The organism is Streptomyces sp. A0592 (genome assembly GCF_004795115.1).
In the GTDB taxonomy this organism is placed as follows: Bacteria; Actinomycetota; Actinomycetes; order Streptomycetales; family Streptomycetaceae; genus Streptomyces; species Streptomyces erythrochromogenes.
Genome location: NZ_SSBM01000018.1, coordinates 55,970 through 112,663 on the forward strand (window position 1 = coordinate 55,970; position 56,694 = coordinate 112,663).

Sequence of the window (56,694 nt, forward strand, 5' to 3'; positions counted from 1 at the left end):
CGCCCAGAGCCTCCAGCGCGCCATTCTCTTCGAGCAGGAGCACGACCTCGCCGAGGGACTCCAGCGGGCCATGCTGCCCCGCCGGATCCCCACGGTGCCGGGCGCGCTGATCGCCGTACGCTACCGCTCCGCCAGGATGGGGCGGGACATCGGCGGCGACTGGTACGACGTGGTCCCGCTCGGCGGCGGCCGGGTCGGCGTGATGATCGGCGACGTCGAAGGGCACGACACGGACGCGGCCGCCGTCATGGGGCAGCTGCGCATCGTGATGCGCGCGTACGTGGTCGAGGGGCACACGCCGGGCGCGGCCATGGCCCGGGCCTCCGCCTTCCTGCGCGATCTGGAGACGGAACGCTTCGCCACCTGCACGTACGCCGAGGCCGACCTCACCAGCGGAATGATCCAGATGGTCCGCGCCGGCCACCTCGACCCGGTCGTGCGGCGCGGTGACGGCAGCTGCCACCGGATCCAGGTGGCGGGCGGCCTGCCCCTCGGGCTGCCACCCGCCGAACCGTCCGCGGCGGCCGGCTCCGGCTACCCCGTCACCAGCCTGGAACTGCACCCCGGAGACACCCTGGTGCTGTGCACGGACGGCCTGATCGAACGCCCCGGAGCCGACCCCGACACCGGCATGCTGGAGCTCATGGCGGCGATCCACAGCGGCCCCGCGGACGTCGAGGAACTCGCCGACGTGCTGTGCGACCTGGTCGGGGACTCGGGCGGCGGGGACGACATGGCCCTGCTCGTGCTGCGCCGCCGCGGTACGCCCACCGGGCGCGGCGGCGGGCCGCTGCGCCAGCGCCTGGACCCGGGGGACGCCGAGGCCCCGGCCCTGGCCCGGCACCTCATCCGGGCGGCGGTGGCCGCCTGGGGTGCGCGGGACCGGGCGGACGAGATCGAGCTGGCGGCGGACGAACTGATGACGAACGCCCTGGTCCACACGGACGGCGGCGGCCACATCAGCATGCGGATCACACCGCAGGGCCGGATCCGGGTCGAGGTCGAGGACTCCAGCAGCGCACTGCCGCGGCGGCGGGAGGCGGACGACTGGGCGGTGTCGGGACGCGGCCTGATGCTGGTGGAACAACTCGCGGACGCGTGGGGCGTGGAGCCGCGGGGCGGCGGCAAATGCGTGTGGTGCGAGTTCGCCGTGAACGCCCCGCAGAGCACTGACGAACTGCCGCGGCACTAGGCCGTCTCTTTCGGATCTTGTAGGTCGAGCCCGCGTCGTCCGGTGCCGTGCCCGGCAAGGCGGAGAGGCGCCCGCGTACTGGACGCACTCGGGCGCCCCGACACCCGTGGGCTCCCCCCGGACGGAGTCTGGGGGTCGGGTGCGGTGCCGGGCGGCGCGGGCCCGGCAAGATCCGAAAGAGACGGCCTGGATCGCGGCGCCGAGGTCGAGCGGGCCGGCCGCGCCGACGGCGGCGATGCGTTGACGGTCTGTTGGCTGAGCGGGCCGAGCGGCTCGGGCACGTCCTCGCCGTTGCCGCCGGCGACGGGATACGGCCCCGGATCGACGACTACCCGCGCGCCCCGGAGCGGACCGATGGGGGGAGGGGGTCAAGCCGGGCCTGCATCTGCGCCCATGACTCGTCCCGGCCCCGCCCTCCCGGCCCCGCCCGGAAGCGGCTACAGGCGTACCAGCGTGACCTCGGTGGCCTTCACGCTCGTCCACACCGCGGAGCCGTCGGCCAGGCCCAGTTCGGCCGCCGCGTCCGGGGTGATCTCCGCGACCAGGTCGGGTGCCTCGGCCGACGCGATCAGCACGCGCAGTCGGCTGCCCACCGCGGTGATCTCCCGTACGGTGCCCTGCCACACGTTGCGGGGGCTGCCGCCCGGGCGGTCCCGGTGCACCGACACCGCCTCCGGGGCGATGATCGCCAGGGCCTCGGATCCCTCGGGCAGGGCCTCGGCGACCACCAGGCGGCCGCCCGCCGGGAGGGCGAGGCCGTCCGCCGAGGCGATGCCGGGCCAGGCGTTGCGCCCGAGCATGCGGGCCACCCACGGGGACCGCGGGTGCCGGGACACCTCGGCGGGCGGCGCGTCCTGGAGGGCCCGGCCGTCGGCCAGAACGAGGACCCGGTCGGCCAGCGAAACCGCCTCGACGGGGTCGTGGGTCACGATGAGGCAGACCCCGCCGAAGCCGGCCAGGTGCGTGCGCAGGGTGTGCCGTACGTGGGCCCGCGTGGTCTGGTCGAGGGCCGCGAGCGGCTCGTCCAGCAGCAGGAGCCGCGGGCGGGCGGCCAGGGCCCGGGCGAGGGCGACCCGCTGGGCCTGGCCGCCGGAGAGCTGCGACGGCTTGCGGTGCGCGAGGTGGCCGACGCCCAGCCGGTCCAGCCAGGCCTGCGCCTCGCGGCGGGCGTCGGCGCGCGGCACCCCGCGGGCGCGCAGCCCGTACGCGGTGTTCGCCAGCGCGCTCAGGTGCGGGAACAGCGCCCCGTCCTGCGGGACCCAGGCCACCTGCCGCTTGTGCGGCGGCAGGGTGGTGACGTCGGCGTCGCCGAGCCGCAGGTCGGCGTGGGCCCGCGGGGTCAGGCCGAGCAGGGCGCGCAGCAGGGTGGTCTTGCCGGCGCCGTTCTCGCCGACGACGGCGATGGTGGTGCCCGGTTCGGCCTCCAGGGTCAGGCGGTTGAAGCCGGTGACGGTGGCGTGCAGGGGCCAGTGCTCCGGCTCCGCGTCGTGCGCCGCGGACTCCGGCAGCGGCAGGGCGCCGTCCGCGCCGGACTCCTCGGCCGGCCGCGTGGCGGGGGAGGGTGCTTCTTCCGGGGCCGGCTGTGGCGCCGTGACCGCCCCGCGGTCGACCGGGGTGCCCGTCCAGCGGCCGCGCAGGGCGATCAGGACGGCCATGGCGATCGCCAGGAGCAGCAGCGAGACCGAGGTCGCGGCCTCGGGCCGGTCCTGGAGCAGCAGGTACACCTGGAGCGGCAGGGTCTGGGTGGTGCCGGGCAGGTTCCCGGCGAAGGTGATGGTCGCGCCGAACTCACCCAGCGCGCGGGCCCAGGTGAGGGCGGCGCCCGCGACCAGACCGGGCGCCACCATCGGCAGGGTCACCGTGAAGAACACGCGGACCGGCGACGCGCCGAGCGAGGCCGCCGTCTCCTCGTAGCTCTGCTTGAGGCCGCCGAGGGCGCCCTCCAGGCTGATGACCAGGAACGGCATGGCGACGAAGGTCGCCGCGACCACGGCTCCCGAGGTGTGGAAGGGCAGGGTGATCCCGAAGGAGTCCTCCAGCCAGGGTCCGAGCAGTCCGCGCCGGCCGAAGCCGAGGAGCAGGGCGACACCGCCCACGGTCGGCGGCAGCACCATGGGGAGCAGCACCAGCGAGCGGACCAGCGCCTTGCCCTTGAACCTCACCCGGGCCAGCAGCCAGGCCAGCGGCACGCCGAGGACGAGCGAGAGGCCCAGCGCCCACAGGGACACCACGAGCGAGAGCTTCAGGGCCTCGACCACGCCCGGGCTGCCCAGGTGTTCCCCGAGGTCGCCCCACGGGGTGCGGACGAGGATCCCGATCAGCGGCATCAGCAGGAACGCGACGGCGAGCAGCGCGGGGAGCGCCAGGGCCACCGGGGGCCGGGTGCGGGTACGGAGTCTGCTCACGGGACTTCCTGGCTGGGGCCGGCGTGGCCGGGCGGGTCGGGTCGGGGCGTGGCCGGACGGTGCGGTTCGAGGTGGTTCGGTGCGGTTCGGGGCTGTCGGGCAGGGGCGCAAGGGGGAAGCGTATGCGGGGGCGGCCGGCGGGCGCGGCCGGGCGCGGGCACGCCGAAGGGGCTGCCTGTCCCCCCGGACCAGACAGCCCCTCCTGCCATCCACGGGGAGCGGCGCCGCCTACGGCTGCTGGAAGCCCGCGTCCTGGAGGACCTTCTGCGCCTCGGGGGTGCTCAGCCAGGCCACGAACGCGGCCGCGGCCTCGGTGTTCTTGGACTGCTTCAGCGTGGCGGCCGGGTAGGAGGCCACGGCGTTCTGGTCGTCGGGGATCTCCACGGTGACGACTTTGTCGCCCGACTTGGCGGAGTCCGTCTTGTAGACGAGGCCGGCGTCCGCCTCACCCAGCTCGACCTTGCTCAGCACGGCGCGGACGTTGGGCTCCTGGGAGACCGGCTTCACCTCGACCTTCTGGGCGTCGAGGATCTGCTTGCTGTAGCGGCCGACCGGCACCTCGGGCGCGGCGAGCACGACCTTGACCTTGGTGTCGGCGAGGTCCTTCAGGTCGTCGATCTTGAACGGGTTGCCCTTGCCCGCCGCGATGACCAGGCGGTTCTTCGCGATGATCTTGGGGTCGCCGGTCTCGGCCTTCAGCCCGTCCATGGTCTTGGTGTCGGCAGTGACCAGCGCGTCGGCCGGGGCGCCCTGCTTGACCTGTGCCGCGAGCTCCTGCGAACCGGCGAAGGAGAAGGTGACCTTCGTGCCGGGGTGGGACTTCTGGTACGCCTCGCCCGCGGTCTTGAAGACGTCGGTGAGGGAGGAGGCGGCCAGGACGGTGAGGTTCGCCTGCGGCGCGGCGGACGCCGAAGGCGCCGCCGAGCCGGTGCCGGAGGCGGCGGGCTTGTCGTCGCCGCTGCCGCAGGCGGTCAGCCCGGCGAGCAGGGCGGCGGACAGGGCGGCGGCGACGGTGCGGCGGCGGGTCAGGGTCGGGGACATGAGCGCAGGCTCCTCGGTCGGGTCGGCGGCCGGCCGGGTGCCGGATCCGCGCGGTGGTGACCCGCGCCGGTGACGGGCGGAGCGGGTGGGGACGGTTCGGTGGTGCTGAGCAGTGGCGCCGAGCGGCGGTGCGGGGGACCGCGGGCCGGCCGGGAGCAGAACGCGGGCGGAACGCGGCGGCCTGTGGGTTCAGGCGCGGTCGATGTGCACGCTCGTGGACTTCACGCGGGCGGTGGCCCGCATGCCGACCTCCAGCCCGAGCTCCTCGACGGCCTCACGGGTGAGCAGGGAGACCCGGCGGTGGGGACCCGCCTGGATGTCGACCTGGGCGGACACCTCGCCGAGCCTGACGGCCGTGACGATGCCCGGAAAGGCGTTGCGCGCCGAGGTGTACGGCTCGCCGTCCTCGGTGTGGGCGCCCTGCCCCACCTCCACGGAGAAAGCGGCCAGATCGCGGCCGTTGATCAGCCGCCGGCCGACCTCGTCGCGATGGGTCACGACCCGGCCGGCGTCGGCCCAGCGCCGCGCGGTGTCCGGGCTGACGCCCAGCAGTCGCGCAGCCTGTCCGATGGTGTAGGACTGCATGTGCGACAAGGTAGGGGCACGTGTGGCGCATTTGCAATTCTCTTGGGGAGAACACCATGGTAGGTGCCAGGTGTCTTGGTGCATCTGCCAAAAGACGGAGAAGAGTCGTTCCCCCGCGGGGGGTCCGGATCGCTAGAGTCGGGGCATGGCAGATGAGGTGTCGGGGACGGAAACGGGCACGGTGCGGGTCGACGCGTGGATCTGGTCCGTGCGTCTGACCAAGACCCGGGCGATCGCGGCGACGGCCTGCCGGGCGGGTCATGTGAAGGTCAACGGGGAGCGCGCCAAGCCGGCGCAGGCGATCCGCGCCGGTGACGAGGTCCGGCTCTTCCACGCGGGGCGCGAGCGGAGCGTCGTCGTCAGGCGGTCCGTGTCCAAGCGGGTGGGCGCGCCCGTCGCCGCCGAGTGCCTGATCGACAAGAGCCCGCCGCCGCCGACCCCCGTGGAGGCCGCGGTCGTCGGCATCCGCGACCGGGGCACGGGCCGCCCCACCAAGCGCGATCGCCGCGAGATGCAGTCGCTGCGCGGCCGCTGACGGGGGCGCGGTCCGGGCCGGGCTCCGACGACAGGGCCGGGCGGCCGCCCGGCGCCGGCGGCCCGGCTTGCCTCACGTGCCCGCCGCGAGGCGTCGCGGCGCCCCGCCGTGCCGGCCTGTACCGTGCTGTGCCGGCTCGTGTCCGCCGTGCTGTGTTGTGCCGCGGCCTTCTCCGTCGTGCTCCCGCTGTGCCGTGTGCACCGCACGCCACCGCACCCCCGCGGGCGCCGCCACCGGCGGACGGGACCCGCCCGTCGTCCGGGCTCAGCCGCGCGCCGGGACGCTCAGACCTTGCGGTAGGCGTACGCCTCGGCAGCTGCCTCCACGACCTGTGCCAGCGGGGCGCCCGCGGACGCGGCGACCACCGCAGCCACCGCGCCCTCGACGAACGGCGCGTCCACCAGCCGCGCGTCCGGCGGCAGTTCGTCCTCCAGCAGCAGCGCCTTGACCGTCAGCACCGAACTCCCGAGGTCCGCGAGCAGCGCGACCCCGGCACCCCGGTCCACCTCCCGCGCGGCCGCCACGATCCGCTCCGCGCTGGTGCCGAGCCCGCCGGCGGATGTGCCGCCCGCAGCGGCCACCGGAGCCACCGGTCCGCCCGCCGCGAGGCCTCGCGCCAGCTCCGCCACCGACTCGGCGACCGGCGCGCTGTGCGAGACCAGCACCACCCCGACCAGGGCCGGCTGCGTACCGCCGGCGCCGTGTCCGCCCGTCACCGTGCGCCCGCCGTCCGCTCGGCCACGTCCGCGAGCGCCCCCAGCAGCAGCGCCGACGAGGTCGCTCCCGGATCCTGGTGCCCGATGCTGCGCTCGCCGAGGTAGCTGGCCCGCCCCTTGCGCGCCTGCATCGGTACGGTGGCGAGGGCCCCGTTCTCCGCCGCGTCCGCCGCCGCCCGGTACGAGGTGGCCAGCGCGGCCACGCCCGGCAGCAGCGCGTCCAGCATGGTCTTGTCGCCCGGCGCCGCCCCGCCCAGCTGCGCCACCGCGCCGACCCCCTGGTCCAGGGCCCCGCGGAACTCCTCGTCGGACACCTCGGGCGCCTCGCCGAGTTCCTTGCCGGTACGGCGCAGCAGCATCCCGTACAGCGGTCCCGACGCGCCGCCGACCGTCGAGATCAGCGTCCGCCCGGCGAGCTGGAGCACGGTGCCCGGCGCTGCCGGGGCCTCCGTGTCCAAGACGGTGCGCACGGCCGTGAAACCCCGCAGCAGATTGCTCCCGTGGTCGGCGTCCCCGATGGGGGAGTCGAGCTCCGTGAGCCGGTCCGCCTCACGCTCCACGGCGGCCGCGGCGGCCGCCATCCAGTTCCGGAAGAACTCTGCGTCACGCACCGGATCTCCTCGCCTCGCGTCCGCCCCGGCCAGTCCTTGCCGCCACCATAGATCAGCGCCCCCGCCGCGGGGCCGCTGTGCGTGCGGGCGCGTCAACCCGCGCGGGCGGCGGCAGTGCCGCCGGTGCGCAGAAATGGTCAATTGGCGCCGCATGCGGTCAACCGGAAGCGCGAGATTCGGCCACGTGGTCGGATGTCTGCTTCTGCGGGATTCGACGAGTGCGAGGCGCAGCGTGGCAGCGACGACTGAAGAGCCGTTCAGGGCTCTGCTGGAAGCGGCACCGGACGCGATGGTGATCGTGGACGACGCCGGGGTGATCCGGCTGGTGAACGCGCAGACCGAGGCCCTGTTCGGCCATCCCCGGCGGGAACTCCTGGGCCGCCACATCGAGGTCCTGGTCCCCGAGCGGTTCCGCGGCCAGCACCCGGGCCACCGGCTCGGCTACGCGGCCAGCCGCCAGGTCCGCCCGATGGGCGCGGGGCTGGTGCTGTACGGGCTGCGCAGGGACGGGCGCGAGTTCCCGGTGGAGATCAGCCTGAGTCCGCTCGAGACCCCGGAGGGCCTGCTGATCTCGGCGGCCGTGCGGGACGTCAGCGAGCGCAGGGCCGCCGAGGAATGCTTCCGGGCCCTGCTCGAGGCGGCACCGGACGCCATGGTGATCGTCGACGAGAGCGGCTCGATCCAGCTCGTCAACGCGCAGACCGAGGCCCTGTTCGGGTACGCGCGGGAGGACTTGCTGGGAAGACCCGTCGAGGTGCTCGTACCGGAACGGTTCCGCGGGCACCACTCCGACTTCCGGCACGGCTACTTCGTCAACCGCAAGACCCGTCCCATGGGAGCGGGCCTGGAGCTGTACGGGCTGCGCTGCGACGGCGGCGAATTCCCGGTGGAGATCAGTCTGAGCCCGCTGGAGACCCCCGACGGCACGCTGGTCTCCGCCGCCATCCGCGACGTCACCGAGCGCAAGTCGGCCGAGGAGATGCTCGCGAAGCTCTACGAGCAGCAGCGCCACGTCGCGCTCACCCTCCAGCGCAGCCTCATGGGATCCCCGCCGGACGTACCGGGGATGCCCACGGCGAGCCGGTACTTCCCGGCCCGGCAGGGGGCCGGGGTGGGCGGCGACTGGTTCGACCTCATCCCCCTGGGAGGCGGCCGGGTCGGCGTGATGGTCGGCGACGTGATGGGGCGCGGACTGGACGCCGCCGCCGTCATGGGCCAGCTCAGATCCGCCTCCCACGCCCTGGCCAAGACCGGCATGCCGCCCTGGCAGCTCATGCGCGCCCTGGACGCGGTCGTCAGCGAGCTGCCGGACCAGTTCGTCACCTGCTGCTACCTGGTCGTGGACGCCGATTCCGCCGAGATCACCATGTGTTCGGCCGGACACCTGCCGGTCCTGCTCGTCGCCCCGGGCGGCGAGGTCACCCGGCTGCCCGTCGAGGTGAGCGTGCCGCTGGGCGTGGGAGAGGTGCCCCACCACGAGACCCGGCACACCGTCGAGGCCGGATCGGTGCTCGCCCTCTACACGGACGGCCTGGTGGAAACGCCCGACAGCGACATCGAGGGCCAGGTGGACGGTCTCGCTGCGGCGTTGGAGAAGGCCGTCGCTGCGTCGGACGGCCTGGAGGCGGCCGCCGACCGGCTGTTGGCCGAACTGCTGCCGGACGCCGACGACAACCCCGACGACGTGACCCTCCTGCTGGTCCGCATCCCCGACACGCCCGTGACCTCGCAGAGCATGCTCCTCGCCGCGGACCCGAGCAGCGTCGGCGCGGGACGGCGCTTCCTGTGCTCCACGCTGGCCCTGTGGGGCAAGGACGACGAGCAACTCCGCGACACCGCCTGCCTGCTCACCTCCGAGCTGCTCTCCAACGCGGTGAACCACAGCCGCGGCCCCGTCCGGCTCCGCCTGCGCCAGGCCGGTCGTGAACTCAGCGTCGAGGTCTGCGACGGCAGCCCGGTCCTGCCGCAGGCCCGCTTCGCCGCCCCCGACGCCGAATCGGGCCGGGGGCTGCTCCTCGTCGACTCGCTCGCCTCCTCCTAGGGAACCCTCCCGACGGCCGAGGGCAAGGCCGTCTGGTTCTCACTGCCTCTGCCCGCCCCACGCCCGGCCCCTCCCTCGGCGCGGCGGGCGGGGCGCGTCATCGGCGGGCTCCCGGCGGACCTCCGCGCGAAAACGGACTGAGCCCCGGGGCGGCCACGTGATCGAATGGGCGTGTGAACGGCCGTGACGGAAAGGGTCCCGCTGTGTCAGATACGCCCCCGCCGAACGTGTGGGCCGCGCCGCCCGCAGGCGCTCCGCAATGGCCGGCCCCGGCGCGGGGATGGCCGCCCACCGCCCCGGGCGGTCCTCCGTTCGCCGCCGGGCCGCCGCGGACCGAGACCGCGCCGGCCGGCAGCGCCTACCACGAACAGGCCCGCAACGGACGGCAGAAGGTCCCGCAGCGCATCGGGGAGTTCCTCCTCGTCCTTGTCGGGAACCTGGCCGTACCGCTGGTGGTCATCGCGTTCGGCGCCCTCGCCTGGTACGTGCTGGGGCAGGACTTCGCACCCGAGAACGGGGACCGGATCCTGGGGGACCCGCTCGCCGACGAGGCGCTCGGCCTGCTCTCCATAGCCACCGGCATACCCGTCGTACTGCTCGCCGTCCGCTGGTGCGGCAGCCGCCCCGGCGGCACCGCGGCCTCCGTCGTGGGCCGGCTGCGCTGGGGCTGGCTGGCCCGCTGTGCGGCGGTCGCGTTCCCGCTGATCGTGCTCCAGATGGGCGGGCTGGCGCTCTGGGGCTACCTCAGCGAGGGCGAGGAGTCCCTCGCCGGCGACTTCCCCGGCTGGTCCGGTCTCCTCCTCGGACTCGTCGTGCTGTGGGCGCTGATCCCCTTTCAGGCCGCGGCCGAGGAATTCGTCTTCCGGGGCTGGCTCGCCCAGTTCTTCGGCGGATTCCTCACGTCCCCCTGGCCGGGCATCGTCATCGCGTCCGCCCTCTTCGCCGTCGCCCACGGCTTCGGCGAGTGGTCGGGATTCGCCCTGCTGTTCTACTCCGCCCTGTGGTGGGGATGGCTGACCATCCGCACGGGAGGCCTCGAAGCCGTCATCGCGGTGCACGTGGCGAACAACATGACCGCCTACGGCATCACCGTGGCCCTGGGGCAACTGGCGGAATCGGGCAACGCGGCGGACGCCCCGTGGCAGGCCCTCGTCCTCGAACTCGTCGCCGCACCGGCGTACTGCCTGCTGATCGCGAAGCTCGCCACCGCCCGCGGCGTCCGGCGCCTCAGCCCGGGAGGGCCCGCCGAGCCTGCGGAGCCGGCCGGGCGGGTGGAGCCGGCCGAGGGTGCGGAGCGGGCCGTGTAGGTGCGGCTCCCTCACCGGTCGGCGGTGGCCGATCCGATCTCCACCACCCGGGCCCAGGACGGTGTCGGGTCCGGCCGGTAGTACGGATCGTCCTCGTCCCACCGCAGCCTCCTGTTGCGGGAGAAGCGGCCCACCACCGTCCGGCAGGGCGGCCGGACGGCGGGCCAGGCCGTCCGCCCGTCCGTCAGGACCACGATGACGTCGGGCCGGGGCCCCGACCGCAGAGCCCTGGCGAAACCCGCCCGCAGATCCGTACCGCCGCCGCCCAGCAGCGGAATGCCCTCGCCCTGGCACAGGGGGTGTACGATCCGCGCTGCCGCGTCGCACGGCACCACGGTGACCAGGTCGCGGCGGCCGCCCACGGCCTGGGAGATCGCGGCGACCTCCAGGAGCGCGCTGCCCAGTTCGGCGTCGCTGACCGATCCGGAGGTGTCGATCACCACGCAGACCCGCGGCGGTCGGCGCCGAAGGCTCGGCAGGACGATGCCCGGCAGGCCGGCCGAGCGCCGCGAGGGCCGGCCGTAGCTGTAGTCCTCGCCGGCGCCCGCGCCGGAGGCCGCGGACCGGACCGCCGCTCCGAGCAACTCCCGCCACGGCTGGGGCGGGTGGAAGGCCTCCTCCGCCCACCGCTTCCATGCCTTCGGGGCGCTGCCCGGCCGCCCGTTGATGCCCTGCGCCACCCGGAAGCGGACCGCGTCCTGCTCCTGCTCGCTGAGGCCGTGCGCGCCGTCCGGCCCGAGGTCCCACCCGCGGTCCATCCCGTCGGCGCCGCTGCCGCAGTCCAGCCAGACCAGGCCCTGCGTGCGCGGCCCGAGCCCGAATTGGCGCAGGTAGTCCTCCATCAGCTCGCCCCCGGACAGCCCCAGGTGCTGCGGGGTGACGGCGCCCGCGGGCCGGGCCAGTCCGTCGCCGAACACGTCGTCGTTGATCTCGCAGTCCGCGGCGATGTTCACCCGCAGCCGTGCCCCGGGGCCCTCCAGCCCCTGCAGCCGCGCGGCCCGGTCGCCGCGCCGGTGGTGGTCGCGCAGCAGGTGCGACACCTCGTGGACCCAGACCCCCGCCAGTTCCGCCACCGGAGTCCGGTACACGAACCCCGGCGAGACGTAGACCCGCCAGTACCGGTCGACGGCCATCGTCGGCACCTGCCGCGACTCCACGGTGTGAAGGGCGAACAGAGCCGTCGCGAGGTACGGCCTGACCCGCGCGGCGTGCAGCCGTGCGGTGTAGAGCTTGTCGAGGTCCAGCGCCCCGGGCGCCCCGGCGCTCACCGGCGGGCCCCCACGGGGACGCCCTTGCGGTCCGCGGTCCGCTCCGCCGCCCGGTCCGCTCGCCGGGACAGGTCCACCACCCCGGCGAGCCGCTCGATCGCGGCCGGCACGTCCCACTCCTCCCGGCGCAGCGCGGCCAGGGAGGTCGCGGGGACGACCACCAGGTCCGGCGCCCCCGTCTCCAGCGCCCGGACCATGATCGTCCATGCTGCGTCCCAACGGGCCTTCTCCGGACGCCGGTTGACCGCGGCCACGATCCCGTCCAGCACGGCTTGGCGCTGGTCGCCCCGCTCGGGCAGGTCGGCGCCGGCCGGGTCGGCGAGCAGCTCCTCGGGGTCGGGGAGTTCCATCCGGTCCACAGCGGCGAGCAGTTCCAGCGCCGGACCGTCCCCGACGGTTCCCCTGACCAGCATGGACAGCACCTCCCGGGAGGAGCCGGCCGCGGTGGCGAACGCGATCAGGCGCAGCGTCATGTCCCAGCTGCGGGGCGACGGCCAGGCGCCGCCGCGCCGCGTCTCGGCGGAGGGCAGGCGGTGTACGAGCGGGGGCCGGGTGGTGAGGAACCCGCACACCGCGCGCCGGGCGAAGTCGACGGCGGCCGGCAGTGCCTGCGCGTCGAGGCGCGGCAGGGTGGCGCGCGGCCAGGTCCCGCCGAGACCGCGTACGACGACATCGTGGTCGTGGGTCCACTGGAGGTGGACGAACCGGTTGGCCAGCGGCGGGCTCAGTTCCCAGCCGTCGGCCGCCGAGGACCGCGGGTTCGCGGCCGCCACGATCCGCACCCCGGGCGGCAGTTGCAGGGCACCGATCCGCCGTTCCAGTACGAGGCGCAGCAGGGCGGCCTGCACGGCCGGGGGTGCGGTCGACAGCTCGTCGAGGAAGAGCAGCCCGCGCCCGGCCCGTACCAGGCGCACCGCCCAGTCCGGCGGGGCCATGGGGACGCCCTGCTCCGCGGGGTCGTCGCCGACGACGGGCAGCCCCGAGAAGTCGGACGGTTCGTGCACGCTGGCGATGACCGTGGTGAGCGGCAGGTCCAGGGAGGCAGCGAGCTGGGTCAGGGCGGCGGTCTTGCCGATCCCCGGCTCGCCCCACAGCAGGACGGGCAGGTCCGCGGCGACGGCCAGGGTGAGGGCTTCGAGCTGGTTGTCGGGGCGCGGCTCGGTGGTGGTCTCGCCGAGCAGGGCCAGCAGATCGCCGGCGACGTCGAGTTGGGAGACGGCGGGTATGTCCATGCGCATGTGTGGTCACCTGTGGGGTTCGTGAAAGGTCGCGTACGAAGGGGGGCACGGCCGGGCGGTCCCGGCCGACGGCGCAGTGCGCCGGAGCTCAGGCCGCCCGGCGGTCGTGCCGGGAGCGACCGGGCTTCGGGGGGAGGCGGTTGGGGCCCGGTCCGGCCAGGCCCGCGCGGAACAGCCCGTAGGTGATCCGCCGTCGGGCGGCCGCCTCCAGTTCGTCCAGCAGGGGTCCGGGGCGCAGAGTTGCGCCGGGGCCCAGCAGGCCCTCGACGACGGCCAGCGCACCGGCGATGTCTCCGTGGTCCAGGCGTTCGCGGACGCCGGTGAGGCAGTCCGGTCGGCGGTGGGCCGCGTCGATGGCCCGGAGGCAGGGCAGGGGAGTACCGGACAGCGCCGCCAGCAGTTCCTCGCGCCGGACCTCGGCCGGGTCGTGGTCGAGCGGTGTCAGCACGCCGTCGACGAGGCCGATGCGGTGCCGGGACCCACGGCATTCGACGAAGCGCGGCCGGCCCGGCCCCGGTTCGGGCTCCGGTTCCGTTTCTGCGGTCCCCGACGGCGGGGCCGGTGCACGGTCCGGTGCGAGGGCGGCGGCGACCAGCGGGTGCAGCCGGTCGGCCCCGATGGAGCCGGTGCGGAGCAGTTCCAGGTCGGGCAGTACCCAGGCCGCCGCGTCGGGCAGGACCGGCAGCGTGTGGGCGCTGCCGTCCGTGGGGGCGGACCCGATCCGGAGCGACGGCATCCCGGCGCCCTGCCCGTCCGCGTCCCCGTCAGCGCCCGCGACCAGGTCCAGGACCAGCCGCTGCCGGGCACCGAGCCGGACGGTGACGCTGCCGGTGTCCCGTCCCTCGGCCCGGAGCACGATCCCGGCCTCGGCGGCCCACCGGTCGACGGCGCACCGGTGCTCCGGAGGCAGCGCTCGGGTGAGTTCCGGATCCGGCCCGGGCGGGTCGTCGCAGGGCGGCCGGTCGGCCCCGGAGCGGGCCCGCAGCTCGTCCGTCCTGCGCGCGTCCCACAAGTGGCGGTGCAGGTCGAGGCGGAAGCGCCGGTCGGGGCGGGACCCGCGGCGCGGATCGGCGCCGGCGACCCCGGCCTCGGAGCGGGAACCGTCCCACAGCGCGAGGCCGATGCGCTGCCCGCCGTCCGCCCAGGCGGGCGGAGTGCGGGCCACGAGGTGCACCGGGGGCGCGGTGCCCGCGGGCGCGGCGGTGGCGTACCGGGCCAGGGTGATGGTCAGACCCGGGCGCAGCAGCCCGTCGGGGGCGACCCGCGGCATGTGCCAGCGCAGCAGGTCGGGAGCCAGGTGGCGGAGGTCGGCCCGGATCCGGTCCGCGAGGTCGCGGCCGTGCGAGCGGGCCAGGGAACGCAGGTTGAAATCGACGTCGAAGCCTGCGGCGGCGCATGCCGCGGACCAGTCGCCGGCGTGGCGGCGCGCGGTCGCAGTCTCGATCATGGACACCGGCACGGCGTACTCGCGTACGCGGCGCCAGAGGGTGAGGCGGGAGTCCCTGTTCGCGGTCGCAGTGAGCATCAGCACTCACCTTGCGCGGTGGGGACCTCCGATCCGTGAGTGGAATGAGTGGTCATCGCGGTGATCGTAGCGGCCCCTGCCGCGGCCGGCGAGGGCTTTTCCGGCGGGTGCCGTCCCGCCCGGGCCAGTGGTGGTGGTGCTGGTCGATGATGTAGTGGTGGCCGTGCAGCCAGCCGCCCCCGGCCGGACGGGCGTCGGCGAGGTGCGGGTGACCGGGCGGCAGGTCCGGGTGTACGTGGTCCAGCCGGTCGGGGTCGCGGACCGGCCAGGCCGCCGCCGCGGCGGCGGTCGCGGCCAGGGCGACGGCCCCCAGGGCCGCGGCGGTCAGCGGCAGGCCGGCCCACGGGGCGAGCCACCCGGCCAGCGGATAGGTGAGCAGCCAGCAGCCGTGGGAGAGGGAGAACCGGGCGGCGAAGGCGGCGGGCAGGTCCGCGTCGGCGGTGGAGCGGCGGACCACGCGGCCCCCCGACGTCAGGACGGCCGAGCACGCGGCCCCGATCACCGCCCACGCGGCCAGGAGCGCGGGCCAGGACCAGGCGCCGGGGGCGGTCGCGGTGAGTACGGCCACGGCGGCGAGGACCAGCGGGAGGCAGGCGGCGGCCCGGAGCATCACGGTGCGGTCGCAGGAGCGCCGCAGGAGCCGGGGCAGGGCGAGCGCGGTGAGCACGGACCCGGCGCCGTAGGCGCCGAGGGCGACCGAGACCGCCCCGGCCGGGCGGTCGAGGTGCCCGCGGACGGCGGCGACGGTGTCCACGAAGACGACGGCTCCGCCGGCGGCGACCGCCAGGTCGAGGGCGAGCAGGGCCCGCAGCCGCGGAGTGGCCCGGAACAGGCGGATGCCGAAAGCGGCCTTGGCGTAGACCCCGCCGGTCCGCTCGACGGGGGCGGGCCGGGGCAGCGCCGTCGCGGTCACGAGCGCGGCGGAGGCGAGGAATCCGGCGACGGTGCCGGCGAACAGCCGGTCGTAGGAGACGACGGTGAGCAGCGCCGCGGCCAGGACCGGGCTGAACAGGCTCTCCAGGTCGTAGGCGAGCCGGCTCATCGACAGGGCCCGGGTGTAGTCCTGTTCGTCGGGCAGGACCTCGGGGATCGTGGCCTGGAAGGCCGGGGTGAAAGCCGCCGAGGCCGCCTGCAGCAGGAAGATCAGGACGTGGATCTGCCACACCTCGGTGACGAGGGGCAGGGCGAGTGCGACACCGGCGCGGGTGAGGTCGGTCGCCGCCATGAGGACGCGCCGGGGCACCCGGTCGGCGACGGCCGTGACCAGCGGCGCGACGGTCACGTAGGCGATCATCTTGATCGCCAGCGCGGTGCCGAGGACTGCCGGGGCGCCGTCGCCGGCGAGGTCGTACGCGAGCAGGCTCAGCGCGACGGTGGCGAGCCCGGTGCCGACCAGGGCGACGACCTGGGCGGTGAACAGGCGGCGGTAGGTGCCGTTGCGCAGCACCGACAGCACGGACAGCGCCGATGGCGCGGACGGCACGGGTGGCGCGGAAGGCAAGGACGGCAAGGGCGGCCCCGTTCCGGTCGGCGGATCGACGACACGGTGTCCAGCGTAGCCAACATGTGCGCACCTGTGCACGTATCAAGGGCGGAACGGGGCCCCGCGGGCGGGCTCAGTCGTGCGGCGGGAGGGAGCCGATCTCATGGTCGGCGACGTTCATGGCCTCGTCCACCAGCCGGCGCAGGTGGCCGTGGCGCAGGGCGTAGACGACGCGGCGCCCGTCCTTGCGGGTGGTGACCAGCCCGGCGAGACGGAGCTTGGCCAAGTGCTGGCTGACGGAGGGACGGGCCGCCCCGCACGCCTCGGTGAGCGTGGTCACGTCGGCCTCGCCCCGCCCGAGCCGCTCCATCAGCGCCAGGCGCGTGCGGTCCGCGAGCAGGGCCAGGACGGACGCGGCGACCTCCAGCCGGTCGCCCCGTACCTGCGACGCCTGCGCACCTGCCGGATGCTTGCCTGAGCTCATGCGGACATCGTAGGACGGCGGGAGTGAGACGCGTGCGCTTTGGCGCACGCATGGGAACGCGCACGGGCCCCGCAACCCCCCTGGGGGGCGCGGGGCCCGTGCGCGGACGTGGCGGTGGGATCAGCCGAGGGCGGGTGCCTGCTGCTGGGCCGTCGCTTCCGCGCCGTCGGTGCGCGTGTCCAGGAGCTTCTGGGCCAGGACGCCGAATACGACGGCGAACACCGTCCACAGAACGAGCTGTACGGCCAGCGAGGCCACCCGGAACTCCCACAGAAGGGCCGCGGGGAAACCGGCCTGGACCGCGTCGCTGTTGTCCGGCAGGAACACGAACGCCAGTGCGGTGGCGACGATGAAGCCGCCGGCCGCGGCCAGCGTCGCGTTCCAGTTGCCCAGGCGCGGTGCCAGCCGTCGCCCGAGGATGATCGCGCCGACGCCGAGCAGCACGCTCAGCAGGATCATCAGGAAGAACAGCGTGGTGCGCTGCCCGATCGTGTCCGGGTTGCCGACCGCCGGCGGGGTGGCGGGGTACTTGAGGAACGGCACCAGGTAGACCAGGGCGAACGCGCCCGCCCCGGTGAGCGCGGCCGTGGCTCGCGGGCTGAACCCGCCGACGCGGCCGAGGGCGAACGAGAACGCGAGCGAGGCGATGCCGCCCAGCGCGACCCCGTAGACCAGGACGCCGGTGGCCAGGCCGGCCGTCGACTGGACCGGGCGGCTGACGAGCTCTTCCTCCTCCTCGGCGGCCTCGCCCGACGCGGCGTCACCACCGTGTCCGGCGTGACCGCTCGCGGCGCTCGCGGCGTCCTTCGCGGCGGCGGCCTCCTCCACGGCGATGGAACCCCGTACCGGGGGCTCACCCACCACGTAGGCGACGGCGAAGGCGAACAGTCCGGCGATCAGGCCCGCGAGCATGCCGCGGACCAGCAGACCTCTGACAGTTGAGGCATACATGTGCGTGCCTCTCAGTGGCAGGGGAAGCCGAGCAGGTGGCGACCGTCGTGCACCCACTCGTGCACGCCCTCGCCGGCGAACACGGCGGTGGCGCCCTGCTCGGCACCGACGAAGTAGAGGGCCACGAGCATCAGGAGACCGACGAAGACCGCCCAGGGCAGGACCGCGCGCACGGGCAGCGGAGCCGACGGCGAGACGGCGGGGGTGGATATGGCAGCGGAAGCGACAGCCTCGGCCATGATGGAACCTCCTCGGGGAACAACGCGTCCCATACGGTGGTGCAGGACGACGGTCCTCGGGTCTGACTCGCCGAGACGCCCCCGGGGAGGTCGCCGCAGCACACAGTGGCGCGACCATGCCGGATTCACACCGGACTTCCGTCTCGCCGTCGTCGCTATGTCTTTATGTCGCGCTGACGGTACCGTGCGGCGGACCCGCGGCCAAGACCGTGAGTCCCTGATCACACGGCTACGCTGCGGTAATGCCGTCGCGCACCCGCTCCGAGGAGCGGAAACGCCCGGTGAGCTGGCCGTGACTACTGCTAGAATTCCCGTCGTTGGCCTTCGGCGTACGTGCTCCGTGCACGCGCCCGGAGGCTTTTTTCATGCCTTCACACCTGACCACCAGCCACGGACCCACCCCCGCCCCGCCCCCCTCCACCGGCTACCGGAAGCTGCTCCGCACCACGGAGTTCAGCGGTCTGTACGTCAGCTTCACCCTCACCGCCGCCGCGGGCGCCCTGTCCGGCATCGCGCTCGGCACCCTGGTCGACCGGCAGACCGGTTCGCCGTTCCTGACCGCCGTGAGCATGTACGGCGCCACCTTCGCCGCGGTCCTCGGCGCGCTGACGCTGATGTCCGTCGCGGACGGGAAACGCCCCCGGCGCACCCTCCTCCTGCTCCAACTCGCCTCGCTCGCGGGCGTCTGCGCCCAGGCCGTCCCCGAACTGCCGCTCGCGGCCCGCTTCGCACTCCTCCTCTTCCTCGGCTTCTTCCAGTCCCTGGGGACCGGTGCGCGGCTCGGGCTGCTCGCCGAGGTGGTGCCGGCCGCCGGCTACGCGCCGGCCCGTTCGCTGATGAACATCACCGCGGGCGGCACGGCGATCCTCGGCTACGCCGGCGGCGCCGTACTGCTGCGGTACGCGGGCCACCAGGGGGTCTTCGCCGTCGCCGCCTGCCTCACCGCCCTCGGCGCGGCCGTGGTGGCGGCCACCGTACGGGAGCACTCGGTCCGGCTCGCCCGCCGGCCGGGCCTGCGGCAGACCTGGCGGGCGAACGCCGAACTGTTCGCCCACCCCGGCCGGCGGGCCCTGCTGCTGGCCCTGTGGGTTCCCAACGGGCTGATCGTCGGCTGCGAGGCCCTCCTCATCTCCTACGACCCCGCCCACGCCGGGACCTTCCTGGCCGCCGGATCCGCCGGCATGCTCGCCGGCGACCTGCTCGTCGGCAGGGTGCTCACCGCCGCACGGCGCCGCCGCCACGCCTTCGTGCTGCGGCTCCTGCTCGCCGCCCCCTTCCTGCTCTTCGCGGTCCACCCGCCCGCCCCCGTCCTGGCGGTCGCGGTGTTCGTCGCCGGGGCCGGGTTCGCCGCCACCCTGCCGCTCCAGGAACGGCTTCTGGAACTGACCCCCGAGGCGATCCGCGGTCAGGTCCAGGGGGTCGAATCGGCGGGACGGATGACCTGTCAGGGGCTGGGTGCCGCGATCGCCGGCGGCCTCGCCCAGTACCTCGGCGCCGGCGCGGCGATCGCCCTCGCCGCCGCGGCCTCCCTCGCCGTCACCCTCCTCACCCGGCCGTTCCGCCCCGCGAGCGGCGACCGGCCGCGCTGACGGGCACGCCGCACGTATTCGTGCATCTGTTCGGTTATGGGTTTAGGCTGGGTCCATGCACGCGGTCCGGGCTCTGCAGGGCTCCCTCTTCGACCAGGGTGACGAGATCGGTCTCGGCCCCCTCGCCGGGCTGCGCCGGACCGAGCTCGGCGCCGGGGCCTGGGTCGACCACCTGCCCGGCTGGCTGTGCGGCGCCGACGCGCTCTTCGAGCGGCTGGCCGCAGACGTGCCCTGGCGCGCCGAACGGCGGCAGATGTACGAGCGGGAGGTGGAGGTGCCCCGGCTGCTCGCCTTCTACGGCGAGGACGAGGACCTGCCCCACGCCTCGCTCGCCCTGGCCCGCGATGCGCTGAGCGCCCACTACGCCGCCGAGCTGGGCGAGCCGTTCACCACCGCCGGGCTGTGCCTGTACCGCGACGGGCGGGACAGCGTGGCCTGGCACGGCGACCGGACCGGCCGTTCCCCGACGGAGGACACCATGGTCGCCATCGTCTCCGTCGGCGACCCGCGCGATCTGGCATTCCGGCCCCGCGACGGCGGGGCCACCCTGCTGCGGCTGCCGTTGGGCCACGGCGACCTCGTGGTCATGGGCGGCTCCTGCCAGCGGACGATGGAACACGCCGTGCCGAAGTCGGCGCGGGCCGTCGGGCCCCGCATCAGCGTCCAGTTCCGGCCCCGGGGCGTGCGCTGACCCGAGGGCGGGCACCCCGCTCCCGTCCCGGCGGTTGCGGCCCCGTCGGCGTCCTCGACCCGGACGGCAATCCGGTCCTGGTGGACCAGCACGTCTGAGCGGACGCGGCCGGACCCCGGCGCGCCCGGGCCGGATCAGACGCGGGTCCGGACGTCGGCCCCGGGCTCCTTCGAGGGGCGCGCGGCCGCCGCCGCCGCGTGCAGCGAGCGCAGCGCCAGCATCAGGATCCCGATGTCGTCCAGATAGACCGGGTCCGGAATGAGGTCCACGGGCGAGACGGTGTAGACGAGAGCGGCCCAGAACAAGGCCTTGTCGTGCAGCGGAATGCCCGCGTCGACCAGCAGCCGCCGCGCCCTGAGCACGCGTACGAACATCACGGCCGCGACCACGGCGAGCCCCGCCATGACGATCGCGCCCACGATGACCCAGACCGTTCCGTCCATGGCGCCCATATACCCCGATTCCGGTCGGTGATACCCCTACGGCGGCCCCGGCCGCTCAGGCGCCCTGTCCGCGCAGCCGGCGCCCGACCTCGCCCAGACCGTCGGCGAGCACGTCGAGCTGCGCCGGGGTCAGGACGTCGACCAGGATCTCCCGGACCGTGGCCACGTGCCCCGGCGCCGCCTCCTCCAGCTTCGCGCTGCCGGCGTCGGTGAGCACGGCGAAGACCCCGCGCACGTCCGAGGGGCAGCTGCGGCGGCGGACCAGTCCGGCCTTCTCCATCTGGGTGACCTGGTAGGTCAGGCCGCTCTTGGAGTTGATCAGGCCATTGGCGAGCTCGGTCATCCGCAGCTCCCGCCCGGGCGCCGCGGCGAGCCGCACGAGGATCTCGTACTGCGGGTGCGAAAGCCCCGCGTCGTCCTTGAGCTGCTGGTCGAGGCGCCGGTTCACCAGGGCAGAGGCGGCCAGGAAGCCGCTCCAGGCCCGCATCTCGCGCTCGTCCAGCCATCTCGGTTCAGCCATGGCCCCAGCCTACACGGGTTGTTCGAATTTGAATCACCGGTTAGGGTCCATGGCCAGCGGTTCGAATTTGAACAACTCTTCACCTGCCTCCTCGGACCGCACGACCGGAAGGACCCCCACGATGACCAGCCCCTCCGTCACCGCGGCGAAGCCGCAGGCCGCCGCGCCGGCCGCGCAGGGCCCGCTCGCCGCCCTCTCCACCCCCGGCCACGACGCCGGCCTGCTGCTCCTGCGCCTCGTCCTCGGCCTGACCATGGCCGGACACGGAGCGCAGAAGCTCTTCGGCTGGTTCGGCGGCGGAGGCATCAGCGGCACCGGCCAGTTCTTCACCGCCAGCGGCTACCCCGCCGGCGACGCCATGGCCGTCCTCGCCGGCCTCACCGAGACCCTCGGCGGCCTCGGCCTCGCCGCCGGCCTGCTCACCCCGCTCGCCGGCGCCGCCGTCGTCGGCACCCTCATCAACGCGATCGCCGTCCACGGCACCGGCTCCTTCTTCGCCCCCGCAGGCATCGAGTACGAACTCCTGCTGACCGCGGGCGCCGCCGCCCTCACCCTCACCGGCCCCGGCCGCTACGCCGTTGACCGCTTCCTGCCCGTCCTGCGCACCCAGCGCCCGGCGCACGGAGCCCTGGCCCTCGTACTCGGCGTCGTCCTCGCCGCCGTCATGCTCTTCGTGCGTAACTAGCGCTGCGCCCGGGGGTGTCCGGGGCCCGAGCTGATTGGCCCCGGACATTCGGGGGAAGAGCGCACAAATGACACAACCCATCGAAGACTACGCACTCATCGGCGACCTCATGACCAGCGGACTGGTCGGCCGCGACGGGTCCATCGACTGGCTGTGCCTGCCGCGCTTCGACTCGGCGGCCTGCTTCGCCAGGCTCCTCGGCGACGAGGAGAACGGCCACTGGCGCATCGCCCCCCTCGGCGCGGCCGACGGAGAGCGCTGCACCCGCCGCGCCTACATCGACGGCTCACTGGTCCTCGAGTCGTACTGGGAGACCGAGACCGGCACCGTCAAGGTCATCGACTTCATGCCGCAGCGCGACGTCGCCCCCGACGTCGTCCGCATCGTCGAGGGCATCAGCGGCACCGTCAGGATGCTCAGCACCCTGCGCCTGCGCTTCGACTACGGCCACGTCGTGCCCTGGGTGCGCCGCAGCGACGGCGACCGCGTCGCCGTCGCCGGGCCCGACTCCGTGTGGTTCCGCAGCGAGCCCCCCGTCCGCACCTGGGGCGAGGCCAAGAGCACCCGCTCCCAGTTCCCCGTCACCGCCGGCCGCCGCGTCGCCTTCGTCCTGACCTGGCACCCCTCGCACCAACCGCGCCCCGAACCCACCGACCCCTTCGAGGCCCTGGAGGGCAGCCTCTCCGACTGGCGCGAGTGGACCTCCCAGTGCCGCTACGAAGGCCCCTACCGGGAAGCCGTCACCCGCTCCCTGATCACCCTCAAGGCCCTCACCTACGCCCCGACCGGCGGGATCGCCGCCGCCGCCACCACCTCCCTGCCCGAGGAACTGGGCGGCGTCCGCAACTGGGACTACCGCTACTGCTGGCTGCGCGACTCCACCCTCACCCTCGGCTCCCTCATCACCACAGGATTCCTCGACGAGGCCCGCGCCTGGCGTGAGTGGCTCCTGCGCGCGGTCGCCGGCGCCCCCGAGGACCTCCAGATCATGTACGGGATCGCCGGCGAGCGGCGGATCCCCGAGAGCGAGCTGCCCTGGCTGCGCGGCTACGCCTCCTCCGCGCCGGTCCGCGTCGGCAACGCCGCCGTCGACCAGCTCCAGCTCGACGTGTACGGGGAGGTCATCGACTCCCTGCACCTGGCCAGGTCCGCCGGGCTGCCCGCCGAAGCCCACTCCTGGAGCATCCAGCTCGCCCTCCTCGACTTCCTGGAGCAGAACTGGCACCGGCCCGACGAGGGCCTGTGGGAGGTCCGCGGACCCCGCCGCCACTTCGTGCACTCCAAGGTGATGGCCTGGGTGGCCGCGGACCGCGCCGTACGGACACTCGAAGGCAACCCGTCGCTGCGCGGCGAACCGGACCGCTGGCGCGCCATGCGGGACGCGGTCCACCGCGACGTCTGCGACAACGGCTTCGACCCCGAGCGGGGCACCTTCACCCAGTACTACGGCTCCGCCGAACTCGACGCCGCGACCCTGCTCATCCCCAGGGTCGGGTTCCTGCCGCCCGACGACCCGCGGGTCGTCGGCACGGTCGACGCCGTGCGCGCCGAACTCGGCCGCAGCGGACTGGTCCGCCGCTACAGCACCGCCGACTCCGTCGACGGCCTGCCCGGCGACGAAGGCGCCTTCCTCGCCTGCTCGTTCTGGCTCGCCGACGCCCTGCACATGACCGGCCGCGAGGACGAGGCCCGCGTCCTCTTCGAGCGGCTGCTGACGGTGTGCAACGACGTGGGTCTGCTGGCCGAGGAGTACGACCCCGTCTCCGGGCGCCAACTCGGAAACTTCCCGCAGGCGTTCAGCCACGTCGGCCTGGTCAACACCGCGCTCACCCTGGCCGGCATGGAAAAGCGGACGACCGGGGCGGGCTGAGAGCGTGGAACCGCCCCAGCAGCGCGCCGAAGGCGCGGGCCCCTTCACCACCCGGCTCACCTGGCAGCGCCCCGAAGGGGACACGGTGGTGTGGGAGTCGCGGCCCGCGCGCAGGCGCGGGACCCTCGCGGTCCGCAGCCCCGGACAGGCGGCCGCCAGGACCACGACCGCAGACGCCGAGGCCCTCCGCCGGCTGCGACGGCTCAACGCCATCGCCTCGGCCGCGTTCGTCATCGGCGGAGCCCTCTTCGCCCTCGGCGCGGCCGTGTCCCAGTTCGGCTGGGGCACCACCGCCGAGGCCTCAGCGATCTACTTCGCGGGAGGCCTCTTCTTCAACACCGGCGGCTACGTCTCCCTCCTCCAGGTGGTCAACGGGCCCCGCCACACCCCGCAGGACGGCGGCCGGCTGGTCACTTCCGCCTGGAAGTGGTGGGGGTACGAACCGATGCGCCTGGACTGGCTGAGCACGTTCGTGCTGTTCGTCGGCACGCTCGTGTTCGGCATCAACCTCCTGGACTCCTTCCTCCAGGGGCTCACCGTCCAGCAGACCAACCGGCTGATCTGGACACCCGACGTGATCGGATGCCTGCTCTTCCTGCTCTCCGGCCACCTGGCCTTCATCGAGATCTGCCACCGCCCCTGGCCCTGCCTGCGCTCGCGCAGCCTCGGCTGGTGGGTCGTCGCGGTGAACCAGTTCGGATCGGTGCTGTTCATGGTCTCGGCCCTGGCGGCCTTCACCCTGCCCGCCACCGGAGACCTGGTGAACACGGCAGTCGCCAACTGGGGGACGCTGCTCGGCGCCCTGTGCTTCTCGATCGGCGGCGTGCTCCAGGCCTGCGAACGGCCACAGCACTAGTCACCGGCGCGCGGCTCGGGGCCGCCCGTGAGGGACGCCAGCAGCAGGGCGATGTCGTCCGGCCGGTCGACGGCGTTGCCGATCAGCCGGTCGGCGGTCTCGGTCAGCGGAACCGGCAGCGCCGACGCCAGCGCCAGCCGCAGCCGCTCCACCCCCTCGTCGATGTCGATGCCGGGCCGCTCCACCAGCCCGTCCGTGTACAGGGCCAGCAGCGCGCCCGGCGCCAGCCGCAGTTCCGTGACCGGGTACGAGGCCTCCGGGTCGACGCCGAGCACCACCCCGCCCGCCAGGTCCAGCACCTCCGTGCGGCCGTCGGGACGGCGCAGCAGCGGCTGCGGGTGCCCGGCCCGGACGGCCTGGGCGGACCCGGACGCCGGGTCGAGCACCACGTAGCAGCAGCTCGCGAACTGACCCGGATCGAGGTCGATGAGCAGCCGGTTGGTGCCGCGCACCACCTGCTCGGGCGTGCTGCCGGCGAGCGCGAAGGCCCGTACGGCGCTGCGGAGCTGGCCCATGGTCGCGGCGGCGGCGACCCCGTGGCCCTGGACGTCGCCGATGACCAGGGCCAGCCGGCCCGATCCGGTCTCGACGACGTCGTACCAGTCGCCGCCGACGTCCATGCCCGCGGAGCCGGGCAGATAGCGGCCCACCGTCTCCACGTGCTCACGCACTGGCAGCCGGTGCGGCAGCAACGCCGCCTGGAGCCCGTGGGCGAGCGCCGCCTCGCTGTCGTAGCGCCGGGCCCGCGCCAGGGCCTGCGCGATCAGCCCGGCCAGCGCGGTCAGCACCGTACGCTCCTCCGGGCTGAAGCCGCGCGGGGAGTCGAAGCCGAGGATGCACGAGCCGACCGGCCTGCCCGAGGCGATCAGCGGCAGGAAGGCACGGGCGCCGACATCGGCGTCCAGCGGGATGCCCGGATAGGCGGCGGCCAGCCGCTGCATCGACTCGAAGAACAGCGGCCGGCCCGTGGTCAGAGTCTCCACGCCCGGCAGCCGGACATCCAGCGCGACGCCGTCGAACCGGTTCAGGAAGCCCTGCGGGAAGCCGGTCTCCCAGGCCAGGTGCAGATGCCGCTGGTCGAGCAGGTAGATCGCGAGCTGGCGGCCGCCGAAGGCGGGCAGCAGCTCCTCGGTGACCACCGCCGACACCTGCCGGGCCGTCACCGCCTCCGTCAGCGCGATGGCGAGGGCCACCGGCCGGTACAGTGCGGACGCCTGGTCGGCGGGCGAGCCCGGGCCCGTGGCGGAGTCGGCCGCGGTCGCGGACGCGTAGGCGGGCGGGTCTGCCGTGCCGATCGTCAGGGTCACGCCGTCGGACGCCGGGTAGAGGCCCACCGACAGCCACTCGCCCGGCGGATGCCGCCCGCGCCGTGCGGAGAAGTGCACCGGCTCCGACGACATGAAGACGGCCCGGAAGTGGTCGTCGTGCGCGGGGTGCCCGAGCCACGGCAGCGCCTCCCACAGCAGCCGCCCGTGCAGGTGCCCGCCGCCGAGGCCCAGCAGGCGCTCCGCGGCGGAGTTGACGAAGCCGATCCGGCCCTGCCGGTCCAGGGAGAGCACCGCCTGCACGAGCCGGTCCACGGCTCCGCGGGCACCCGCGGCCCCGGCCTCCGGCGCCGGCGCCGGCACGCAGACCGGGTCCCCGTCCCACACCACCGGCTCCCCGGCCGCGGACAGCGCGGAGAGCTCGCGCGCCAGCTCCTCGGCGGCCTGCCGGAGCCGTTTGCGGTCACCCGCCCCCACCGGGACACCGGGGGTGGCCGGGCGCAGCACCACCAGTACGCCGAACCGCTGCGACCCCGCGGTCACCGGCTCGTACAGAGACGCGAAGGGGAAGGGCAGCCCGGCGACGAACTGGGGGAAGCGGCTCATGGCCGACTCCGCGTCGGCCAGGAGCACGGCCTGCCCCGAGCGGTAGGCCTCGGCGACCGGATAGGGGCGGTTGACCTGCATCCGCCACCACGGCCGGAACAGCGGCAGCGGCAGTCCGGTGAACAGCGCCAGGAGCAGGAGGTCGTCGGAGCGCGAGCGCAGGTAGACGCCGCCCGCGTACCCGCCCACGGCCTCCACTGCGCTCACGACGGCCCGCGCGAGCGCCTGGACCGTGGCGTCGGTGGCGGCGCCGACGCTGTCCGCTGTCGCCATCACACAGTCAGGATGCGCCATCGGCGACGGCATCGGCATCCCGGCGCCCGGGCCGCGGGCACGGGGGTCGCGGCCTCATCCCGGGCCGCGCCGCCCCGTGCCACCCGCCGCGATAGGCCGACCGCTTCCCTCGTCCGGGGGACGTATGGGAGCGCACGGGTGTGCGGACGGCCACCCGCGCGCGCCGCGGGGCACGATACGCACGCGTCCCACCCCCCCCGGCAGGCCCGCGGAAGGCAGAGCATGCGGTTCCAGTACGACACCATCGGCGAGCGCTACGCGGAGTCCAAGAGCACGGCGGCGTACTCCGCGGCCGACACCTACACCCTGCACGGGGCCCTCGACGCGCTCGGCGGCCTGCGCGGCCTCGACGCCCTCGACCTGGCCTGCGGATACGGCTACAACACCCGGCTGCTGGCCCGCGGCGGGGCCCGGCGGACCGTCGGCGTCGACGTCTCCGAGGAGATGATCCGGCTGGCCCGCGAACACGAGGCGACGAAGGACCGCCCCGACGTCGAATACCTCGTCGCCGACGCCGCCGGCCTGCCCGACCTCGGCCCCTTCGACCTCGCCACCGCCGCCTACGTATTCAGCTACGCGCCCGACCGGCGCACCCTCCACGCGATGTTCCGGTCCGTCCGCGCCAACCTGCGCGCCGGCGGCCGGCTGCTCGCCATCGTGCCCAACGCCGGGGCGTACCCGCGGGTGGACTGGTCACCGTACGGAGTCCGCATCCTCGACCGGGTCCGGGACGGAGACGCGCCGCTGCTGAAGGCCCACTTCCTGACCGAGCCGCCCGTGCCCTTCGAGTTCCGCGAGTGGGCCCACTCGGACCTCGCCGAAGCGGCCGTCGAGGCGGGCTTCGTCACCGTCGGCTGGCAGCCGAACCGCACCCCGCCCGCCGACCACGTACGCGACGAGGCCTACTGGACGGCGTACCGCGCCTGGCCGATCAGCTCGCTGATGACCTGTACGGCGTAGGAGCGCGGGTGTGCCCCCCTCAGGGCCGGGCCCGCGCCGCCCGGCCCCGGTCGTCACAGGTCCGCCGCGGACCTGACCAGCTCGACGATCCGCTCGCGCGCCGCCCGCCCCTCCGGCACCGGCAGCAGCGGGTACGCGTGCGGCATCCCCGCCGCCTCGTGGAACTCCACCTCCGTGCCCTCCGCGCGGGCCCGGCGCACCAGCTCCCGGCTGTCCGTCGCGAGCACGTCCCGGGTGCCGCTGAACACCGTCAGCGGTGCCAGCCCCGCGAACGACCCGCGCAGCGGGCTCACCAGGGGATCCTCGGCGTCCAGGGTCCCCGCGTACAGCCGTCCGGCCTCCAGCAGCCCCGCACGGGCCAGCAGCGGGTCGGCCGCCTCGATCGCCTCCTGGTCCGGATGGCTCATCGTCACGTCCAGCCACGGCGAGACCAGCACGATCCGCGAAGGCTGCTCGCCGTCGCGGTCGCGCAGGCGCTGCGCGGCCGCCAGCGCCAGCCCGGCGCCGGCCGAGTCGCCGATGAGCACCGTCCCGCCGTCGCCGCCGCCCGCGATCAGGCCGCTCAGCAGGTCGGTGGCGACCGGAACAGTCCGGTCCGCCGTCCCGCGCGGAGCCAGGATGTACGCGGGGACGACGACGCGCGCCCGGGCCCGCGTCACCAGGGTCCGCACCAGCTCCCAGTGCGGGCGCTCCAGCTCGCCCACGTAGCCGCCGCCGTGCACGTACAGCACCTGCGCCGACGGCTCGGCCCCCAGCGGGGACACGTCGTACACCGGCCAGGCCCCGACGAACGTCCGGGAGATGTCCGCGACCCGGCCCAGCCGCCGCGGCGGCAGGTGCGAAGCCGGCCGGCGGGCGGCCGACGACACCCGCTCGCGCACCGCCTCGGCGCTCGCGAACCGTCTTCGCCGTCCCGCCACGACCAGCGCCACCGAAAGCGCCCTGCTGCGCAGACTCGGCACGCCCCTCACCTCCCCTTTTCCCAGCCCCGTCAAGGGAGGAGCATAGGCGTGAAGACACGCACGTGAAGCTGCGCTGTCGGCCCGCTTAAGAAACTCTCGATGGACTGATCACCACGGAGATCGGCAGATTGGTGCCCGTCACCGACGCCGTCCGAGCCCCGCACGCTCGCGGCGCCCCCTTCCGCATGCCTGGAGCCACCCATGAAGGCACTCGTCAAGCACAAAGCCGAGCCCGGCCTGTGGCTCATGGACGTCCCGGAGCCGGAGTACGGCCCCGGTGACGTGCTGATCAAGGTGCTGCGCACCGGCATCTGCGGAACCGACCTGCACATCCGCGCCTGGGACGGCTGGGCGCAGGGCGCGGTCAAGACCCCGCTCGTCCTCGGCCACGAGTTCGTCGGCGAGGTCGCGGCGGTCGGCGCGGACGTGACCGACATCGAGCTCGGCGCGCTGGTCAGCGGCGAGGGCCACCTGGTGTGCGGCAAGTGCCGCAACTGTCTCGCCGGCCGCCGCCACCTGTGCCGCAGCACGGTCGGCCTCGGCGTGGGCCGCGACGGCGCCTTCGCCGAGTACGTGGTCCTGCCCGCGCAGAACGTGTGGGTGCACCGCACGGCCGTGGACCTGGACGTCGCCGCGATCTTCGACCCCTTCGGCAACGCCGTGCACACCGCGCTGTCCTTCCCGCTGGTCGGCGAGGACGTGCTGATCACCGGCGCCGGCCCGATCGGCATCATGGCGGCCGCCGTGGCCAAGCACGCCGGTGCGCGCAACGTCGTCATCACCGACGTGAGCCCCGAACGGCTGGAGATCGCCCGCAAGGCGGGCGCCACGCTCGCCGTGAACGTCGCCGAGTCCTCGATCGCCGAGGCACAGACGCAGCTGGGCCTGCGCGAGGGCTTCGACATCGGCCTGGAGATGTCCGGGCGCGCCGAGGCGATGCGCGACATGATCGACAACATGACGCACGGCGGCCGGATCGCCATGCTGGGCCTGCCCGCGGCGGAGTTCCCCGTCGACTGGGCGAAGGTCGTCACCTCGATGATCACGATCAAGGGCATCTACGGCCGTGAGATGTTCGAGACCTGGTACGCGATGACGGTGCTCCTGGAGGGCGGGCTCGACCTCAGCCCCGTCATCACCGGCCGCTACTCGCACCGCGACTTCGAGGCCGCCTTCGACGAGGCGTCGACCGCCCGCAGCGGCAAGATCATCCTGGACTGGACGGCGTAGGGGCTGCCCGACCCCCACCCGCCGGACACGCCCCCAGGGGCGTCCGGCCCCGATCGCCCCCCTTCCGCACGAACCATCTCCCTCCGGCCGGGCCCCGCACACCCTCCCCCCTCCGCGGGGCCCGGCCCCCTCCGCCGCACAAGGAGAAACGCAGCATGTTCGAGACCGTCCGCGACGACCTCCGCACCACCCTCGACGAGATCCGCTCCGCCGGCCTGCACAAGCCCGAGCGCGTCATCGGCACCCCGCAGAACGCGGCCGTCGCCGTCACCTCGGGCGGCACCGCGGGCGAGGTCCTCAACTTCTGCGCCAACAACTACCTCGGGCTGGCCGACCACCCCGAGGTCGTCGCCGCCGCGAAGGACGCGCTGGACCGCTGGGGCTACGGCATGGCCTCCGTCCGCTTCATCTGCGGCACCCAGGAGGTGCACAAGGAGCTGGAGGCACGCCTCTCGGCCTTCCTCGGCCAGGAGGACACGATCCTCTACTCCTCCTGCTTCGACGCCAACGGCGGCGTCTTCGAGACCATCCTCGGCGCCGAGGACGCGGTCATCTCCGACGCCCTCAACCACGCCTCCATCATCGACGGCATCCGCCTCTCCAAGGCCCGCCGCTTCCGCTACGCCAACCGCGACATGGCCGAGCTGGAGACCCGCCTGAAGGAGGCCACCGAGGGCGGCGCCCGCCGCAAGCTCATCGTCACCGACGGCGTCTTCTCCATGGACGGCTACGTCGCCCCGCTCCAGGAGATCTGCGACCTGGCCGAGCGCTACGACGCCATGGTCATGGTCGACGACTCCCACGCGGTCGGCTTCGTCGGCCCCGGCGGCCGCGGCACGCCCGAACTGCACGGCGTCATGGACCGCGTCGACATCATCACCGGCACCCTCGGCAAGGCCCTCGGTGGCGCCTCCGGCGGCTACGTCGCCGCGCGCGCCGAGATCGTCGAGCTGCTGCGCCAGCGCTCGCGCCCGTACCTCTTCTCCAACTCCCTCGCCCCGGTCATCGCGGCCGCCTCCCTCAAGGTCCTCGACCTGCTGGAGTCGGCCGGCGACCTGCGCGAACGCCTCGCCGCGAACACCGCGCTCTTCCGCACCAAGATGACCGAGGCCGGCTTCGAGATCCTGCCCGGCGACCACGCCATCGCCCCCGTGATGATCGGCGACGCCGCGGAGGCCGGGCGCATGGCCGAGCTGCTCCTGGAGCGCGGGGTCTACGTGATCGGCTTCTCCTACCCGGTGGTGCCGATGGGCGCGGCCCGCATCCGCGTCCAGCTCTCGGCGGCCCACTCCACGGCCGACGTCGAGCGAGCCGTGGCCGCCTTCATCGACGCCCGTGCGGCGCTCGGGACCGCTGGGGCCTGAGTGATCTCCGCACCCTGAGACAATGGTGGGGTGATCGACCCCCGCCGGCTGCGCATCCTGCGGGCCGTGGCGGACCACCGTACGGTGACCGCCGCGGCCGCAGCCCTGTACCTCACCCCCTCCGCCGTCTCCCAGCAGCTCGCGGCGCTGGAACAGGAGACGGGCCACGCACTGCTCACCCGCAGCGGGCGGGGCGTACGCCTGACCGCGGCGGGGGAGATCCTGCTCGGCCACGCCCACGAGGTGCTGGCCCAGCTGGAGCGGGCGGAGGCCGAACTCGCGGCGTACGCGGGCGGAGCGGCCGGCGAGGTCACCGTGGCCGCCTTCGCCACGGGCATCGCGGAGGTGCTCGCCCCGGCGATCGCCCGGCTCGCGCTGGAGCGGCCGGGGATCAGACTGCGGGTGCGCGACGCGGAGGGCGACCAGAGCCTGCCGCTGCTCCTGGACGGCGAGGCGGACCTCGCGCTCGCGGTCGAGTACCGGGGCGCGCCGGGCGCCGACGACGGCCGGCTCTCCGTCCTCCCGCTGTATGCGGAGCCCTTCGACGCGGTGCTGCCCTCGGGGCACCCGCTGGCCGACCTGCCGGCGGTGTCGCTGGCCGACCTGTCCGACTCGGACTGGGTGGGCCAGTACCCGGGCAACCCGTGCCACGACGTGACCCTGCTCGCCTGCGAACTGGCCGGCTTCCAGCCGCGGTTCGCGCACTCCTCCGACGACTTCCGCGCCGTGACGGCGCTGGTCGGAGCCGGGGCCGGGGTGGCCCTCGTGCCGCGCTCGGCGCTGCGGGGCATGGACCTCAAGGAGGTCCAGGTCCGCCCGGTCGCCGGACCGGCCGCCACCCGCCGGGTCTTCGCGGCCACCCGCCGCGGGGCCGAGAACCACCCGCTGATCGCCCCCGTCCTGGCAGCCCTGGTCCGCGAATCGGAGCGCCTCCCGCCCCACTGAGCGGGCGGGCCGGCAGCGGCGCGGGAGTCTGCGGGCGGTCGGGCGGCAGAGGAGGCGCGGCGGCGGCCGGGGCGCGAGGTCTGAGCGGGCCGGTACAGGAGGCGTGACGGCAGCAGCGGCGCGGGGGCCGTGCCGGGCGGCACAGGAGACGCGGCGGCAGCAGCGCGCGGGGCCCACGCCGGGCGGCGCATGAGGCACGCGGCAGCAGCGCGCGGGGCCCACGCCGGGCGGTGCAGGGCGCACAGCGGCAGCAGGACGGGGGTCTGCGCCGGGCGGCGCAAGAGGCGCGGCGGCGACGCGAGCGTAAGGGCAGCCCCGGGGGCGCAGCCCGGCGGGGCGGGGACAGGCGGGGCGGGGACCCGGCGGGGCGGGGACAGGAGCGTGAGGGCAGCCCCGGGGGCGCGGCCCGGCGGGGCGGGGACGGAAGGCGCGGGGGCCCGTGAGAGCGGGGCTCCGGCGGGGCCGGAATGGAAGGCGCGGGGGCGGCGCGGAGAGCGGGGCTCCAGCGGGCCGGGATAGAAGGCGCAGGGGCGGCGCGGAGAGCGGGGTCTATGTGAGGCGGGGGTGGGAGGCGCGGCGTCGGTGCGGGGGCGGGGTGTGAGTGGGGCGGCATCAGTGACGTGCTGGGGGTTTCCCGTCCGTCCTATCGTCTTCCGTGTCGGGCCGGTCCCTCAAGGGCGCTCCTTTGTCGCGTCGCTTCGCGATGTCGCTGCGCTCCACCCTTGACCGCCCGTCCCGCCCCGGAAAATCGAGGACAGCCGGGAAGCCCCCAGAAGAACGGGCCGGGGGAGAAGACACCATCGGGGCGTCGGAGAGGCCCGGGCAGAGCCCGCGCGCCTCAGATCGCTACGCGGTCCTGCCCGACGGCGTCCGCAGGCCTCTTGGGCTGGGCATAAGCCGCCATCGATCGCTACACGCGTCTCCGAGACGGCGCCTGCAGGCCTCTTGGGCTGGACACAAGCCGCCATCGCTCACCAGGCGCTTCCCCGAGACGGCGCCCGCCCCTCGTTCGGGGCTGGGAAAGGCGGATTCGAGGGACGGAGGGCCGATCCATCGGCCCAGCCGATGCCAACCCCCATCAAGACCAAAGCAAGGCCACAACCGCACGCCCAAACAAGGGCAATTGGTGCAAATGGAAGCCCCTTTGGGGTCCCTGCCCGCCCAGACCTGGATGGGCATCGCCTCAGCCGTCATCTGACGCCTTTCCTCCCCCCCCAAAAAAACTGCCCGCAGACGCCGTCCAAGGCGGGCGCATCAGAGCGTCTGCGGCTTATGACCAGCCCCAGACGGTCTGCAGTCGCGTGATCCAGAAGCACGTACCGATCTGAGGCGGCCTATGCCCAGCCACAGAGGCCCGCAGACGCCGTCCGGCAGGACCGCGTAGCGATCTGAGGCGTCCCCCCGACCACCCCGCGCCTCGCTGATGTGCCCGTCCCTCTGTCTCTCCCCCGGCCCGTTCTTCTGGGGGCTTCCCGGCTGTCCTCGATTTTCCGGGGCGGGACGGGCGGTCAAGGGTGGAGCGCAGCGACATCGCGAAGCGACGCGAGGAACGAGCGCCCTTGAGGGACCGGCACGAACCGGAAGACGATAGGACGGACGGGAAACCCCCAGCACGTCACTGATGCCGCCCCACTCAGGCCCCGCCCCCGAAGTCGTTGTCGTGCCGTCAAAGCCCGTGCCCGGTTGGCCCCCGCCCCCGCCCGCCTGGCTCCCCGCCCCCGCCCGCCTGGCTCCCCGTCCTGCCCCGCCTGGCTCCCCGTCCTGCCCCGCCCGGGGCGGGGTCAGGTCGTGACCACCTCGACGCCTGCCGTGGTGAAGGCCCGGGCCACCGCCGGGGTGAGGCCGGTGTCCGTCACCAGGACGTCCACGGCCGAGGTCGCGCAGATGCGGGCGAAGGCGCGGACGCCGAGCTTGCTGGAGTCCGCCGCGACGACCACCCTGCGGGCGCGTTCGCACAAGAGGCGGTTGACCGAGGCCTCGTCCTCGTGCCGGGTCCCCGCACCGTCCTTCGGGTCGAAACCGTCCACGCCGAGCACCGCCGTGTCCACCGCGAGCTGCCCGAGGACCTGCTCGGCGAGGGGGCCCGTCAGTTCGTAGGACTGGGGGCGCGCCACGCCGCCCGTCAGCACGATCTTGAACTGCGGCCGGATCACCAGTTCTCCCGCGATGTTGAGGGCGTTGGTGACCACGGTGAGCGCGGGCGAGCCCTGAGCCAGGTCCGGCCGCCCGGCCAGGGCGCGCGCCACCTCCGTGGTGGTGGTGCCGCCCGTCAGGCCGATCACCTCGCCCGGGGCGACCAGCGCCGCGACGGCCTCGCTGATGCGCCTCTTCTCGGCGGCGCGCCGCGACGTCCGGTAGCGCAGCGGGAGTTCGTAACTGACCCCGTGCTGCACCGCCCCGCCGCGCGTGCGGACCAGCAGCTGCTGCTCGGCGAGCTGGTCGAGGTCGCGGCGGATGGTCGCGGCGGACACCCCGAGGGCCTCGGCGGCCGGTTCCACCTCCAGCTCGCCCCGTTCCACCAGCAGGTCCAGCAGTGTCTGCCAGCGCTCCTTGCGGGTCATCGGCCGCCCCCTCCCGTGCTCATTGCGTGCCCGTCCCGTGGCCCCCGTCGGGCTACCCGGCGACACTAACCCAGCAGAACACCCCGTGGTTGCTTGAAGTTGCGCGAAAATGCCCGCTACCTTGCAGGAAAACGCATTCAGACCCGTCTGTCGCACGAGGGAGCCTGTATGAGTCACGTCGCGCACGAGTTGGGCACGCAGCCCGCATGCTGGGAGCGGGCCGCCGAACTGGCCCCGGCCCGGCGGGCGGTGCTGCCGCAGCCGGGGGAGCGTACCGCCATCGTCGGGTGCGGCACCTCGTACTACATGGCCCAGGCGGCCGCCGTGCTGCGCGAGGAGGCGGGACAGGGGGAGACGGACGCCTTCCCCGCCTCGGAGTTCCCGCGCCACCGCCGCTACGACCGGGTCGTCGCGCTCACCCGCTCCGGGACCACCACCGAGGTGCTGGACCTGCTGGCCGCACTGCGCGACGCGGGCGTGCCCACGACCGCGGTCATCGGCGATCCGGCGACCCCGGTGATGACGGTGGCGGACGAGCTCGTCGTCCTCGACTTCGCCGACGAACAGTCCGTCGTGCAGACCCGCTTCGCGACCACCGCCCTGACGCTGCTGCGGGCCCACGTCGGGCTGCACGGGCCCGCGGCCGTCGCCGACGCCCGCACCGCCCTTGACGAGCCGCTCCCCGCGGAGGCCGGGGACCAGGGGCAGTTCACCTTCCTCGGCCGCGGCTGGAGCGTCGGACTCGCCCACGAGGCGGCCCTGAAGATGCGCGAGGCCTCGCTGTCCTGGGCCGAGTCCTATCCGGCGATGGAGTACCGGCACGGGCCGGTCAGCATCTCCGGGCCCGGCACCGTCACCTGGTCGCTCGACGAGGCCCCCGACGGACTCGCCGAACAGGTCCGCCGGACCGGCGGCCGATGGGTGGCCGGGCGGCTCGACCCGCTCGCCGAACTCGTCCGCGTGCACCGCCTGGCCCTCGCCGTCGCCGCCCGGCGCGGACTGGACCCCGACGCGCCGCGCAACCTGACCCGCTCGGTGATCCTCACCACCGGTGAGGAGGCGGTCCGATGACCCTCGTCTGCGCGGGCGCGCTCGTCCGGGAGGCGGCCGGCGCGGGCCGCGCCGTCGCCGCCTTCAACATCATCACGCTGGAGCACGCCGAAGCCGTCGTCGCCGGCGCCGAGGCGGCCGGGCTGCCGGTCATCCTGCAACTGAGCGAGAACGCCGTGAAGTTCCGCGACGGGCGCCTGCTGCCGATCTCCCGGGCCGCCGCCGCCTGCGCGGAGGCCGCCGCGGTCCCGGTCGGCCTGCACCTCGACCACGTCAAGAGCCCCGAGCTGCTGCGGCAGGCGTGCGACGCGGGATACAGCTCGGTGATGTACGACGCGGCGCAGCTCGCGTACGCCGAGAACCTGGAGGCCACCCGCTCCGCCGCGGACTGGGCGCACGCCAACGGGCTGTGGATCGAGGCGGAACTCGGCGAGGTCGGCGGCAAGAGCGGTGCCGCACCGCTGGACCCGCACGCGCCGGGCGCCCGTACGGACCCGGACGAGGCGCGGCGGTTCGTCGCCGACTCCGGGGTCGACGCACTGGCCGTCGCCATCGGCAGCAGCCACGCGATGACCAGCCGGACCGCGACCCTCGACCACGCCCTGCTGGCCAGGCTGGCCAAGTCGGTGGAGGTACCGCTCGTCCTGCACGGCTCGTCCGGACTGCCGGACTCCGAGCTCGCGGCGGCCGTCGCCGGGGGGATCCGCAAGGTGAACATCGGCACCGCACTCAACCTGGCCATGACGGAGGCCATCCGCACCCACCTGACCCCGGCGGACCCCCGGCCGTACCTGACGGCGGCCCGTGCGGCGATGACGGCGACGGCCACGGCTATGATCGGCGCCCTGAACTGAAGGACACCGGGGGACGGCCGTGGACGCACAGCGGGGACGCACCAGCCGCAGGCGCTTCCTGCTGATCGCCGGGATCCCACTGCTGACCGTGGGCGCGGGTACGGCCTACGCCGTGTGGCCCGGACCGGACCGGTCCGGGCCACAGGTGCGCACCGACCTGGAACCCCTGAACGCGCGCTTCGGCCCGTACGTGGGGACGCTGGACGCGGCGCACTGGCTCGGCTACGACATCGACGAGAAGCCCGGTTCCGCCGACAGCCGGACCATCCCGGGCCCCGACTCGCGGATCCGCCTGGTCGGCGTCGCCCGCCTGGCGGCCGGCGGGGCGGCGGCGATCACGGGTAGGGCGGAGTACGCCTTCGCGCCCGCGCCCGCGGCCGCGCCGGCCGCCCTGCCCGCCGAGCTGGCCCCGTACGCGCCGGCCGGTGCGGCCTGGCAGCACAGCCGGCAGTTCGACGCGTTCGCCAACCACGAGGGGGCGGAGGGGCATCCGTCGGGGGAGTACCACTTCGACGCGGCCCGGGACCTCGTCCGCTTCGACCTCCTCTACCTCTACACCTGATACCCGACGGGCCGGGAGTGCGGACGTCGGCGATGAACGGCCGGTGCGCAGGAGACCTTCCGAATTCTTGCAACAGGTTCTAATCTGGCCGCCGCCATCACGCCACATGCCACGCCATCACGGCGAAGCGGCTGGACCGCGAGACTCCCGGAGGGGCCGTGCACCTCGAATACACGCCTGAGCAGCAGCAGTTGCGCACCGAGCTGCGCGCCTACTTCGCCGAGCTGGTCCCGGAGGACGTCTACGCCCGCTACGAGGACCCGGCCGCCCAGAAGCGGTTCTACCGGGAGACCATCCGCAGGCTCGGCACCGACGGCTGGCTCGGCGTCGGCTGGCCGAAGGAGTACGGCGGCCGCGGCATGACCCCGATGGACCAGTTCATCTTCTTCGACGAGGCCGCGCAGGCCGTCGTACCGCTTCCCCTGATGGCGCTCAACACGGTCGGGCCGACCATCATGCAGTTCGGCACCGACGAGCAGAAGGCCTACTTCCTGCCCAAGATCCTCTCTGGGGAGATCGACTTCGCCATCGGCTACAGCGAGCCCGACGCCGGCACCGACCTCGCCGCGCTCAAGTGCAAGGCCGTCCGTGAGGGCGACGAGGAGACCGGCACCTACGTCGTCAACGGCCAGAAGATCTGGACCACGAACGGCGACACCGCCGACTGGGTGTGGCTGGCGGTGCGCACCGACCCGGACGCCCCCGCGCACAAGGGCATCACCATGCTCCTCGTCCCGACCTCGGACCCGGGCTACTCCTGCACCCTCATCAACACCCTGGCCTCCCACGACACCACGGCCAGCTACTACGAGGACATCCGCGTCCCCGCCACCCGCCGCGTCGGCCGGGAGAACAAGGGCTGGCGCCTGATCACCAACCAGCTCAACCATGAGCGCGTCACCCTGGCCGCGCACGGCACGATGGCCATCCGGGCCCTCCACGACGTCCAGCGCTGGGCCGCGTCGACGAAGCTCGCCGACGGCCGCCGGGTCATCGACCTGTCCTGGGTCCGCGGACGGCTCGCCCGCACCCACGCCCGTCTCGACGCGATGAAGCTGCTCAACTGGCAGATGGTGAACGCGGTCGAGTCCGGGACCCTCACCCCGCAGGACGCCTCCGCGGTCAAGGTGTACGGCTCCGAGGCGCGCCGCGACGCGTACGCCTGGCTGATGGAGATCGTCGGCGCGGCGGGACCCCTCAAGGACGGCTCGGTCGGCGCGGTCCTCCACGGCGAGCTCGAACGCGGCTACCGCAGCGCGGTCATCTTCACCTTCGGCGGCGGCAACAACGAGATCCAGCGCGAGATCATCTCCTGGATCGGCCTGGGCATGCCCCGAGTCCGCCGCTGAAATCCTGCGGCTCACAGCGATAGTTGGCACTTCACAACCGTTGTTGCCACTGGACATGCGTACGAGTAAACGGCGTTCGATGTCAGAGATGGCGCCGCATCGACTCGATGCATCAGATGCTTATTGCCTGCGCGGCGATGGAAGCGAGATACAAGAGAGGCGTGGCGGCCCTTGGAAGATCATTTGGCGCCCAGGGGGTGTCCACCAGCGCTCCGGAGTCCCCTGTGGAGCGCCGACTCGCTGAGGTCGAGAACAGGCGGCTTCAGGCCATCAAGCGCTCGGCCTCTCGGTGAGGCCGGCTCCTTGAGGAAGCGCTTACAGCCTTTGCAGCCGCGCTGAGTGCCAGTTGGGTCGTTCTCCTCCTGGGGAGGGTGTCAGGAACCGGTGGCGTCGGTTTCGTGCTTGAGCTGGCAGCGGACGTCGACTATGCCCTCGACGGAGTGGGTGAAGTGTTCGGCGAGGGGGATCAGGCTGCCGTCGCGGACCTGGCCGGTCAGCGTGGCGATCCCCTGGGCCACGGTGACCTTGACCGCTTCGTGGGAGAGGGGGAAGAGGCGTTCGACGACGGTGCGGCGGATCTCGGTGGCGAGTTCTTCGTCGGTGCGGAGGAAGACCTTGAGGAGGTCGGCGCGGCTGACAATGCCCTTGAGGGTGCCGTCGGCGTCGACGACCGGGAGGCGCTTGATGTGCCGGTCGGCCATGAGGCGGGCGGCCTGCGGGAGCGTGGCGTCGGGGCGGATCGTGACGGCCGGGGTGGTCATCATGTTCTCGGCGCGGGTGGAGCCCGCCTTGGCGGTGTCGCCGAGGCGGCGCATCTGCTCGATCAGGCCCGGGCGGTGCTCGTGGAACTCCTCCTTGGGCAGGAGATCGGCCTCGGAGACCACGCCGACGACGTGGCCCTCGCCCTCGATGACGGGTAGGGCGGTCACCTTCCACCGCTCCATCGCGGTGGCGATGTCCTTGAAGCCGGTCGAGGGGGTGACGGCGATGACCTTGGTGGTCATGACGTCAGCGACGGTGTACGGGGTGGAGGTCATGGCGGGGTCCTCAGCGTGCGTGGGCGAGCGGGGTGCCGCTGCCGTGAGGGGCGAACAGGTCGAGGAGCCGGGTGCGGGCGGAGTCGAGCCGGTCGGCGATGACCGCGCCCACGGCGACGGAAACGGAGCGACCGACGGCCGAGTCCTCGTTGCACAGCCGGCGTACGGCCGCTGCGTCGAACTCCAGGGCGCGCACTTCGCGGGAGGCGGTGGCTCCCAGGTGCCAGCTGTAGGGAGGGAACATCCAGGACCAGCCGAGGAGCTCGCCGTAGCCGAGGGTGTCGACGACCACGTTCTTGTGGCCGGGGACGTGGGTGTCGAGGTCCACGGTGCCGCACTGGATGATCCAGAACTTCTCGGCCCGTCGGCGTTCGTCGAAGATACGGGTGCCGACCGGGAAGGTCACCTGGTGGGAGTGGGCGAGCAGGGCTTCGCGGGCTTCCGGTGCCATCGCTTCGAGGATGGTGTGCATGGTGCTCATGGAGTGCCTCCAACCCTTCGCATCCACCGTGCTCGGTGGGCCGCCGTGTCCGGGAGGGCCGCGCGGTGCACACCGCGGGGACCGTCCGGCCCCGGTCAGCGGACCAGGACGGCCTCCCCGGACTTGGGTACGACGGCCGTCCATTTCAGTTCGTGGTCGATGCGGTCCCGCAGGGTTTCGGAGGCGGTCTCCTCGCCGTGGACGAGATAGGTGGTGTGCGGGGCCGGGGCGGCGCGCAGCCAGTCGATGATCTGGCCTGCGTCGGCATGCGCGGAGAAGTGCGGTACGTCGGCGACCTCGGCGCGTACGGGGACGTACTCGCCGAACATCTTGAGCGTGCGGGCGCCATCCACGAGGTCGCGAGCCCGGGTGCCGGCCGCGGCGAAGCCGACGATGACCACGGCGTTACGGGGGTCGGGCAGGATCCGGTGGAGGTGGTGCAGCACGCGGCCGCCGGTGGCCATGCCGGCGGAGGAGACGATGATGGCCGGCCCGGTGGCGTTGTTGATGTCGATCGACTCCTGGACGGTGCGGGCGGCCAGGAAGGGCTCCGGGCTGATCGCAGCCTGGCCTTGGGCGAGGATCTCGGGACGCAGCTCGGGGGAGTGGGCCCGTACGGCGTCGCGGTAGACGTCGAGGGCGGCGAGGGCCATGGGGCTGTCGACGTACACGGGTACGTGGCGGGGCAGGGTGCCGTCGCTGCGCAGGGTGGCCAGCTCGTGCAGGACGACCTCAGTGCGGTCGATCGCGAAGGCCGGGATGACCACGGTCCCGCCACGGGACAGCGTCCGAGTGATCACCGAGGTGAATTCGCGCTGTGCGCTCTCGTGGTCGTGGCGGCGGTTGCCGTACGTCGACTCCATCAACAGGACGTCGGCGCCGGAGAACGGCTCGGGCGGCAGCAGGAGCGGGTGGCCGGGGCGGCCGAGGTCGCCGCTGACGGCGAGGGTGTGGCCGTCCTCCAGGGTCAGGTGCGCCCAGGCGGAGCCCAGGATGTGACCGCCGTGGTGCAGCGTCAGCTTCGTGCCGGCCATGATCTCGACCTCGCTACCCACCGGTACCGGGTCGAAGTACTTGATCGTCTGGTCGACGTCGTCATCGTCGTAGAGCGGCTTGGCGGGGCGGTGCTTGGACCAGCCGTGCTGGTTCGCGTGCTCGGCGGCTTCCATCTGGAGGCGGGCGCTGTCCCGGAGCACGATCTCCGCGAGCCGGGCGGTGTGGGCGCTGGTCAGGATGGGGCCGCGGAACCCGTGTCGGACCAGTCGCGGCAGGTAGCCGCAATGGTCCAGATGGGCGTGGGTCACGACGACGGCATGGATGTCCGAGGCGTCGCAGGGCAGCTTGCCCCAGTTGCGACGGCGCAGGTCCGCGACACCCTGGAAGAGTCCGCAGTCGACCAGGATCCGGGCGTGGTCGCTCTCCACCAGGAACTTGCTGCCGGTCACCGTCCGCACTCCGCCGAGGAACCTCAGCAGGGCCGGGCGGGCGGAAGCAGGGGACGGGGCTGGCTGGGACATGGCAGCAGCCCTCCTTCCGGAACGGGTGCCGGTCTCCACCGTCGCACCGGAGCGCCCTGTCCGCTGGGGACCTACCGGCCCGAGATGGGGGCCGACCGGCCCAAGCGGGACGGAGGGACACAGGCAGAGCCTGACGGTGACCCCCTCCCGCACAGCCCACAGAGAGAAGGCCGCGCCATGAAGGCTCTCGTCTTCCACGGGCCCGGACAGACCTCCTGGCAGGACGTCCCGGACCCCTCCGTCAAGGACGCCGCCGACGCGATCGTCCGGGTCGACGCCGTCACCATCTGCGGCACCGACCTGCACATCATCAAGGGCGACGTCCCCGAAGTGACACCCGGCCGCATCCTGGGCCACGAGGCAGTCGGGACCATCGTCGAGACCGGCGGTGACGTCCGCAGCGTCCGCCCCGGCGACCGCGTCCTGATCTCCTGCATCTCCGCGTGCGGCCGCTGCCGCTTCTGCCGCGAAGGACACTACGGCCAGTGCCGAGGAGGCGGCGGCTGGGTCCTGGGCCACACCATCGACGGCACCCAGGCCGAATACGTACGCGTCCCCTTCGCCGACCTCTCCCTCCACCCCCTTCCCAGCGCTCTGGCAAGCCACGAGGCGGTCCTGCTCGCGGACATCTTCCCCACCTCGTACGAGGTGGGCGTCCTCAACGGCGCCGTGCGCCCCGGCGACACGGTCGTCGTGGTCGGTGCCGGACCCATCGGGCTGGCCGCCATCGCCACGGCACAGCTCTACAGCCCGTTCCGCATCGTCGCCGTCGACCTCGCGGCCTCCCGCCTGGCAGCCGCACGGGATCTGGGGGCCGATGCGACCGCCAGCGCGCAGGAGGAGCCGGAGCAGCTGGTGGAGGACCTCACGGACGGGCTCGGCGCGGATGTCGTCATCGAGGCCGTCGGTGTGCCCGAGTCGTTCGAGATGTGCACCCGCATGGTCCGTCCGGGCGGACGCGTCGCCAACATCGGCGTCCACGGCAAGCCGGCAGTCCTCCACCTCGAAGACCTGTGGGTCAAGGACGTCACCATCACCACCGGTCTCGTCGACACCTCATCCACGCCCATGCTGCTGCGCATGATGGCCGCCGGCCGCCTCCCCGGCACCGCGATGGTCACCCACCGTTTCGAGCTGGACCAGATGGAAGAGGCGTACGACGTCTTCTCGCGCGCCGGCGAAACCGGCGCCCTCAAGGTCGTGCTCGGCGGACCGCAGCACGACACGGTCGCCGTACCGCCCCAGGAGCAGTGAGTGCCGTGAAGAGCACACCGAGCACCCACCCGCAGCAGTCCGGCGAGACGACCGGACGCACCGACCTGGGCCGCCGCCTGGCGGCCCGCCGCGAAGCCCTCGGCCTGAGCCGCGACGAACTGGGCCGGCGGTGCGGGGCCGACGGCACGTACATCGCCTACCTCGAGGAGCACGCCGCCAGTCCTGCCATCGGCACCCTCGTCCGGGTGGCCGACGCCCTCGGCCTCACCGTCGACGACCTGACCGGAGCCAGCGCCCACCGCGTCGCCGGCCGGGCCACCGCCCGGCGCGACAGTACGCTCGTACCGCTGGACGAGACCGAATGCCGGCGGCTGCTGAACACGCACGGCGTCGGTCGCATCGCCGTCTTCACCCCCGACGGCCCGGCCGTCCTCCCCGTCAACTACCTCGTCACAGGACCCGACATCGCCTTCCGCACCTCCGCGGAAGCCGTCACGGCACGAGCGGCGGGTACCGAGGTCGCCTTCGAGATCGACAACATCGACGACGTGACCGCCACGGGTTGGAGCGTGCTGGCCGTGGGCGAACTCGCAGCCGTTACCGACCAGCACGAAATCCAGCACCTCAACGCCACGGCGCGCTCCCAACCTTGGGCCGGTGGTCCGCGCAGCCACTGGATGGAGCTCACCCCCGCCCGGATCACGGGCCGCCGCGTGGTGCACGACTCATGAGCGACCTGCGCGCGGTCGTCTTCGACACCGACGGGGTGCTCCTCGCCACGGCGGACCGCCACGCGGCCGCCTGGAAGGAGACCTTCGACGGCTGCCTGCCCGAGTGGCAGCCGTCGTACGCCGGGGTACGACCGCGTCCGTTCGACGCCGTGCGCGAATACCGGGACCTGGTCGACGGCAGGTCCCGCCTCGACGGCGTGCGCGCCTTCCTCGGCGCCCGTCACATCGGCCTCCCGCCAGGAACGCCCGGGGATCCGCCCGGGTGCGCCACCGTTCACGCGGTCGCCGCCCGCAAGGAGGAGGTCTTCTCCGCGATGCTGCGGACCGACGGCGTCCGCACCTTCGACGACGTACGGCCCGCGCTCCAGCGACTACGGGAGATGGAGGTGCGATGCGCAGCCGTCTCGGCTTCGCGGCACGCCCGCTCCCTCCTGGAGTCCGCCGAGCTCATCGGCTACTTCGACACCCTGGTGGACGGCCAGGACGCGGCCGCCCTTGCCCTTCCGGGCAAACCCGACCCTGCCCTCTTCCTCGAAGCTGCCGGCCGTCTCGGCGCGGCCCCCGCTCACACCGCCGTGGTGGAGGACGCACTCGCCGGCGTCGAAGCGGGACACCAAGGCCGTTTCCGCCTGGTAGTGGGACTCAACCGCGAAGCCGACCCGCACATGAGGGACGCCCTGCGCGCACACGGCGCCCACCTCGTGCTCCCCGACCTCGGCGGGCTGCCCGCCGCACTCGAAGGCGACCGCCCGTGACCACGGCCTGGTGCTGGGAGTACCCCCACTACGACCCCAAGGCCGAGCGGCTGGTCGAGTCCCTGTGCACCCTGGGCAACGGCCGCTTCGCCACGCGCGGTTCAGCGCCCGAGAGCATCGCCGACGACATCCATTACCCGGGCACCTACCTCGCAGGCTGCTTCAACCGGCTCGCCTCCACCATCGGCGGACGAACAGTCTCCAACGAGGACATGGTCCGGCTGCCGGACTGGACCGCTCTGCGGTACCGCTGCCTGCCCGCGGGTGCACCGCCCGGCGACTGGCTCACACCCGACCACCCGACCTTGCGCCACAGCCACGTGTCGCTGGACCTCCGTGCCGGGACGCTTACCCGCCGCATGCTCTTCCACGACGCCGAGGGCCGCCGCCTGGGCGTCACCCACACCCGCCTCGTCCACATGGGCGACCCGAACCTGGCTGCGCAGAACACGGTGTTCAGAGCGTACGGCTGGAGCGGCATGATCGAGATCGAGTCCGTGCTCGACGGAGACGTCACCAACGCGGGAGTCGACCGCTACCGCGCCCTGGCAGGGCGGCATCTCGTCGAGCACCGGGCCGGAGTGGAGGCGGAGGGCACCGCCTGGCTGTCCTGCACCACGACCACCTCCCGGGTAAAGATCGGGCTCGCGGTCCGGACATCAGCACGTCCTGCGGCACCGGTAGGCCGGGCATGCACAGCCACCACCGCCACGCAGACGTTCGTCCTGCCGATCAAGCGGACCGCCCCGGTCGTCGTGGTGAAGACAGCCGCCCTGTGTACCTCGCTCGACCGTCCCCCGGTCGATCCGCTGCGGTGGAGCATCGACTGCGCCACGCACGCCCCGGACTTCCCTTCCTTGCTGGCCTCCCACCGGGCGTCCTGGCAGCGCCTCTGGAGCGAAGGCGAGTTGAAAGTACCGGGAGAGACGGGCAAGGTTCTGCGGCTGCACGCCTTCCACGTGCTGCAGACCCTCTCGCCGCACACCGCGGAGCTCGACGCCGGCGTCCCCGCCCGGGGCCTTCACGGCGAGGCATACCGGGGTCACGTCTTCTGGGACGAGCTGTTCGTCCTGCCCTACCTCGCCCTCCACCTCCCCGAGACCGCTCGCGCCCTGCTGATGTACCGGCACCGACGGCTCCCCGCGGCCTTGGAGGCCGCCCGCCGGGCTGGGGTGAAGGGAGCGATGTTTCCCTGGCAGAGTGGTGGTTCCGGCAGCGAGGAGACGCAGCGGCTGCACCTCAATCCGCGCTCCGGCCGCTGGCTGCCCGACCACTCGCACCTCCAACACCATGTGGGGTCGGCCATCGCCTGGAACGTGTGGCGGTACGGCCAGGCCACCGGTGACGCCGGATTCATGCACGGCCCGGGCGCCGAACTCCTGCTGCACACCGCCCACTTCTGGGCCGGCGCAGCGAGATGGGACACCGGCCTCGGCCGCTACCGGATCCGCGGCGTCGTCGGCCCGGACGAGTACCACGACGCCTACCCGGCCGCCGCCGCTCCCGGTATCGACGACAACGCTTACACCAACGTCACCGCCGCGTGGGTACTTGCCCGCGCACTCGACCTGTACGGGGAACTTCCGGCAGCCCGACGCGCCGAGCTCCTCACGATACTGGGCATCGGCCCCGACGACCTCACCGCCTGGGAGGACGTCTCGCACCGCCTGTATGTGCCGTTCCATCGCGGCGTGATCAGCCAGTTCCACGGCTACGGGGACCTCGCCGAGCTGGACTGGGAAGGCTACCGCGCCCGCTACCACGACATCCGCCGCCTGGACCGCATCCTGGAAGCCGAAGGCGACACGCCCAACCGCTACCAGGCGTCCAAGCAGGCCGACACTCTCATGCTCGGCTACCTCTTTGGCCCCACGGAACTCGAGCAATTGTTCCTTCGGCTCGGACATCGCCTCGACGACGGCCTCTGGCGCAGGACGGTGGACTACTACCAGCGGCGCACCTGCCACGGGTCGACGCTCAGCAGCCTCGTCCACGGCTGGGTCATTGCCCGGGAGCAGGGCCCGGACGCGTGGCGCTACTGCCAGGAAGCCCTGCTCAGTGACATCACCGACGTCCAGGGCGGCACCACCGGCGAAGGGATCCACCTCGGTGCCATGGGCGGCACCCTCGACCTCGTCGAGCGCGGCATCGTCGGACTCGAGCCCCACGACGACGGCCTGCACATCGACCCGGTGCCCCTCTCCGAAGTGCCCCGGGCCTCGTTCTCGATCTCCTACCTGGGGCACCGGGACATCCGTATCCGGTTCCGGCCCGGACGGTTCGGCATCAGCGTGCCCACCTCGCCCCTGGGCCCGGTGCCCTTGGTTCTGCCCGGCGATCGACAGGAACGTATTGCCGCAGGCCAGGAACGGTGGTTCCGGCTGCCCAAGAGCTGACCCGGTAGCCACCCCGTGCTCGCGTGGCGGGGCGATCGCGATGCGCACACTGTGGATGTATCAGCCGTTGGAAGGGTGAACGGGATGGACAGGCAGCATGAGGCTCCGCGGATCGTCGTGGGCGTCGACGGATCGCCCTCGTCCCAGGCCGCACTGCGCTGGGCGGTCCGGTACGCAGGGTTGGTGAACGGGCGAGTGGAAGCGGTCGCGGCGTGGGACCTTCCCGGTGCCGCTTCGTGGTCGGCTCCCGCGGTGGACACCGACTTCGACGAGGAGGAGGCCGAGCGGCGTCTGGTCGAGGAGGTCCACACGGTTCTCGGTGAGGACGGCGCCTCCTCCGTGCACCAGCGTCTGGTGCGCGGCAATCCGGTCGATGTCCTGGTGGATGCGGCAGAGGGTGCGGACATGCTGGTCGTGGGCAGCCGCGGTCGCGGCAGCTTCAGCCGAGCCATGCTCGGTTCGGTGAGCCAGCAGGCGGCGCTCCATGCGCCGTGCCCGATCACCATCGTCCGGGCGGACATCCCGGTCGAGTGATCCCGCCGCGGGCATGCCCGGCGTACGGGCAGTGGGCCACGGCTTCAGGCTGCAGCGTGACCTCCTGAGCCCAGCGCGCACATCGTCGGCCGTGACGACGCGTGGTGGCCTGCTCCTGTGTACGCAGGTGCGGCGAGACTGACTTCCGTGACACCTGGGGCGGGTGCCGGCTACGACGCCAGCCCCTGGGATCGTTGGCCTGCTCCTGCGAGCGCCGACTCGGTGCCGGGGCCCGGGGCCGATCGGCCCCGCTCCGCAGCGTCCCAATCGGCCCCCGGGGATGGTCCCCTCGGCACTGCGGTCCCCTTGGCCTACCGCGTGATCGTGGAACCCGGACGCCACCCCGGCGCCACCTTCCGAAGTGGGTGACCACGATGCAGCGCATTCGGATCCAGACCCGGCCCACGCAGCCCCACAAGCCCGCCCCGCTGGATCTGCGCACGCCGTCCGGCCGCCCCTTGCCGTACTGATCCCTGCCGACCTGCAGCCACCGGAGGACGTCGTGGGACACACGCGACGCGTCGTCCGTTCACCGCGCTCGGCCGAAGCGACACATCGGCCGGGTCGGCGGCAAGAACGCCTCCCTCGGAAAGCTGACCGGACAGCTGACCGCGGCCGGCTTGCGTGTGCCGCCCGGCTTCGCCACCACCGCCGACGCCCCTCCTCCCGCGGGTCCAGGCCCCGGGCAGTCCGGTGAGCCTGTGCGGACAGCGCCCCAGCGACGACCCGGCCTACGCCGCCTTCCTCGTCCGCGCCGGAATCGACTCGATCTCCGTCGCCCCCGACAGCTTCGCCGCCGTCAAGCAGCACGTCGCCTCCGCTGAAGCGGAGCGCTACGGGGAGGACCGAATGGCCCCGGTAGGGATCCGTCCGGCCCAAGCGGAGCAGCCGCCGGCCGCGTGACAGTGGCATCAGACCCGCACCAAGGAATCAAGGAGCACCCGCCATGAGCACCAAGCGCGTCCTGGTCGCCTACGGCACCAAGCACGGCGCCACCGCAGGCATCGCCGAACAGATCGGCAAGACCCTCCGCGAGGACGGTCTCGACGCCGTCGTGCTGCCCGCCGACGACGTCCACGACGTCCGCGCCTACGACGCCGTCGTCCTCGGCGGCGCCCTCTACGCCGGCCACTGGAGCAGCAAGGCCAAGCACTGCGCAGCACGCAACGCCGAATCCCTTCGGCACCGCCCGGTCTGGATGTTCAGCAGCGGCCCCCTCGACCGCTCGGCCGAGGAACACGACATCCCCCCGGTCTCCGCCGTCGCCCGTGAGATGCAGCTGGTCGGCGCGCGCGAGCACATGACCTTCGGCGGCAGCATCACGGCCCACACCCCGGGATTCCTCGCCAAGGCACTGACCCGCCAGGGCAAGGGCGGCGATTTCCGCAACCCCGAACGGATCCAGAAGTGGGCCCACCACATCAGCGCCGAGCTCGTCGCCGCCTGAAGGGACGGCCCTGCTCGGCACGCACCAGCACGGAGGCGTGCCATGCGACAGCGGACGCAAGGGACGGGGGGCAACCCGCTCAGGCGGGATGCCGACCGCGCCCGGACCCGAATGCATGCCGCCTTCGCGCTGACCTGCCTCCTGGCCGTCATCGCCGGTGTCGCCCTCGGACGAGCCGCTTGGACGGACGGCAACCGCGCTGCCGAGGACATCGCGCGCCACCGGCACACCGTGACGGCCACCACGGTCAGCGAGGCCACCTACCGAGCGGGAGACCAGCCGAGCAGCCGGCCTGTCACCGTGGCGAGCGCCACGTGGCGCTACCCCTCTCAGCGCCCGCACACGGCGACCATTCCCGTTCCGGCAGGAACCCGGAACGGTGACACGGTCCGGGTGTCGGTCGACGGGAACGGCAGTGCGGCCACAGCGCCGCCCGGCCAGGCCGACATCGCTCTGAAGGCGGTCGGAGTCGGCGCCGGAGCGCTGGCCGGGATCGTGCTCGCAGGCAGCGCCCTCGTCGTGGTGCGCCTGCGAATCGTAGACGCGCGCAGCATACGGGCCTGGGAATCCGAGTGGGCGAGCATCGAGCCCCTCTGGTCCGGCCGCCTTCGCCCCGGTCAGGGAGCCGGCGATGACTGACACCGGCGCCGGCCCGGACCTCGGGCCGGACACCGCGCCGGATCCCCTGGAACCCCTTCCCCTGCTCCGTCGCGAGCTGCACACCGGCCCTCTGGGCCTGTCGAGCCGGGAGGCGGCACGCCGGCTGGCCGTCTACGGCCCGAACGAGGTCCGCCGCACCGCCCGGACAAGTGTCCTGAGGGAACTGCTGCGGCAACTGGTCCACCCGCTGGCACTGCTGCTGTGGGCTGCGGCGGCCCTCGCCTTCACCGCATCCATACCGGTGCTCGGCTGGGCGATCGTCGCGGTCATCCTCGTCAACGCCGGATTCGCCCTCGTCCAGGAACAGCAGGCCGAGAAGGCCGTCGAAACCCTGGCCCGATTCCTTCCCGCACAGGCCCGGGTGATCCGCGACGGACAGGTACAGCGCATCCCGGCGCGGGAGCTGGTTCCCGGCGACCTCATCGCCCTCGACGAGGGCGACCGGGTACCCGCCGACGCCCGCCTGACCGAGGGAGGAATCGAGGCCGACCTTTCCATGCTGACGGGCGAGTCCACCCCCGTCGAGCGTCTTGCCGGCCCGGGGCTGGAAGGCCTTTCCCTGCTGCAGGAGCCCAACCTCGTCTTCAGCGGCACCACCGCCACCGAGGGGCAGGCGCAGGCGATCGTCTTCGCCACCGGAGACCACACCGAACTCGGCCGGATCGCTGCCCTCAGCCAGCGCACCCGCCGCGAACCGAGTCCACTGGAGACGCAGGTCAAGAAGGTCGCCTGGCTGATCGCAGCGGTCGCGGTCGGCATGGGCGCCGTCTTCCTCGTGACGGGAGTGGCGGTCGGCCTGCCGCTGACCGACTCGCTCATGTTCGCCATCGGCCTGCTCGTCGCGAACGTGCCCGAAGGACTGCTGCCCACCATCACCCTCGCCCTCGCCGTGGGCGTCCGCGTCCTCGCCCGGCAGGGCGCGGTGGTCAAGCGGCTGAGCGCGGTGGAGACCCTCGGCTCCACCAACGTCATCTGCACCGACAAGACCGGCACCCTCACCCGCAACCGGATGAGCCTGCACGCCACCTGGACTCCGCCCCACCCGGAGGCGAGCGGTTCGGAGGGCGCCGAACTGGTCCGTGCCGCCGCCCAGTGCACGACCGTCACCCGCGAGAGGGACGGCCGGCTGCACGGCGACCCGACCGAGATCGCGCTGGTGGAAGGAGCCGCACAACATGCTGCGCCGCTCGACCCGGCCGACCGGGACGCCCGCCGCCGAGCCTGCTTCCGCTTCGACCCGCGCCTGCGTCGCATGTCTGTGGTCCAAGACGGGGAACCCGGCAGCCTCCGCGTGATCGTCAAGGGCGCCCCCGAGGCCGTCCTGGCGCTACTGGCCGCAGGAGAGCCCACCGAGGAGGCCCAGGACGCCGCCGACACCCTGGCCGCGGACGGCATGCGCGTGCTGGCCGTCGCGGTACGTGAACTGCCGTCCGACACGGCGGCTGCAATGTCGCAGCGGCAGGCCGTGGAGCGGGACCTTCACCTGCTCGGGCTGGTCGGCCTGTACGATCCGCCGCGCCCCGAGGTCGCCGCCGCGGTCCGGCGCTGCCACGAGGCGGGCCTCACCGTCCACATCGTCACCGGCGACAACGGTGCCACCGCCGCCGCCGTGGCCCGCGCCGTCGGCATCGGTACACCGAATCTGCAGGTCATCGCCCAGTCCGAGGCGATCGACGACCACGAGCTGGACCACCTCCTCCGCCAGGACGGCACGGAGATCGTCTTCGCCCGCTCCTCGCCCGAGACCAAGCTGAAAGTGGCCGATGCCCTCCGGGCGCACGGCCAGATCGTGGCCATGACCGGCGACGGGGTGAACGACGCCCCGGCCCTGCACCGTGCCCACATCGGCGTGGCCATGGGCCTCTCGGGCACCGACGTCGCCCGCGAGGCGTCGACCATGGTCCTGACCGACGACAACTTCGCCACCATCGTCACGGCCATCGAGTCCGGCCGCCGTGTCTACGACAACGTCCGGAAGTTCATCGTCTACATCTTTGCCCACCTCACCCCCGAGGTCGTGCCCTTCCTGGTGTTCGCCCTCTCCGCCGGGGCCGTGCCGCTGCCGCTGACCGTCCTGCAGATCCTCGCCATCGACCTGGGTACCGAGACCCTTCCCGCCCTTGCCCTCGGCCGTGAGCGCGCCGAGCCGGGGGTCATGTCCCGACCGCCCCGGCCCAGTTCCCAAAGCGTGATCAACAAGGACATGCTCGTGCGCAGCTGGGGCTGGCTCGGCACCGTCTCCGCGGTCCTCGTCATGACCGCGTTCTTCTATGTCCTGTGGCGCGCAGGCTGGCACCCCGGCGACCCCACCGGACCCGGGACCCCCCTGCACCACGCCTACCTCACCGCGACCACCGCCACCTTCGCGGGCATCGTCACCTGCCAGGTCGGCACGGCCATCGCCGCCCGAACCGACCACGCGGCCCTGCGCGACGTCGGCTTCTTCAGCAACCCGCTGCTGCTGGCCGGCATCGCCTTCGAACTCGTCTTCACCGCGGCGCTCGTGTACGCGCCGCCACTCCAGAGCCTCTTCGGCACCGCCGCCCTCCCGCTGGACGTCGTCCTCCTCATCGCGGTCTTCCCACCGCTGGTCTGGGGAAGCGACGAGATCCGACGCTGGGCCCGACGCCGACACCACCGCATTTGACCCACCGGAGGAATGCCATGTCGCACACGACCGAATGGAAGACCCACGTCTACCTCTTCGAGGAAGACCACGCGACCAAGGTCCGCGTAGAACTCGACACCGCAACCACCCGTCTCACGGGCCACGGCACCGCGCGCTGCAACCCCGCGGACAAGGACGTGCCCGAGATCGGCGACGAACTCGCGGCCGCCCGGGCACTGGAGAACCTGGCGGAACAGCTCAAGCGCACCGCCTACGGAGACATGGCAGCAGCGGGCGCCGCACCGCAGCACGCTCCCCTCACGGCCTACGACCTTGGGTGAGAGGGCGGCTCTGCGGCAGTGGGCTCAGACTGGACCCATGGGTGACGGGCCGGCGATCGAGCTGACCGGGCTGACCAAGCGGTACGGGCCGGTCATGGGAGTCGACCGCCTGAGCCTCACTGTGGAACCAGGTGAGGTGTTCGGCTTCCTCGGTCCGAACGGCGCGGGAAAGACGACCACGCTGCGGTGCCTGACCGGGCTGCTCCGGCCGAGTGAGGGACGCGTGAGAGTACTCGGTCTGGACCCCATCGCAGATCACCGCCGGGTGGCCCCACAGCTGGGGTACCTGCCGGGTGAACTGCGCCTGTACCCGGAACTCTCCGGAGCGGAGACGCTCGATCTGCTGTCCGCGCTCCAGGGAGCACCTGTGCCCCGCCGCGGTGAGCTGTGCGACCGGCTGGAGCTGACGCGCGCGGTCCTCTCCCGCCCCGTCGGGGGCTACTCGCGGGGCATGAAACAGAAGCTCGGGCTGGTGCAGGCGATGCAGCACGATCCGCACCTGGTGGTGCTCGACGAACCGACCGAGGGACTCGACCCGTTGGTCCAGGAGACGTTCTTCGCACTGCTGGGCGAGGCGGCTGCCAACGGACGCACCGTGCTGCTCTCCAGCCACATCCTGCCGGAGGTGCAGCGCACGTGCGAGCGGGTGGCGATCATCCGGGACGGACGACTGGTCACGGTCCAGAGCGTCGCCGGCCTGCGCGAGGCCCGTGCCCGACGCATCAGGCTGTCCTTCGCGGACGGGCAGGGAGCACGGCCACTGGGCGACGCAGAGCGTTGGGCCCCGCGCTGGCACGGGGGCCGGGTGGAACTGCTCGTACCCCCGAGCGAGGTGGTGGGCGCCCTGCGCACACTGCTCGGCCTGCCGGTGGACGACGTCACGGTGGAGGAAGCCGGGCTGGACGAGGCCTTCATGGACCTGTATCGCAACGGCGCCGTGCGGGAGAAGCCGTGAAACGGCAGTGGCCGCTGTTGTGGCTCGCCCTGTACCGGCGGCGCCGGATGCTGGTCGCCCTGATCGTCGGGATGGCCGTCTTCGAGGCGCTCATCGTCGTGGTCGCCAACGCGATCCCGCCCGGTCAGCTCTTCTCGGGGGACGGGAAGGGACCGCCCTCGGCCTACCGGGCCTTCAGCGGGTCCAGCGGCGACGTGTCGATCGCCAGCTACCCCGGGCTGCTGGGCGCCGGCCTCACCCACCCGTTCTGCATCGCCATGCAGCTCACCGCGATCGGTTCGCTCGCCGCGGCCGCGGTGGCAGCGGACGTGGAATCCGGAACCGTGGAACTCGTCATGGTGCGTCCGGTCAGCCGCACCCGGCTGCTGACCGAACGAACGGCCGCACTCGTACTCGCGGCCGTGGCCCTGAACCTGGCAGCGACCGTCACGGTCGCGGTGGGGGTGGCGCTGTCGCCGGACATCCACCGGGCGGTGCCGATCGGCGGAGTGTTCGCCGCCGGGGTCATGGGCCTCGGCTTCGCCCTGTGCCTGATCGGGCCGGCGATGGCCGTATCGGCGGCGGGACGACGGCGGGCCCAGGTGGTCGGCGCGACCATCGCGATCGGAGCCGTGGGATTCGCCGTCAACTTCATCGCTCTGGCATGGGCCCCGGCAGCCCCGCTGAGGTTCCTGAGCCCGTTCCACTACTACGCCCCGGGCGACGCCTTGGCCAAAGGCGCCGTGCTCTGGCCCCAGCTCGGGATCCTTGTCGGAGCGGGAGTGCTGGGCATCCTGCTGGCTCACCTCCTGCTCCAACGCCGAGACCTCGCGCCGTGAGCGCAGCTGCGGTCGAGAGGCCGGAGCAGCGGCCGACCCCGTGCCCGAGTCCGCGGTGGCCTCAATACGGCCAGGACCAGTCCGCGACCTCCGGGAGGTCGGTGCCGTGCTCGCGGATCCAGTCGTGGTGGCGGATGCGCTGGTCGGCCATGGCCTGACGCAGCCCCTCGGCCCGGCCGGCCAGGCCAGGGACGCGGTCGATGACGTCCATCACGAGCCGGTACCGGTCCATGTCGTTGCGCACGACCATGTCGAAGGGGGTGGTCGTCGTTCCGGACTCCTTGTACCCCCGCACGTGCAGATTCGGGTGGCCGGTGCGGCGGTAGGCCAGCCGGTGGATGAGCCACGGGTAGCCGTGGTAGGCGAAGATCACCGGCTTGTCGGTGGTGAAGAGCGCGTCGTACTCGGCACTCGTCATGCCGTGGGGGTGTTCCTCGTGGGGCATGAGCCGGGCGATGTCGACGACGTTGACGACGCGGACGGCCAGCGAGGGGAGGTGCTCGCGGAGCAGAGCCGCGGCGGCCAGCACCTCCATGGTGGGCACGTCACCGGCGCAGGCGAGTACGACGTCCGGTTCGCGGGAGCCGTGGTCGGTTCCCGCCCACTCCCAGACGCCGGCACCGCGCGTCACGTGGGTGCGGGCCTCGTCGATCGGCAGCCAGTCGAAGCAGGGCTGCTTGCCGGCGACGATCACGTTGACCTGATCGCGGCTGCTCAGGGCGTGGTCGGCCACGGCGAGGAGGGTGTTGGCGTCCGGCGGCAGGTAGACCCGTACGACCTCGGGGCTCTTGTTGAGGACGTGGTCGACAAATCCGGGGTCCTGGTGGGAGAAGCCGTTGTTGTCCTGGCGCCAGACGTGCGAGGTGAGCAGGTAGTTGAGAGATGCGATCGGGGCCCGCCAGGACAACTCGCGCGATGCCTTGAGCCACTTGATGTGCTGGCCGACCATGGAGTCGACGATGTGCGCGAAGGCTTCGTAGGTGGAGAAGAGTCCGTGGCGGCCGGTGAGGAGGTATCCCTCCAGCCAGCCCTGGCAGACGTGTTCGGACAGGATCTCCATGACGCGGCCGTCGCGGGACAGGTTGCGGTCCGTCGTCTCCGTCATGCCTTGCCAGGCTTTTCCGGTGGCGTCGTACAGGTCGTCCAGCCGGTTCGAGGCGGTCTCATCCGGTCCGACGACCCTGAAGTCCCGCCGCGCGGCGGTGTCGCGCATGATCTGGGTCAGCAGGCGCCCCAGGACGCGGGTCGGTTCGTGGAGGCTGCTGCCTCGCTTTTCGACAGGGACGGCGTAGGTGTCGAGAGCGGGCAGCGGGAGGGGCCGCAGCAGCCGGCCACCGTTCGCGTACGGGACGGCGCCCAGGCGGTGATCGCCCTGCGGGAGGCAGGCGAGGACCTGCTCGGTGGGGCGCCCGTCGGCGTCGAAGAGCTCCTGCGGCCGGTACGAGCGCAGCCAGTCCTCCAGCTGCTTCAGGTGCGCCGGGTTCTCGCGTACCCCGGCCAGTGGGACCTGGTGAGCCCGCCACGTGCCCTCTACCGGGTCGCCGTCGACGGTCGCGGGGCCGGTCCAGCCCTTGGGGGTGCGCAGCACGATCATCGGCCAGCGTGCGCGCTCGCACTGCGTGCCGGTACCCGCTGTCCGGGCTTCATGCTGAATGAGCGCGATGCGGTCCACGGCGTGGTCCACGGCGCGGGCCATGGCGTGATGGACCTGGGCGGGGTCGCTGCCGGTCACGTACAGCGGATCGTGCCCGTAACCGCGCAGCAGCGCATCGAGCTCGTCCGCAGGGATCCGGGACAGCACCGTCGGATTGGCGATCTTGTAGCCGTTGAGGTGCAGGATCGGCAGGACCGCGCCGTCGTGGACCGGGTCGAGGAACTTGTTCGAGTGCCAGGACGCGGCCAGCGGCCCCGTCTCGGCCTCGCCGTCCCCGATGACGCAGGCGACCAGCAGGCCGGGGTGGTCGAAGGCGGCTCCGTAGGCGTGGGCGAGGGCGTAACCGAGCTCGCCGCCCTCGTGGATGGAGCCGGGCGTCTCGGGGGCCACGTGGCTCGGCACGCCGCCGGGGAAGGAGAACTGCCGAAACAGCGCGCCCATGCCGACCGCGTCCCGCGTGATGCCCGGGTAGGTCTCGGTGTACGTGCCTTCCAGCCAGGAGTTGGCGAGGATGGCCGGACCGCCGTGGCCCGGACCCCACACGCACAGGGCGTCGAGCGAGCGGTCCTTGATCACACGGTTGAGGTGGGTGTGGACGAGGTTCAGGCCGGGGGAAGTGCCCCAGTGGCCGAGCAGCCGCGGCTTGATGTGCTCCGGCCGTAGCGGCTCGGTGAGCAGCGGGTTGTCCATGAGGTAGATCTGGCCGACTGCCAGATAGTTGGCTGCGCGCCAGTGCGCGTCGAGCTCCGAGATGGGGTACGAGGTCATGCCCGCTCCTGAGTACGACGGTCCGGGACGTTCGTCGACTGAGCCGACGCCTCCACACTGCCGTCCCCGCGTCGGCGCCGCGAGGGGAGGACCGGCCCTGGGGGAGGGACTGTTGGCCCCTGTGTGCCACGGCGTTCAGCCGGGAGGGTGAGGTCAGCGGTGCCGGTCCCCCGGCCGGCGCCGCTGACCTGACGGCCGACCCTCGATGCCCCGGCATCGGTACGGAGGACAGACTCGTGAAGGACACCCTGGTTGTCGGAGTGGACGGATCCCCTCAGAGCCGGGCCGCGGCGGACTGGGCCGCCCGGGAGGCCGTACGGCGTGACCTGCCCTTGCACGTGGTCCATGCCTGGCTGTGGCAGCCGCTCGCCGGCCCGGTCGTCCAGGACCGCAACACCGAAGCGCGCCGCGCCGACGACCTCCTGAAGGAGGTCGAGGGCGAGCTCACCCGCCGGTACCCGGGGCTGGCCCTCACCGCGGAAGTGCTCTCCGACGCGCCC

The 56,694-nt window shown here is 73.2% G+C and carries 51 protein-coding genes (2 of these 51 only partly in view); 30 read left to right on the top strand and 21 right to left on the bottom strand.

All coding sequences use genetic code 11. From position 1 onward, the window contains the following. Positions 1 to 1,192, top strand: partial view of a SpoIIE family protein phosphatase gene (locus E6U81_RS24160; RefSeq protein ID WP_136232189.1) — the 3' portion only. Its footprint begins 896 nt before the window's first position; 1,192 of the gene's 2,088 nt are visible here — the last part of the coding sequence; its start codon lies off the left edge, out of view; its stop codon occupies positions 1,190 to 1,192. Positions 1,193 to 1,629: 437 nt separating this feature from the next. On the opposite strand, the gene E6U81_RS24165 is transcribed toward E6U81_RS24160, so the two are convergent. The 3 genes from E6U81_RS24165 to E6U81_RS24175 form a co-directional block, all read right to left on the bottom strand. Next, the gene (locus tag E6U81_RS24165; protein ID WP_206310013.1) at positions 1,630 to 3,519 is read right to left on the bottom strand and encodes an ABC transporter permease; all 1,890 of its coding nucleotides are present in this window, start codon (positions 3,517 to 3,519) and stop codon (positions 1,630 to 1,632) included. 306 nt (positions 3,520 to 3,825) lie between these two features. Beyond that, on the bottom strand, positions 3,826 to 4,638 hold the full coding sequence (modA, locus tag E6U81_RS24170; protein WP_136232191.1) for a molybdate ABC transporter substrate-binding protein: 813 nt from the start codon (positions 4,636 to 4,638) through the stop codon (positions 3,826 to 3,828). Between the two features lie 189 nt (positions 4,639 to 4,827). Further along, positions 4,828 to 5,223 carry a helix-turn-helix transcriptional regulator gene (locus E6U81_RS24175; RefSeq protein WP_136232192.1) on the bottom strand — a complete coding sequence of 132 codons (396 nt, stop codon included), beginning with the start codon at positions 5,221 to 5,223 and terminating at the stop codon, positions 4,828 to 4,830. Between the two features lie 145 nt (positions 5,224 to 5,368). On the opposite strand from E6U81_RS24175, the gene E6U81_RS24180 reads away from it, so the two are divergent. Continuing rightward, positions 5,369 to 5,758, top strand: a complete 390-nt coding sequence (locus tag E6U81_RS24180; protein WP_136232193.1) for a S4 domain-containing protein — start codon at positions 5,369 to 5,371, stop codon at positions 5,756 to 5,758. A gap of 284 nt (positions 5,759 to 6,042) precedes the next feature. On the opposite strand, the gene E6U81_RS24185 is transcribed toward E6U81_RS24180, so the two are convergent. Both E6U81_RS24185 and dhaL read right to left on the bottom strand, forming a co-directional pair. Continuing rightward, the gene (locus E6U81_RS24185; protein ID WP_136232194.1) at positions 6,043 to 6,474 is read right to left on the bottom strand and encodes a PTS fructose transporter subunit IIA; all 432 of its coding nucleotides are present in this window, start codon (positions 6,472 to 6,474) and stop codon (positions 6,043 to 6,045) included. Then, positions 6,471 to 7,085 (bottom strand): dihydroxyacetone kinase subunit DhaL, encoded by a 615-nt coding sequence (dhaL, locus tag E6U81_RS24190; protein WP_240803987.1) that lies wholly within the window; start codon positions 7,083 to 7,085, stop codon positions 6,471 to 6,473. Before dhaL ends, E6U81_RS24185 begins: the two co-directional genes overlap by 4 nt. 232 nt (positions 7,086 to 7,317) lie before the next feature. Between dhaL and E6U81_RS24195 the strand changes: the two genes are divergently transcribed. Together E6U81_RS24195 and E6U81_RS24200 are read left to right on the top strand one after the other, a co-directional pair. Then, entirely contained in the window at positions 7,318 to 9,126 is a 1,809-nt protein-coding gene (locus E6U81_RS24195) for a PAS domain S-box protein (RefSeq protein WP_240803988.1), read from the top strand. A 203-nt stretch (positions 9,127 to 9,329) separates the two neighbouring features. Next, entirely contained in the window at positions 9,330 to 10,433 is a 1,104-nt protein-coding gene (locus E6U81_RS24200) for a CPBP family glutamic-type intramembrane protease (protein WP_240803989.1), read from the top strand. Between the two features lie 11 nt (positions 10,434 to 10,444). Here the strand turns inward: E6U81_RS24200 and E6U81_RS24205 are convergent, their stop codons facing one another. From E6U81_RS24205 to E6U81_RS24235, 7 genes are all read right to left on the bottom strand, one after another. Then, positions 10,445 to 11,701 (bottom strand): VWA-like domain-containing protein, encoded by a 1,257-nt coding sequence (locus E6U81_RS24205; RefSeq protein ID WP_136232196.1) that lies wholly within the window; start codon positions 11,699 to 11,701, stop codon positions 10,445 to 10,447. Then, complete coding sequence (locus E6U81_RS24210; RefSeq protein ID WP_136232197.1) at positions 11,698 to 12,939, bottom strand: MoxR family ATPase; 1,242 nt, start codon at positions 12,937 to 12,939, stop codon at positions 11,698 to 11,700. The genes E6U81_RS24205 and E6U81_RS24210 overlap by 4 nt, the downstream gene beginning before the upstream one ends. 88 nt (positions 12,940 to 13,027) lie before the next feature. After that, on the bottom strand, positions 13,028 to 14,464 hold the full coding sequence (locus tag E6U81_RS24215) for a hypothetical protein (protein WP_136232198.1): 1,437 nt from the start codon (positions 14,462 to 14,464) through the stop codon (positions 13,028 to 13,030). A gap of 52 nt (positions 14,465 to 14,516) precedes the next feature. Continuing rightward, positions 14,517 to 15,920 carry an MFS transporter gene (locus tag E6U81_RS24220; RefSeq protein ID WP_136232271.1) on the bottom strand — a complete coding sequence of 468 codons (1,404 nt, stop codon included), beginning with the start codon at positions 15,918 to 15,920 and terminating at the stop codon, positions 14,517 to 14,519. A gap of 160 nt (positions 15,921 to 16,080) precedes the next feature. Beyond that, entirely contained in the window at positions 16,081 to 16,431 is a 351-nt protein-coding gene (locus tag E6U81_RS24225; protein ID WP_136232199.1) for a metalloregulator ArsR/SmtB family transcription factor, read from the bottom strand. Positions 16,432 to 16,551: 120 nt separating this feature from the next. Then, positions 16,552 to 17,382 carry a CbtA family protein gene (locus E6U81_RS24230; RefSeq protein ID WP_136232200.1) on the bottom strand — a complete coding sequence of 277 codons (831 nt, stop codon included), beginning with the start codon at positions 17,380 to 17,382 and terminating at the stop codon, positions 16,552 to 16,554. Positions 17,383 to 17,393: 11 nt separating this feature from the next. Then, positions 17,394 to 17,621, bottom strand: coding sequence for a CbtB-domain containing protein (locus tag E6U81_RS24235; protein WP_030657740.1), 228 nt, complete (start codon positions 17,619 to 17,621; stop codon positions 17,394 to 17,396). A gap of 365 nt (positions 17,622 to 17,986) precedes the next feature. Between E6U81_RS24235 and E6U81_RS24240 the strand changes: the two genes are divergently transcribed. Both E6U81_RS24240 and E6U81_RS24245 read left to right on the top strand, forming a co-directional pair. Further along, positions 17,987 to 19,210 carry an MFS transporter gene (locus tag E6U81_RS24240; protein ID WP_136232201.1) on the top strand — a complete coding sequence of 408 codons (1,224 nt, stop codon included), beginning with the start codon at positions 17,987 to 17,989 and terminating at the stop codon, positions 19,208 to 19,210. 55 nt (positions 19,211 to 19,265) lie between these two features. Continuing rightward, positions 19,266 to 19,901, top strand: coding sequence for an alpha-ketoglutarate-dependent dioxygenase AlkB (locus E6U81_RS24245; RefSeq protein ID WP_136232202.1), 636 nt, complete (start codon positions 19,266 to 19,268; stop codon positions 19,899 to 19,901). 134 nt (positions 19,902 to 20,035) lie between these two features. Here E6U81_RS24245 and E6U81_RS24250 read toward each other — a convergent pair whose 3' ends face one another. Beyond that, positions 20,036 to 20,344 (bottom strand): YkvA family protein, encoded by a 309-nt coding sequence (locus E6U81_RS24250; RefSeq protein WP_136232203.1) that lies wholly within the window; start codon positions 20,342 to 20,344, stop codon positions 20,036 to 20,038. A gap of 55 nt (positions 20,345 to 20,399) precedes the next feature. Continuing rightward, positions 20,400 to 20,864 (bottom strand): MarR family transcriptional regulator, encoded by a 465-nt coding sequence (locus E6U81_RS24255; protein WP_136232204.1) that lies wholly within the window; start codon positions 20,862 to 20,864, stop codon positions 20,400 to 20,402. A gap of 121 nt (positions 20,865 to 20,985) precedes the next feature. Between E6U81_RS24255 and E6U81_RS24260 the strand changes: the two genes are divergently transcribed. The 3 genes from E6U81_RS24260 to E6U81_RS24270 all read left to right on the top strand — a co-directional run bounded on the left by E6U81_RS24260 (position 20,986) and on the right by E6U81_RS24270 (position 24,275). Then, positions 20,986 to 21,549 (top strand): DoxX family membrane protein, encoded by a 564-nt coding sequence (locus E6U81_RS24260; RefSeq protein ID WP_136232205.1) that lies wholly within the window; start codon positions 20,986 to 20,988, stop codon positions 21,547 to 21,549. Between the two features lie 67 nt (positions 21,550 to 21,616). Further along, positions 21,617 to 23,419: a glycoside hydrolase family 15 protein gene (locus E6U81_RS24265; RefSeq protein WP_136232206.1), complete on the top strand. Its 1,803-nt coding sequence runs from the start codon at positions 21,617 to 21,619 to the stop codon at positions 23,417 to 23,419. A gap of 4 nt (positions 23,420 to 23,423) precedes the next feature. Further along, complete coding sequence (locus E6U81_RS24270; RefSeq protein WP_136232207.1) at positions 23,424 to 24,275, top strand: hypothetical protein; 852 nt, start codon at positions 23,424 to 23,426, stop codon at positions 24,273 to 24,275. Here the strand turns inward: E6U81_RS24270 and E6U81_RS24275 are convergent. Beyond that, positions 24,272 to 26,419, bottom strand: coding sequence for a GAF domain-containing SpoIIE family protein phosphatase (locus E6U81_RS24275; protein WP_168714728.1), 2,148 nt, complete (start codon positions 26,417 to 26,419; stop codon positions 24,272 to 24,274). The two genes, E6U81_RS24270 and E6U81_RS24275, sit on opposite strands and share 4 nt — an antisense overlap. A gap of 243 nt (positions 26,420 to 26,662) precedes the next feature. On the opposite strand from E6U81_RS24275, the gene E6U81_RS24280 reads away from it, so the two are divergent. Beyond that, the gene (locus tag E6U81_RS24280) at positions 26,663 to 27,400 is read left to right on the top strand and encodes a class I SAM-dependent methyltransferase (RefSeq protein ID WP_136232209.1); all 738 of its coding nucleotides are present in this window, start codon (positions 26,663 to 26,665) and stop codon (positions 27,398 to 27,400) included. Between the two features lie 53 nt (positions 27,401 to 27,453). Here the strand turns inward: E6U81_RS24280 and E6U81_RS24285 are convergent, their stop codons facing one another. Next, on the bottom strand, positions 27,454 to 28,362 hold the full coding sequence (locus E6U81_RS24285; RefSeq protein ID WP_136232210.1) for an alpha/beta hydrolase: 909 nt from the start codon (positions 28,360 to 28,362) through the stop codon (positions 27,454 to 27,456). 201 nt (positions 28,363 to 28,563) lie between these two features. Here E6U81_RS24285 and tdh point away from each other — a divergent pair, with 201 nt between their 5' ends. The 3 genes from tdh (at position 28,564) to E6U81_RS24300 (ending at position 31,901) form a co-directional block, all read left to right on the top strand. Further along, positions 28,564 to 29,592, top strand: coding sequence for an L-threonine 3-dehydrogenase (gene tdh, locus E6U81_RS24290; protein WP_136232211.1), 1,029 nt, complete (start codon positions 28,564 to 28,566; stop codon positions 29,590 to 29,592). Positions 29,593 to 29,747: 155 nt separating this feature from the next. Next, positions 29,748 to 30,956, top strand: coding sequence for a glycine C-acetyltransferase (locus E6U81_RS24295; protein WP_031156990.1), 1,209 nt, complete (start codon positions 29,748 to 29,750; stop codon positions 30,954 to 30,956). Positions 30,957 to 30,986: 30 nt separating this feature from the next. Next, the gene (locus tag E6U81_RS24300; protein ID WP_136232212.1) at positions 30,987 to 31,901 is read left to right on the top strand and encodes a LysR family transcriptional regulator; all 915 of its coding nucleotides are present in this window, start codon (positions 30,987 to 30,989) and stop codon (positions 31,899 to 31,901) included. Positions 31,902 to 33,682: 1,781 nt separating this feature from the next. Here E6U81_RS24300 and E6U81_RS24310 read toward each other — a convergent pair. After that, complete coding sequence (locus E6U81_RS24310) at positions 33,683 to 34,462, bottom strand: DeoR/GlpR family DNA-binding transcription regulator (protein ID WP_136232214.1); 780 nt, start codon at positions 34,460 to 34,462, stop codon at positions 33,683 to 33,685. Positions 34,463 to 34,630: 168 nt separating this feature from the next. On the opposite strand from E6U81_RS24310, the gene E6U81_RS24315 reads away from it, so the two are divergent. From E6U81_RS24315 to E6U81_RS24330, 4 genes are all read left to right on the top strand, one after another. Continuing rightward, entirely contained in the window at positions 34,631 to 35,533 is a 903-nt protein-coding gene (locus tag E6U81_RS24315; RefSeq protein ID WP_136232215.1) for a sugar isomerase, read from the top strand. Then, positions 35,530 to 36,366, top strand: coding sequence for a class II fructose-bisphosphate aldolase (locus E6U81_RS24320; protein WP_136232216.1), 837 nt, complete (start codon positions 35,530 to 35,532; stop codon positions 36,364 to 36,366). Before E6U81_RS24315 ends, E6U81_RS24320 begins: the two co-directional genes overlap by 4 nt. 19 nt (positions 36,367 to 36,385) lie before the next feature. Further along, a complete protein-coding gene (locus E6U81_RS40540) occupies positions 36,386 to 36,928 on the top strand; it encodes a hypothetical protein (protein ID WP_206310010.1) in 543 nt (180 codons plus the stop codon). Positions 36,929 to 37,086: 158 nt separating this feature from the next. Beyond that, positions 37,087 to 38,277 carry an acyl-CoA dehydrogenase family protein gene (locus E6U81_RS24330; RefSeq protein ID WP_136232217.1) on the top strand — a complete coding sequence of 397 codons (1,191 nt, stop codon included), beginning with the start codon at positions 37,087 to 37,089 and terminating at the stop codon, positions 38,275 to 38,277. A 374-nt stretch (positions 38,278 to 38,651) separates the two neighbouring features. Here the strand turns inward: E6U81_RS24330 and E6U81_RS24335 are convergent, their stop codons facing one another. The 3 genes from E6U81_RS24335 to E6U81_RS24345 all read right to left on the bottom strand — a co-directional run bounded on the left by E6U81_RS24335 (position 38,652) and on the right by E6U81_RS24345 (position 41,312). Further along, the gene (locus E6U81_RS24335) at positions 38,652 to 39,314 is read right to left on the bottom strand and encodes a CBS domain-containing protein (protein WP_136232218.1); all 663 of its coding nucleotides are present in this window, start codon (positions 39,312 to 39,314) and stop codon (positions 38,652 to 38,654) included. 10 nt (positions 39,315 to 39,324) lie between these two features. Continuing rightward, entirely contained in the window at positions 39,325 to 39,795 is a 471-nt protein-coding gene (locus tag E6U81_RS24340) for a cyclic nucleotide-binding domain-containing protein (RefSeq protein ID WP_136232219.1), read from the bottom strand. 95 nt (positions 39,796 to 39,890) lie between these two features. Then, positions 39,891 to 41,312: an MBL fold metallo-hydrolase gene (locus E6U81_RS24345; protein ID WP_136232220.1), complete on the bottom strand. Its 1,422-nt coding sequence runs from the start codon at positions 41,310 to 41,312 to the stop codon at positions 39,891 to 39,893. Positions 41,313 to 41,489: 177 nt separating this feature from the next. Here E6U81_RS24345 and E6U81_RS24350 point away from each other — a divergent pair, with 177 nt between their 5' ends. From E6U81_RS24350 to E6U81_RS24410, 12 genes are all read left to right on the top strand, one after another. Next, positions 41,490 to 42,566: a zinc-dependent alcohol dehydrogenase family protein gene (locus tag E6U81_RS24350; protein ID WP_136232221.1), complete on the top strand. Its 1,077-nt coding sequence runs from the start codon at positions 41,490 to 41,492 to the stop codon at positions 42,564 to 42,566. Between the two features lie 5 nt (positions 42,567 to 42,571). Then, positions 42,572 to 43,258 carry a pyridoxamine 5'-phosphate oxidase family protein gene (locus tag E6U81_RS24355; protein ID WP_240803990.1) on the top strand — a complete coding sequence of 229 codons (687 nt, stop codon included), beginning with the start codon at positions 42,572 to 42,574 and terminating at the stop codon, positions 43,256 to 43,258. Then, positions 43,255 to 44,013, top strand: a complete 759-nt coding sequence (locus E6U81_RS24360) for an HAD-IA family hydrolase (RefSeq protein WP_136232223.1) — start codon at positions 43,255 to 43,257, stop codon at positions 44,011 to 44,013. Before E6U81_RS24355 ends, E6U81_RS24360 begins: the two co-directional genes overlap by 4 nt. Then, positions 44,010 to 46,409 (top strand): glycosyl hydrolase family 65 protein, encoded by a 2,400-nt coding sequence (locus E6U81_RS24365; RefSeq protein ID WP_136232224.1) that lies wholly within the window; start codon positions 44,010 to 44,012, stop codon positions 46,407 to 46,409. The genes E6U81_RS24360 and E6U81_RS24365 overlap by 4 nt, the downstream gene beginning before the upstream one ends. A gap of 84 nt (positions 46,410 to 46,493) precedes the next feature. After that, positions 46,494 to 46,943, top strand: a complete 450-nt coding sequence (locus E6U81_RS24370; protein WP_206310011.1) for a universal stress protein — start codon at positions 46,494 to 46,496, stop codon at positions 46,941 to 46,943. Between the two features lie 624 nt (positions 46,944 to 47,567). Next, the gene (locus E6U81_RS24380; RefSeq protein WP_276615820.1) at positions 47,568 to 47,846 is read left to right on the top strand and encodes a putative PEP-binding protein; all 279 of its coding nucleotides are present in this window, start codon (positions 47,568 to 47,570) and stop codon (positions 47,844 to 47,846) included. A 43-nt stretch (positions 47,847 to 47,889) separates the two neighbouring features. Next, a complete protein-coding gene (locus E6U81_RS24385; protein ID WP_136232225.1) occupies positions 47,890 to 48,390 on the top strand; it encodes a flavodoxin domain-containing protein in 501 nt (166 codons plus the stop codon). Between the two features lie 111 nt (positions 48,391 to 48,501). After that, positions 48,502 to 49,029, top strand: a complete 528-nt coding sequence (locus E6U81_RS24390) for a hypothetical protein (protein ID WP_136232226.1) — start codon at positions 48,502 to 48,504, stop codon at positions 49,027 to 49,029. Next, entirely contained in the window at positions 49,022 to 51,697 is a 2,676-nt protein-coding gene (locus E6U81_RS24395) for a cation-transporting P-type ATPase (RefSeq protein ID WP_136232227.1), read from the top strand. Before E6U81_RS24390 ends, E6U81_RS24395 begins: the two co-directional genes overlap by 8 nt. A 17-nt stretch (positions 51,698 to 51,714) precedes the next feature. After that, on the top strand, positions 51,715 to 51,999 hold the full coding sequence (locus E6U81_RS24400) for a dsRBD fold-containing protein (protein WP_136232228.1): 285 nt from the start codon (positions 51,715 to 51,717) through the stop codon (positions 51,997 to 51,999). 37 nt (positions 52,000 to 52,036) lie between these two features. Next, entirely contained in the window at positions 52,037 to 52,954 is a 918-nt protein-coding gene (locus tag E6U81_RS24405; protein WP_136232229.1) for an ABC transporter ATP-binding protein, read from the top strand. After that, entirely contained in the window at positions 52,951 to 53,772 is an 822-nt protein-coding gene (locus tag E6U81_RS24410) for an ABC transporter permease subunit (protein WP_136232230.1), read from the top strand. Before E6U81_RS24405 ends, E6U81_RS24410 begins: the two co-directional genes overlap by 4 nt. Before the next feature lie 61 nt (positions 53,773 to 53,833). Here E6U81_RS24410 and E6U81_RS24415 read toward each other — a convergent pair whose 3' ends face one another. Then, the gene (locus tag E6U81_RS24415; protein ID WP_136232231.1) at positions 53,834 to 56,194 is read right to left on the bottom strand and encodes a phosphoketolase family protein; all 2,361 of its coding nucleotides are present in this window, start codon (positions 56,192 to 56,194) and stop codon (positions 53,834 to 53,836) included. A 236-nt stretch (positions 56,195 to 56,430) separates the two neighbouring features. On the opposite strand from E6U81_RS24415, the gene E6U81_RS24420 reads away from it, so the two are divergent. Next, positions 56,431 to 56,694 carry the 5' portion of a universal stress protein gene (locus E6U81_RS24420; protein ID WP_136232232.1) on the top strand. It continues 612 nt past the right edge of the window, so 264 of the gene's 876 nt are visible here — the first part of the coding sequence; its start codon is at positions 56,431 to 56,433; its stop codon lies beyond the right edge, outside the window.

Bases quoted from the DNA above. Each gene is read 5' to 3' on its own strand.
- E6U81_RS24165 (WP_206310013.1), bottom strand. From the start codon at position 3,519: ATGCCGCTGATCGGGATCCTCGTCCGCACCCCGTGGGGCGACCTCGGG.
- modA (WP_136232191.1), bottom strand. From the start codon at position 4,638: ATGTCCCCGACCCTGACCCGCCGCCGCACCGTCGCCGCCGCCCTGTCC.
- E6U81_RS24175 (WP_136232192.1), bottom strand. From the start codon at position 5,223: ATGCAGTCCTACACCATCGGACAGGCTGCGCGACTGCTGGGCGTCAGC.
- E6U81_RS24180 (WP_136232193.1), top strand. From the start codon at position 5,369: ATGGCAGATGAGGTGTCGGGGACGGAAACGGGCACGGTGCGGGTCGAC.
- E6U81_RS24210 (WP_136232197.1), bottom strand. From the start codon at position 12,939: ATGCGCATGGACATACCCGCCGTCTCCCAACTCGACGTCGCCGGCGAT.
- E6U81_RS24215 (WP_136232198.1), bottom strand. From the start codon at position 14,464: ATGCTCACTGCGACCGCGAACAGGGACTCCCGCCTCACCCTCTGGCGC.
- E6U81_RS24225 (WP_136232199.1), bottom strand. From the start codon at position 16,431: ATGAGCTCAGGCAAGCATCCGGCAGGTGCGCAGGCGTCGCAGGTACGG.
- E6U81_RS24230 (WP_136232200.1), bottom strand. From the start codon at position 17,382: ATGTATGCCTCAACTGTCAGAGGTCTGCTGGTCCGCGGCATGCTCGCG.
- E6U81_RS24235 (WP_030657740.1), bottom strand. From the start codon at position 17,621: ATGGCCGAGGCTGTCGCTTCCGCTGCCATATCCACCCCCGCCGTCTCG.
- E6U81_RS24240 (WP_136232201.1), top strand. From the start codon at position 17,987: ATGCCTTCACACCTGACCACCAGCCACGGACCCACCCCCGCCCCGCCC.
- E6U81_RS24245 (WP_136232202.1), top strand. From the start codon at position 19,266: ATGCACGCGGTCCGGGCTCTGCAGGGCTCCCTCTTCGACCAGGGTGAC.
- E6U81_RS24250 (WP_136232203.1), bottom strand. From the start codon at position 20,344: ATGGACGGAACGGTCTGGGTCATCGTGGGCGCGATCGTCATGGCGGGG.
- E6U81_RS24255 (WP_136232204.1), bottom strand. From the start codon at position 20,864: ATGGCTGAACCGAGATGGCTGGACGAGCGCGAGATGCGGGCCTGGAGC.
- E6U81_RS24260 (WP_136232205.1), top strand. From the start codon at position 20,986: ATGACCAGCCCCTCCGTCACCGCGGCGAAGCCGCAGGCCGCCGCGCCG.
- E6U81_RS24265 (WP_136232206.1), top strand. From the start codon at position 21,617: ATGACACAACCCATCGAAGACTACGCACTCATCGGCGACCTCATGACC.
- E6U81_RS24275 (WP_168714728.1), bottom strand. From the start codon at position 26,419: ATGGCGACAGCGGACAGCGTCGGCGCCGCCACCGACGCCACGGTCCAG.
- E6U81_RS24280 (WP_136232209.1), top strand. From the start codon at position 26,663: ATGCGGTTCCAGTACGACACCATCGGCGAGCGCTACGCGGAGTCCAAG.
- tdh (WP_136232211.1), top strand. From the start codon at position 28,564: ATGAAGGCACTCGTCAAGCACAAAGCCGAGCCCGGCCTGTGGCTCATG.
- E6U81_RS24295 (WP_031156990.1), top strand. From the start codon at position 29,748: ATGTTCGAGACCGTCCGCGACGACCTCCGCACCACCCTCGACGAGATC.
- E6U81_RS24310 (WP_136232214.1), bottom strand. From the start codon at position 34,462: ATGACCCGCAAGGAGCGCTGGCAGACACTGCTGGACCTGCTGGTGGAA.
- E6U81_RS24315 (WP_136232215.1), top strand. From the start codon at position 34,631: ATGAGTCACGTCGCGCACGAGTTGGGCACGCAGCCCGCATGCTGGGAG.
- E6U81_RS24320 (WP_136232216.1), top strand. From the start codon at position 35,530: ATGACCCTCGTCTGCGCGGGCGCGCTCGTCCGGGAGGCGGCCGGCGCG.
- E6U81_RS24335 (WP_136232218.1), bottom strand. From the start codon at position 39,314: ATGACCTCCACCCCGTACACCGTCGCTGACGTCATGACCACCAAGGTC.
- E6U81_RS24340 (WP_136232219.1), bottom strand. From the start codon at position 39,795: ATGAGCACCATGCACACCATCCTCGAAGCGATGGCACCGGAAGCCCGC.
- E6U81_RS24345 (WP_136232220.1), bottom strand. From the start codon at position 41,312: ATGTCCCAGCCAGCCCCGTCCCCTGCTTCCGCCCGCCCGGCCCTGCTG.
- E6U81_RS24350 (WP_136232221.1), top strand. From the start codon at position 41,490: ATGAAGGCTCTCGTCTTCCACGGGCCCGGACAGACCTCCTGGCAGGAC.
- E6U81_RS24360 (WP_136232223.1), top strand. From the start codon at position 43,255: ATGAGCGACCTGCGCGCGGTCGTCTTCGACACCGACGGGGTGCTCCTC.
- E6U81_RS24370 (WP_206310011.1), top strand. From the start codon at position 46,494: ATGGACAGGCAGCATGAGGCTCCGCGGATCGTCGTGGGCGTCGACGGA.
- E6U81_RS24385 (WP_136232225.1), top strand. From the start codon at position 47,890: ATGAGCACCAAGCGCGTCCTGGTCGCCTACGGCACCAAGCACGGCGCC.
- E6U81_RS24390 (WP_136232226.1), top strand. From the start codon at position 48,502: ATGCATGCCGCCTTCGCGCTGACCTGCCTCCTGGCCGTCATCGCCGGT.
- E6U81_RS24395 (WP_136232227.1), top strand. From the start codon at position 49,022: ATGACTGACACCGGCGCCGGCCCGGACCTCGGGCCGGACACCGCGCCG.
- E6U81_RS24400 (WP_136232228.1), top strand. From the start codon at position 51,715: ATGTCGCACACGACCGAATGGAAGACCCACGTCTACCTCTTCGAGGAA.
- E6U81_RS24405 (WP_136232229.1), top strand. From the start codon at position 52,037: ATGGGTGACGGGCCGGCGATCGAGCTGACCGGGCTGACCAAGCGGTAC.
- E6U81_RS24415 (WP_136232231.1), bottom strand. From the start codon at position 56,194: ATGACCTCGTACCCCATCTCGGAGCTCGACGCGCACTGGCGCGCAGCC.